Raw genomic sequence first — 57,671 nt, 5'->3', positions numbered from 1 at the left:
GGGAGGCAGCGGCCGGGTATAAGAAATAGGTGCCCGGGCATATTACCAGAACTATATGAGGATGGAACATAACCATGAGTGGAAGTAAACAAACGTGGAACCGGTACTGGACCCTGGGTTCCCTGGCAGTGATTTTTGCAGCTGCAGCTGCAGCTATGGCAATCGGACGTTTTACCATTGCTCCAAAGGAGCTGGCAGCCGTGCTGATACCGGGCTCCTTTCCCGGCGTCCAGGTGTCGGACCAGGTAAGGACGGTCATATCCAATATCCGTTTTCCAAGGGTGGTGCTGGCCCTATTGTCCGGAGCAGGACTGGCTGCTGCCGGGGCAGCATTCCAGGGGCTGTTTGCCAACCCCCTGGCCACCCCGGATACCTTGGGAGCTGCCAACGGGGCCTCCTTTGGCGCTGTCCTGGGTATCCTGTTAGGCCTTCCGGCCTTTGGCATACAGACTCTTGCCATGGCGGCCGGGGTGGCGGCCGTGCTTATGGCCTGGAGCGTGGCCCAGGTCAGGGGGACCATACCTCCGCTGATGGTCATACTGGCAGGCATGGTGGTCAGCTCCCTGTTTTCCGCCCTGGTATCCCTGGTAAAATATGCGGCGGACCCACAGGACGTGCTTCCGTCCATCACCTACTGGCTCATGGGCAGCATGGCATCCACCACCAGGACCACCCTTCTTATGGGGGCGCCCTTTATCATTGCGGGAAGTCTGCTTTTGTTCCTTTTGAGATGGAAACTCAATACCATGTCCCTTCCTGAGGACGAGGCAAAGTCCCTGGGCATTCCGGTGAAGAGAATCCGGAGCCTTGTAATTCTGGGGGCAGCCATGGTGACTGCGGCCGTGGTTTCCATGTGCGGGCAGATTGGGTGGGTAGGGCTTCTCATACCCCATATGGTGCGTATGATATTCGGAAATGACAACCGCTCCGTGGTACCCGCCAGCATGGCGTCGGGGGCTCTGTTCATGCTTATCATAGATACTGCGGCCAGGTCGGTAATGGCCACGGAAATACCTGTATCCATATTGACATCCCTTATAGGAGCGCCCTGTTTCATATTGCTGCTCAGAAAGACAGGAGGTATCCGTTTATGATATTTGAGGTGAAGGACGGGGGATTTGGTTATTCCTCCAATGATTGTATACTGGAACATGTGAATGTTTCCCTGGATGAGCCCCAGGTGCTGTCCATCCTGGGGGCCAACGGCGCAGGCAAGACCACCCTGCTTAAATGTATGCTGGGCCTTCTGGAATGGAAAACAGGAGGAACCTTTGTGGACGGCGTCAACATAAGGGACATACCGTATAACCAGCTGTGGCGGAAGGTGGGATACGTACCCCAGGCAAAGGCGTCTGCCTTTGCCTACAGCACAGAGGAAATGGTGCTTTTGGGGAGAAATGCGCATCTGGGCACCTTCGGGCAGCCTAAAAAGAGGGACTGGGAAATAGCAGGAGACTGTATGGAAGAGATTGGAATCGGATATCTTAAGGGTAAGCTCTGCAGCCATATAAGCGGCGGGGAACTGCAGATGGTTCTTATTGCCAGGGCACTGGCGACGAATCCGTCCATCCTTGTGCTGGATGAACCGGAATCCAACCTGGATTTCAGGAACCAGCTCATTGTACTGGAAACCATTGAACGTCTGTGCAGGGAAAAACATATATCCGCCGTGGTCAACACCCATTATCCGGAACACGCCCTTTCCATATCCCAAAAAGCGCTGCTGCTCACTTCCCATGGCACTACCCTGTTTGGACCCACAGATGAGATACTCAGCGAGGAACACCTTAATGAGGCGTTTGGGGTGGAGGTCAGGCTGTATCCGCTGAAACTCAGGAACAGGACATATACCTGTGTCCTGCCTGTGGGATTAAAAGATAAAATGGAGAGAGGTGCATGATGGAGCAGGTGACCACACTGGTGGATAAGTTGGCAAAAACCCATATGCTGTCCCGGGAGGAATTTATTTTCCTGCTGGATAACATAGGGGAGGAGGAATCCTATCTGTATGAAAAAGCCAGGGAAGCTGCCCTGGCTAATTACGGGAACCGGATTTATGTACGCGGTCTGATGGAATTTACTAATTACTGTAAAAATGACTGCTACTATTGCGGTATCCGGCGGAGCAACCAGAAGGCGTCCCGTTACAGGCTGTCGCCGGAACAGATTATGGAGTGCTGCCGGATTGGCTATGGACTGGGGTTTCGGACCTTTGTGTTCCAGGGAGGCGAGGACCCATGGTTTACGGATGAGAAGATAGCCTATCTGGTGGAGCGCATCAAACAGCAGTACCCGGACTGTGCGGTTACTCTGTCTGTGGGGGAGAAGGGGTACAGTACTTACAAGCGGTGGTTTGATGCGGGGGCGGACCGTTATCTGCTGCGCCATGAGACAGCTAATCCATGCCATTATGCCAGTCTCCATCCCCCTCAGATGTCTTCTGAATACAGGAAGGAGTGCCTGCAGAACCTGAAGGCCATTGGATATCAGACCGGCTGCGGAATCATGGCGGGCTCGCCCTATCAGACAACGGCCCATATTGCGGAGGACCTGGAATTCATGCACGGCCTTCAGCCGGAGATGGTGGGAATCGGACCGTTCATCCCCCATCATGATACTCCTTTTAAGGACAGGCCCGCCGGAAGCCTCCGCCAGACTCTTTTGCTGCTGGCCATTGTACGGCTTATGCTTCCGGATGTGCTGCTGCCAGCCACCACAGCCCTGGGAACCATTGAACCGGACGGCAGGGAACAGGGGGTGATGGCAGGGGCCAATGTGGTGATGCCCAACCTGTCTCCCCTGGAAGTGCGGAAAAAGTATATGCTTTATGATAATAAAATCAGCACGGGAGTGGAAGCCGCAGCCAATATTAAAGAATTAAAGCGCAGGATGGCATCCATCGGGTATGAGGTTGTGACAGACCGGGGCGACCACAAAAAAATATAAAGGCAGTTACAGCCCTTTGAATCTTCATAATTACTTTGAAGGTTACTTTAAGTATAAATTCCTCTGTTTTACAGATACTACATTTACGGGCAACAAAGAAGATAAATGACAGAAAGTAAAATGGAGGAATTTTGTTTATGAAAGCTACAGGAATAGTCAGAAGAATTGATGATCTGGGCCGTGTGGTCATTCCAAAGGAGATTCGGAGGACCTTAAGGCTCAGGGAAGGTACGCCGTTAGAGATATTCACAGACAGGGAAGGAGAAATCATCCTTAAAAAATACTCGCCTATGATGGAACTCACCTCATTTGCCGTGCAGTATGCAGAGGCCATGGCACAGTCCACCGGCCTTTTCGTATGCATTACGGACAGGGACCAGGTCATAGCCGTGGCAGGAGGAGCCAAGAAGGACCTGCTTCAGAGAAATATCAGCCGTCAGCTGGAACAGGCCATCAATGAGAGGAGCACTGTCATTGCCGCCAGGGAAGACAAGGCATTCATCCAGCTGGTGGACGAGGAGCTGGAGGGAATCAGCGCCCAGGTGGTTGCGCCAATCATCTGTGAAGGCGATGCCATCGGCGCGGTGGCTCTCATGAGCCGCGAGCCCAGGGCCAAGTTCGGGGACGCCGAGGTAAAACTGGCATCCACGGCTGCCGGGTTTCTGGGACGGCAGATGGAAGGTTAACAGTTATACAGGGGTTTTACGGAAATATCCCGGTGCGGGGCAGCATGACTGCAGGCCTGTACCGGGATGTTTCTGTTTTCAGGCTTTTTTCCTGGTTACATTTGTGCTATACTGACATTATTGAAAAATGATGTGTAATTTGGGAAGGGTTAAAAGGTATACATAAGAACGGTATGGGAATGAGTGGTAACCGGGGACGCCGGCGGAGGGCGGTACTGATTGCGGCAGCCCTTGTGCTGGCAGTCCAGGCGCCTGTGCCAGGCCGCGCATCGCCTGTCACAAAGGCAGAGAAGGAAAAGCGCCGGGCAGAGGAAGAAAAGTCCCGGGCAGAGTCTGAGGCAGAGCAGCTGGAACAGAAGCTGGGAGAGTCCAGGCAGAAGGAACAGGACCTGGAGGATGAACTGGTAAGGCTGCTGGCCCTAAAGGATATACTGGAATCGGATATGGAAGAACTGAAGGCGCAGATTCACCAGGCCGGCCTGGATTACCGCCAGGCCGAGGAACAGCGCCGGACACAGTACGGGATTCTCAAAAAGAGGATTCAGTTCCTGTATGAGGAAGGGGATATCACTTATCTGGACATCCTTTTAAAGGCAAAGAGTATAGGGGATGTGGTCAGCCAGACCGAATATTTCAGACAGCTCTATGAATATGACCGGCAAATCATAGAGAGGTATGAACGGCTAAAGAAGGAAGCTGCCGGAAAAAAGGAGCTGCTGGAGGAGAAACAGTCCCAGCTGGAGGTCATGGAAGAGGAGAATGAGTCCCAGCAAAAGGAGCTGGAAGGCTTTATCCGGGAGAGGGAAAAAGAGAGCAGCGGATTTGCCCTTGAACTGGAGGCAGCCCGGACACGGGCCGCCCGCGCGGCCGGTGAAGTGAGAAGGAAGACAGAGGAGATACGCATTCTCAGGGCCAGGCAGGAGGAGGAACGTGCCAGGCAGGAGCGTATCAGGCAGGAGCATATCAGGCAGGAGCAGGAGCGCATCAGGCAGGAGCAGGGAAGCATAGGGCAGGGACCGGGAGGCGCCAATCAGGAGCCGCCGGTCCTGGGTCCGGGGCAGGAACCGGGAAGCAGCGGCAAGCCGGCAGAAAGCACGGGCGGCACTGAGTTCGGCAGAAATGTGGCGGACTATGCCCTGCAGTTTGTGGGAAATCCCTATATATACGGAGGTACAAGCCTGACCAACGGAACGGACTGCTCCGGTTTTACCCAGTCCGTATACCGGCATTTCGGCGTCAGTATCCCCAGAACATCGGGGGAACAGGCCGGATTTGGCAGAGAGGTACCGTATGAGGATATGGAGCCAGGGGATTTGGTGTGCTACTCCGGCCATGTGGCCATGTATATCGGCGGAGGCCGTATCGTACATGCCAGTTCCAGAAAAGAAGGTATCAAGGTGAGCAATGACCCGGCCTACCGGACCATTGTATCCATACGCAGGCCATGGCAGTAACGGGGATAAAGGATAAGGGGAGGTTTAAGATGGGGATTAGAAACAGGCTGATACATGTTTCCTGCAGGGCAGCGGCAGGATTGTTCCTTGTGCTGGGGGTATGGTGGTCCGCTGCCATGGTTTCTTATGCGGACGAGGCTATTAAGTCGGTGACCATAGCGGTTACCTCTTCCGTGGAGGTGGGGGGCAGCGCAAGCGTGTCAGCCACGGCGGACAGCACCAAGTATCATGTGGTGTCCTGCGGGTTTATCAATGGAAAGACATCCTGGAAGGCAGGGGAGACACCGCGTATAACCATTGAATTGGCTGCTGAGGACGAGTACTATTTCGGAAGCATCAGTTCCTCCAGCGCGCATATACGGGGCGCGGATTATGTGTCATCCAAGAAAAGCGATGCAAAGCGCAGCCTCACCATTACTGCAAAGCTAAAAGGCGTCAAGGGGACACTGGACCAGGTGGAAGAGGCCCATTGGGAGGAAACACCTTTGGGAAAAGCAAGATGGGCCAAGGTAGAGGGGGCCTCCTCCTACGAGGTAAAGCTGTTCTGTGATGAGAGCATGGTTTACCATGTGCCCAGGACCAATTCCGTCAGCTATGATTTCTTTCCCTATATGACGGAAGAAGGGGATTACTATTTCAAGGTAAGGGCTGTGGCAAAGTCGGAGTCAGAGTCTGACTATCTGAAAGCAGGAGGATGGACCGAGTCTGACAACCAGCAGATTACCAGGAAGGATGCCCAGGCAGCGGATAAGAGGGCCGTGTCCCAGGGAAAGGGAACCGCCGGTGTCAGTGTGAAGGACGGAACCGGACCCAATGCCCAGGCCCCCGGCTGGGCCCAGGACAAAAACGGCTGGTGGTACAGGAACCAGGACGGAAGTTATCCCGTGGGCTGCTGGCAGGAGATTGGCGGTAAGTGGTATCTGTTTGACATAAACGGATATATGCTTACGGGCTGGCAGTGGAAGAACGACAGGGAATACTACCTGACATCCAACGGGGACATGGTTACGGGCTGGCTTCAGTTCAACCGCATCTGGTATTACCTGGACCCGGAGAAAGGAAAGCTGACAGGACAGTGGCTGCAGCAGGGGAACGACTGGTACTATCTGAATCCGGACGGCAGTATGGCAACCGGGTGGCTGCTGTGGCAGGGGAATTGGTACTATCTGGACCCGTCAGGCGGGCGGATGGTGCGGGATATGGCTGTGGACCAGCATTATGTGAATCAGGAAGGGATATGGGTCCCGTAACCGGCAGAAGGAGGATAAAAGGATGTATGGATGGAAGAAGGCGGCTGCAGCCATGGGGATTTGGGCGTTGCTGGCAGCGGCATTCCCTGCTGTATCCATGGCAGCAGTAAAGACAGAGACAAGGACACCCATTACCAGCGTATCATTAAGGGTCCGCTCTGATGTGCAGGCGGATTATGAACTCAACGAGGCTACGGTGCATGCTACCACGGACAGCAGCCTGTATACCGTGGGCGCTTATAAATGGGTTGCCAAGAATAATAAGGATTACTGGGAGCCGGGGGATGAACCCAAGGTACAAATTGAGATACATGCCAGAAGCGGTTATTATTTCAACAGGGTCACAGGACCAAGCAAGTTCCAGATTGACGGAGCTTCCTATAAGTCGGTAAAAAAGACCAACAATGACGAAACCCTGCTTCTCACGGTACTGCTGACACCTGCTTCCGGCACCCTGGAGATACCGGACACAGCGGAATGGATGGGATACCCGCCGGGAAAAGCCACCTGGGCCCAGGTCCCTTACGCGGGCGCCTATGAGCTGAAGCTCTACCGCAATGGGCAGATGGTCCAGGGCATACCAAAGGTCATTGCCACTAATTACGATTTCTATCCTCTGATGACTGCGGCAGGGACATACCAGTTCCGCGTCAGGGCCATTCCCAAGGACACGGAGGAGACAGCCTATATCACCAGCAGCGACTGGGTATATTCAGACGAGCTGGACATAGACGCGGATGAGGTCTGCACCCTGACCGGAGGGAACATGGGCGGTCCTGACAAGGGCGATGCACTGACGCCGTCCCAGCTGGGATGGATTAAGGACGATGAAGGATGGTGGTACAGGAATACGGACGGCACCTATCCCGCCGGAACCTGGAAAAACATTGACGGCAGATGGTATCTCTTTGATTTCAGCGGGTATATGCTGACCGGCTGGCAGCAGAAGGACGGCAATTATTATTTCCTGGATATCAACGGAGTCATGCAGACAGGCTGGTTACAGGACAGCCGTAAATGGTATTACCTGGGAAATGACGGCATCATGTATAAGGGATGGCTTGCGGCCGGGGACGGCATGTACTTCTTTGACCAGGACGGCAGCATGCATACAGGATGGCTCTTAGACAGCGGCAGCTGGTATTATATGAGTCCGGAAAACGGGCGCATGGTTAAGAATGCCTATGTGGAGGGACGGTATCTGGATGGTTCCGGTATCTGGCATGGTTAGGAACGCTAAAGCAGCTATGGGCAGGCTGCCATAGGGCAGTGTAGGATTAGGCAGCGGCAGGAAATGGAAAACATATCCTGCCGCTGCTTTTTATGCGGACTTTATATCAGCTTTATTGCATGGAAACAATTACCAACAACCTGTTTTCCCTGTAAACAGGGTCAAAATGGTTACAAAACAGTTCCAAAAACATTTATTTTTGTTGACTGAGTGACTGAATGGGGATATACTTAAAATATTGGATAATTGTGTAAATAACATGAGGTATACAGGGGGGAAGATTATGTTCATCATACCGGTTACAAGGATGGAGGGTGCGGGCTCTTTATCTGACTTAAAGGGAGACAGCACGGTTAAGGCGGTCCCGGAGAAGAGCTTTAACAATGTGCTTAAAGAAGCAGTCAGGGAGGCGGACCAGTCCATCAGGGACACCCGGATAATGGATATGAAGCTTGCATCAGGGCAGGTGGATAACCTGCATACCGCTTTGATACAGGCTGAAAAGTCAGCGGCAGCAGTGGAGTTCGCCACTCAGCTTACTTCAAAGGCAGTGAATGCCTATAATCAGATTATGGGTATGCAGGTCTAATACGGGATGAAGGATGTTACAATTGAATCATGGGGATAAAGGATAAGATAAAACCAGGAGCCGGAGGAAACGGTGCCATAGGACGAGTCCTGGGAAGCGGCAAAAGAAAAGCCGTGGCAGCGGGGGTGGCTGCGGCTATAGTGATAGCCCTGGCAGCCAGCATTTTATTAAACAGAGGGAATGTCGGAAGCTATGTAACATTGTTTCCAGGGATATCCAGGGAGGAGAATAACGAGATTCTGGCAGTGCTGGGCGGAAGAGGCGTGCCGGCTAAAAGAAATGATGAGGGTGAAGTGACGGTTCCGGAGGAACAGCTGGGTGACATCATGATTGAGATGTCAGAACTGGGATATCCGAAAACGGCGCTTCCTTTTGATATTTTTTCAGATAATATGGGTTTTACTACCACGGAGTTTGAGAAGCGGCAGTATCTCCTTATGAACCTTCAGGACCGGCTGGAACGCACCCTGAAGGACATGACCGGTATTAAGAACGCCATCGTCACATTGAATGTGCCTGATGAGAGCGCTTATGTCTGGGATGATGGGGATTCCGGCAGTACAGGCTCCGTTTCTTTGACTTTAATGCCGTCCTATGACTTGTCACCGGAAAAGGTATCGGCCATCAAGAATCTGGTGGCGGACAGCGTACCGCGCCTGCTGCCGGAACATGTAACCGTGGTCAACGCGGAGTCCATGCAGGAGATGGTGTCCGATGATATCGGAAACACGGCCTACGGTCTGAACCGTCTGGATTTTGAGGCCAAGGTGGAGGAACGGTTACAGAATAAAATCAAAAATGTACTGACCCTGGCCTATCCTCCCGATAAAATCCGGGTATCTGCCACGGTTGTCATAGACTACGACAAGATGATAACCGAGAATCTGGAGTACGAGCCCCAGGAGAACGGACAGGGAGTGGTGGACCACTACCGGGAAAGCAGGGGCACGGCAGGAGGCCTGGCCGGCGCGGGAGGCATTGCCGGGGAGGAGAACAACACGGACATACCTGCCTACGGTACTGCCGGAACAGGCGGCGCGGCCCAGGGAACCGGGGATTATTACAGGGATGTGGATTACCTTGTAAGCTACATAAAGAAACAGATTGAAAAGGACAATGTTAAACTGCAGAAGGCGACCGTGGCCATCACGGTCAATGACGATAACCTGACAGAGGCCAAGAAACAGCAGCTGATTGACGCGGCTTCCAAGGCAGCCAATATTGCGCCGGAGGATATCGTGGTGTCCAGTTTCCGTGAAGTGCCCAAGGAGTCGGCTCCGGCAAAACCGGCGCTGCCGGTGCAGGCGCCTGTGGATACGGGAATTGACTACAGGACCATAGCCATTGCGGCCGGAGCCGGAATCCTTTTGTTCCTCCTGCTTTTGTTCCTGCTTTTCGGACGCAGGCGCAGGAGGCAGATGAAGGAAGACCAGGAGCTGTTTGCTCCCTTTGAGGGAGAGGCTCCGCCCCAGGCAGATGCAGCTGACCGGGCCGAGGAGGAGGCGGTGCACAATGACCTGGGCCGTATGCAGGTGAACCCCGATGACCCGGTGGAGCAGGTACGCTCCTTTGCACAGATGAATCCGGAAATTATTGCATCCATGATAAGTTCATGGCTGAAGGAGGATAAGAAATAAGATGCCTGCAGAAGAGAGAAGGCCAGCAGAGAAAGCAGCGGCTGTCATATCCATACTGGGGAGCGAACGGGCATCTGAGGTGTTCCGGTATCTCACGGAAAACGAGGTGGAACAGCTGTCCATGGAAATCACCCGTCTGCCCCGTCTGGCTGAAAATGAATTGGAAGACATTGCCAAGGACTTTTATAACTGCTGCGTGACAGAGAAGGTCATAACCGAGGGCGGACGGGACTATGCCAAGGAGGTCCTGGAAAAGGCATTCGGGCAGCAGCAGGCCAGGAACCTGATGGACCGGGTCAGCAAGGCCCTGAAGACCAAGGCGTTCAGTTTTATCAGAAAAGTGGATTATAAGACACTGATGGCAGCCATACAGAATGAGCATCCGCAGACACTGGCTCTCATCCTGTCCTACGCAACGCCGGAACAGGCGTCAAAAATCATAGCCAACCTTTCCCAGGACACCAGGGTGGATGTGGTGGAGCGCATTGCCAATATGGACCGGGCCCTTCCCATGGCCATCAAGATAGCCGAAGAGGTCCTGGAAAAGAAAATCGGTTCCTCTTCATCAGAGGAAACCATGGAAGTGGGCGGTCTTAACTACATAGCAGATGTAATGAACCATGTGGACCGCAGCACGGAGCGGGATATTTTCGACGAGCTGAACATGAAGAATCCGCAGCTGGCCGAGGATGTGCGCAAGCTCATGTTTGTATTCGAGGATATCGCATATCTGGACCCCCTGTCCGTGCAGAGGTTCCTGCGTGAGATTGATTCCAAGGATTTGTCTGTGGCGCTGAAGGTTGCCAACCGGGATGTTACTGCAACCATATTTTCCAATATGTCCAACCGTATGCGGGAATCCATACAGAGCGATATGGAGTATCTGCATAATATACGTATGAGCGATGTGGAGGATGCACAGCAGAGGATTGTGGCTGTTATCAGGCGGCTGGAGGAGGAAGGCGAGATTGTGATTTCCAAGGATGGAAAGGATGAGATAATTGTCTAGGGTATTGAAGCAGGGACAGACCGTCACGGGCCATGCCAGGGTCAGGGTATATCAGACTGACGCAGGAGCGCCGGGACAGCCCCGGACCGGGGAAAACGCAGACGGGACAGGAAATCCGGAGGGCCATGGGGCCGGAGCCAGCGGACCGGGTGCAGCCGGAACCGGCGGCCAGGACGCAGCCGGAAAGCGGTATGCCCTTATATCGGAGGAAAAGCGCAAGATTCTGGAGCATGCCAGAGAGCAGGCGGAACAGTCGGCTGCCAGGATACTGGAGGAAGCCTATGCCCAGAGGGACAATATAGTAAACACGGCACGGGACGAAGCCGGAAGGATACATGACCAGGCAAAAAAGGAAGGCTACAGCCAGGGAATGGACCAGGCGCTGGAGGATATTTCGAGGGATGTTGCCGGCATACAGGTAGCGGTTGACCGGATGGGTCAGGGACTGGAGGAATTCAAGAGCCGGATGAATGAGAAGGTGGCCGGCCTGGCCTTTATGATGGCAGAAAAAATACTCAGGAAAAAGGTGGAGTATGATGCGTCCGAATTGGCGGACATGGTGGCGTCTGCCGTGCTTTCGGAACGGGATAAGGAGAATATAACGGTCCACATTCCGGAGGATGCCGTGGGGCTGGTGGAGGTTCTTGAAAAGCGCCTGGAACCCCTGAAGGATAAAATGGGCGGTGTACTCCGCATTAAGCCGGAAAGCAGGCCCCCGGGCTTTGTCCAGATAGAGACAGAGGAGGGCATCGTGGACGCGTCACTGGATGTTCAGCTGGATAATCTGAAAAGGCAGCTGACGGCCCTGACCAGTCAGGAGTAAGGCGGTAAGCATATGGAGCTGGAACAGATAGAACGGGTCATTGAGAATGCCGGCCTGTACACATATCTTGGCAAGATTGACAAAATAGTGGGAACCACGGTTGAGTCCACGGGACCGGCCTGCAGGCTGGGAGACGTGTGCACCATTGATGTGGTGGAGGGCGGTTCTCCGGTCATGGCCGAGGTGGTGGGCTTCCGGGAGAACAAGGTGCTTTTGATGCCCTATGGCGAGACTGAGGGCATTGGTTACGGCAGCGCTGTCCGCAATACCGGGAAGCGCCTGCACATTGCGGTGTCCAACCGTCTTATCGGCAGGACCGTGGATGCCATGGGAAATCCCATAGATGATTTGGGGCCGGTGGAGGATGTGTCATACTATTCCATCACAGGAAAACCCTCCAACCCCATGACGCGTCCCAGAATCGACACAATCATACAGATGGGGGTAAAGGCCATAGACGGTCTTCTGACCGTGGGCAAGGGCCAGAGAATGGGAATCTTCGCAGGAAGCGGCGTTGGAAAGAGTACGCTGATGGGCATGATTGCCAAGAATGTAAAGGCGGATGTCAACGTCATCGCCCTGGTGGGGGAGAGAAGCAGGGAGGTTGTGGAGTTTATCAACAGGGATTTGGGAGAGGAAGGGCTCAGACGTTCGGTTCTGGTGGTGGCAACCTCCAACCAGTCCGCCATGATGCGTTCCAAGTGCACCATGACAGCCACCACCATTGCAGAGTATTTTAAGGACCAGGGCATGGATGTGCTTCTCATGATGGATTCCCTTACCAGGTTTGCAATGGCCCAGAGGGAGGTGGGGCTGAGCATTGGGGAGCCGCCGGTAGCCAGGGGGTATACCCCTTCCATTTATTCAGAGCTGCCTAAGCTGCTGGAGCGTTCCGGCAATTTTGAGGAAGGTTCCATTACCGGCATCTATACGGTCCTGGTAGAGGGGGACGATGCCAACGAGCCCATATCCGATACGGTCCGCGGAATTATAGACGGACACATCATGCTGTCCCGGAAGGTGGCTGCCAAGAACCGTTATCCGGCCATTGATATATTGTCCAGTGTCAGCCGTCTTATGAATGACATTGTGACGCCGGAACATAAAGCGGCTGCCGGAAAGCTCCGCAGGCTTCTGGCTGTATATGAGAGCAACAGTGATTTGGTTTCCATCGGAGCCTATAAGAAGGGGACAAATCCGGAATTAGATGATGCGCTGGAACGAATCGACCGTATTTACGGATATCTCCAGCAGAAGACGGATGAGAGCTTTTCCCTGGATGAGGCAGTAATCCAGATGATACAGGCAACGGATTAAGGGGCGGGCCATGAAAAAGTTTGTATTTACGCTGGAGCGCATGCTGGCGTACCAGGAACAGAACCTGGAAAAGGAAAAAGGCGTTCTGGGCAGGGTTACGGCTGAACGGGATAGGCTGGAGGAAGACAAACGGGATAAGGAGCTGAAAATCCATCATATCCAGGAGGATATCGGACAGCGCCAGATGCAGGGGACAACCGTATTTATCCTGAAGGGCTGCTATTCCATCCTGGAAGGCACCAGAATCCAGCTGGAAGAAATAGAGACAGAGCTGGCCCGGGCGCAGGCCAGGGTGGAGAAGCAGAGACGCATTGTGACAGAAGCTTCCCAGGAGGTAAAGAAGCTGGAGAAGCTGAAGGAAAAACAGTTGGAGGAATACCGCCATGACGAGGCAAAGGAGCAGCAGGACCTGATTATTGAGCATGTTGCCGGAGCATTTGTCAGGAATGGCGTTTCCTAAATAGAACATTATCTGCGAAAGGAGGTGAAACAGATGAACGCAGGAACATTTACACAGGCTCTCACAGCCAGCCGTTTTAAGGAGAATCCATCCGTTGGCTCAGGGGCCAGGGAAAAACAGGAGGATGCCGCCAGTTTCATGGATGTGTTTGCACAGAATTTAAAAGATGCCCGCAGAGACGGCACAAAGGCGGCAGGCAGGAAATGGAATGAGGCGGCTGATTCAAAAGCACGGGATACAGCAGATAAAGGAAAGAACCCCATGTCTGCGGACCGGGCCAAACAATCCGGGACCTCTGAAGAGAGCACATGCCGGGGCGGCAGTAAGACGGCAGATTCAGAGACAGAGCATACGGATAACGCGGAACAGGACAGCCAGCCCGGAAAAAGCCAGAATAACAGCGCCATGACGGAAGCAGCCATCACGGAAGCAGCCATGAGCCTTCAGGCAATGATGCCATTGCTGCAGGAAGTGCCGGTCCTCACTGGGGACGGGAAAGCGCCGGATATCCAGGATGCTGTCATGCAGACGGAATTTTCCCCGGAAACAGGAAAGACAGGACAGCCTCTTTTAATCAACACGAATCCGGAGGGTTACGGGCAGCAGGCAGCTAATCCGTTCCGGGAGGTGGTTCAGCCGGAAACCGCGGAAGCGGCCAGAGGGCAGACGGCTCAGGAAGCAGTGTCCAGGCCCGAGGTCAGACAGGAGACAGCAGACAGGACCTCAGATTTTGTCCGTCTTTCAAGGACAGATGCCATGGAAGCAGAAATGGAGGCCCCGGTCCGGAACCACAAGGAGACACAGCCATCCGGTGAAGATATGTTTTCCGGTATGGCAGGCAGGCAGAATAAGGCTTTTAATCTGCTGCGGGAACAGGCCGGGACAGCGGATGAAGAACCCGGGGATGTGAACCAGGCTCTGGAGGAACTGAAACGGAATGCGGATGCCAGGGGGCTTGACCTGACCGGGAAGACAGTGCAGAATAGGGTGAATGACAGCCTAAGGCCGGTGCCGGACGCCAGGGAACAGCAGATGGAGACTCCTGTGCTGGAACAGCTTAAGACTGGGTTTGAACGGGCTGTGAAGACAGACGGCGGGGAACTTACCATCCATTTAAAACCGGAAGGACTGGGAGATATAGTGGTACGCCTGACAAGCGCCGGGGAGAAGATGACGGTACGAATCGGGGTCACAAATCCGGAGACAGAAAAGCTGGTTACCAGCCAGATGGAGAGCCTTAAGGAAATGCTGAGGCCCTTAAACACAGAAGTACAGGAAGTTTACCACAGCAGCCAGAATGCCATGGATTTTTCGGGATTCAGCCAGCATATGCCGCAGCGCCAGGGCCGGCAGGCCCATTTCGGATACAGCTATCACGGAACAGAGGACAGCGGATTAGAGGATGAACTTCTGACGGAAGCAGAGCGGATGATGGCAGAGAGCCGCATGAGCAGGCTATACGCCTACGTTTAGGCCGCTTACAGAATAGGAGAGAACAATGCCCATACAGTCAGATTACAGTACGCCTTATACATCAGGCGCAGGTGCCGCCGGGCCGGGAGCCGGTTCCAAATCAGGATTACAGGGAACAGATTCAGCCAAAGCCAGGGGGCTGTCCGACGACAATGATACGGGGACAGGGGGAACAGACAGTACAAACAGTACAGACAGTTCCGGCAATGTGATTGACGCTGTCTTCGGAAGCGAGGACGACAAGAAAGTCAGCATGGATGATTTCCTCACCCTGATGGTGGCGCAGCTGAAGAACCAGGATTTTATGAATCCGGTGGATGACACCCAGTATGTGACCCAGCTGGCCCAGATATCCACCATGCAGCAGATGGAGGAAATGGCATACAATGCAAAGAGTTCCTATGTGGCTTCCCTGGTGGGCAAGAATGTGTCCGCAGCTAAGTTCACCGTGTCGGGGGACCTGAAAAAAGCAGACGGAGTGGTGGAGAAGATATCCCTGCTGGATGGGAAATTCGTAATATATGTGGACGGGGAAGCCTTTTCCATGGATGAAATCATGGAAATCAAGGATAAGCCCGCAGCAGAAGAATCCGGTGGAAATGATGAAACCCCGCCTGACGGCCAAACTGCGCCAGATGAAAAAACACCATCCGGCGGCACGGCATGATAACCATTTTTATGAGCAGATGTTTCATGAACCGCAGCAAGGGACTGGAGGATGAACAATGGATTCCATGATTTATAATAAAATGCTTCATACCCCCATCTATACGGGGACTCCGGGTGAGCCGCCGAAGAGCAGGCCCCGGGAAACGGGAAACGACAATGCATTTAAGGAACTGCTGGAGCAGAGACTGAAGGAAGAAAGCCAGGTATCCTTTTCCAGACATGCCATGGAGCGTGTGGTGGAACGGGGCGTGGATGTTTCCTCTGAAAAGCTGGACCGCCTGAATGAGGGAGTGCGCATGGCAGAGGAAAAGGGACTGAAGGAACCTCTGATTCTCCTGGGAACCACTGCATTTGTTGTAAATGTAAAGAATAATAAAGTAGTCACTGTTGTGAATGAAGACAGCCTGAAAGGCACTGTTTTCACGAATATCGACGGAACCGTAATGATATAGCCGGTCCTTTGGGAGGCTATCCTTACCCCGAATGACGGACGGGTAGGGCGGTTAGAAAAGGAGAATTCAACATGTTAAGGTCATTATTTTCAGCTGTGTCCGGTATGCAGGCCCACCAGACAAAGCTAGATGTTATCGGCAACAATATTGCCAACGTTAATACATACGGCTTTAAGTCAAGCCGGGCCCGTTTTCAGGACGTATATTACCAGACACTGCAGAGCGCCACAGGCGGTGACAACAATAAGGGCGGAACCAATGCCAGCCAGGTGGGCTACGGCGCGCAGCTGGCAGGCGTTGACCTGAATATGGGACGGTCGGCCCTGCAGTCCACAGGCAGGCCCATGGATGTTGCCATCACAGGAGAGGGATTTTTCCAGGTGATGGACTCGGACGGAAACATATTCTATACCAGGGCCGGAAACCTGCAGCTGGACAACAACAGCGGCAATCTGGTGGATGCCAACGGATACACGGTGCTAGGCGTTACAGGGGACCCTCTTGGCAAGGCTGCCGGGGCAGACAAAATACATTTAAGCATACCCGGCAAGAACAATGCACAGTCAACTAACTCCCAGACTATCAATGGGATTGAATATACCATAACATCCCAGAACACCACCGGCGCAGCCAATGTCACCATCTCATTCCGGCTGGACGACACGCTTCCGGACGGAGCGGATGTGGTGGTAAAATCAGGGGATTTAAAGGATTCCAGTATAACGGTCAGCGTAAACAAAAATGCGGTTTTTACAAGTTTAGCTGATTTTAACAGCAAGATGAACGCCGCCATCACACGGGCCAACAGCGGAAAGGCCCATCCGGCAGGCGATTTCACCATAACAGCGGTTCCCGCGGACAAGATATTCAAGACCAGCCTTACAGGAGAAGAATTGCTGGGTGAGAATTTCGGAATCAAGTCAGGCGTACAGACCTTTACCAATGCGACAGACATCAAGGACGGCATATTCGGAGGAATCAAACCCTCCGGTACCAGCACAGAGCCCAAATTTACTGCCTCAGGCAAGGTGAGCTATGAGATGACCTTCCAGCCAGCCACTGCAACCGAGCCTGCCGCATGGATTATCAAGGCCACGGTTGAGAATGACGACGGAACGAAACGATATTTCACAGGCCAGGTCAGCGAGAACAGCACCTCGGCTAACAGCGTGTGGCTGAAAGAGGAGGATTCTTCCGTGCCCCTGAACGACCAGCCCGGCCAGTATATTGAGCTGAAGCATCCGGGCTATGCCGCTATCCAGGATGCATGCAAGGACCTTACGGGCAATGCGCTGATAAAGACAGATGTGGGTACTATCACAGCCGCAACCAACTCCAACGATTTAGGTCTGAAGAGCAAGAACTTTACCCTGACAAACGGCAGCGAGGGCGGGGATGTGGCCCTGTCCGGCGTGGGAGTGACGATTCTTTCCAATGGAATCATCGAAGCAACGCACCCTGATTTGGGCAAGATTCAGATAGGACGCATTGATTTGGTTACCTTTGATAACCCCTATGGTCTGGAGGGCGTGGGCAACTCCTACTTCAAGACCACGGCTAACTCCGGCGACCCAAAGCTGTGCCAGGCAGGAGAGAACGGCACAGGAGCATTAAAAACCTCATCCCTGGAAATGTCCAATGTGGATATCTCCACGGAATTTGCAGATATGATTGTCACACAGAGAGGTTTCCAGGCTAACTCCAGAATCATTACGGTTTCGGATTCCATCCTGGAGGAACTGGTGAACCTTAAGAGATAAAGTGATGGGAGGGTGGTATCATGATTATCCTGAAAAAGCTGAACGGCGAAGAGTTTGTGTTAAACAGCGACCTGATTGAAACCATTATGGAGACCCCTGATACCACCATACTTCTGACCAACGGAAAGCATCTGATTGTCAGGGAGTCCAAGGAAGACGTGGTCAAAAAAGTGGTGGAGTTCCGCAGGGATGCCTTCCGGGGCATACTGGAACAGATTAAGGGCTGATGCAGCAAGATAAAAGTTGAGGAAAAGGATGTAAGGGTATGGATGTCTTGTCAATTTTAGGTTTTATATTAGCAGTTGGACTGGTGATGTTTGGTATGACATTTGACCAGGAGTCCATGAGGATTGTGTATCATAACCTCAAGGCGTTCCTGGATGTTCCCAGTATGGCCATTACCATCGGAGGAACCATCGGGGTCATGATGATATCATTCCCGGCAGGGGCCTTCAGGAAGATTGGAAGCCATCTGAAAATCATTGTCAGGCCCTACCAGTACAGTCCCGCGGATTCAGTGGAACAGATTGTGAATCTGGCCACAGAGGCCCGCATGAAGGGGCTTCTGTCCCTGGAGGACAAGCTAAGTGAGATTGACGAGCCGTTTCTGCATAACAGCCTGATGCTGGTGGTGGATTCCGTGGACTCGGAGAAGGTGCGCAAGGCCATGGAGACAGAGCTGGAACAGCTGGATGAGCGCCATGCCCTGGACCGGCGGTTTTATGAAAAGGCAGCCAGCTACGCGCCTGCCTTTGGCATGATTGGCACGCTGGTCGGACTGATTCTCATGCTGGGAAACATGTCGGATGTGGATGCCCTGGCAAAGGGCATGGCAGTGGCGCTTATTACCACCCTGTACGGTTCGCTGCTGGCCAATGTGGTATGCCTTCCCATGGCAAGCAAGCTGAAGGCCCGCCATGACGAGGAATTCCTGTGCAAACAGCTGGTCATGGAGGGAGTCCTGGCCATCCAGGAGGGGGAAAACCCAAAGTTCATAGAGGAAAAGCTCTATAAGCTTCTTCCGGCCAGCTATAAGAAGCCTGGGGAAAAGGAACAGAAACAGGACGGGAACCAGGACGGAAAAAAGGACGGGAAAAGAAAGGGCTTTGGAAGACGCCGCAAAAAGAACAAGAAAGAGATTGAGGAATAGAAGGAGCTTAAACCATGGCAAAGGCAGAGGGAGGCCAGGATGTCAGCGCAATGACAGACAGGCAGATGTTTGAAGAACTGATTAAAATACATGCACAGTCAGCAGGGGAGGCCATCTCTTCCATCCTGAGGGCGGACATAGGCATAGGTGAGCCCAGGCTTCAGGATATGACAATCAAGGATGTGGAGTACGGTATCCTGGAACCTGCCATCTTTGTAAAGAACTGTCTGACCTCCCAGGTGGCAGGCAATATTGTCCTGGTTCTGCGCCAGAGGGATATGCAGGTATTCTTAAATGAACTTATGGGCGTGGACGACCTTCCGGACCCGGACTTTGTCTTTGACGATGTGGCCATGAGCGCTGCAGGCGAGCTGATGAACCAGATGTCCCATGCATCCGCCTCGTCCATGGCTGAATATCTGGGCGACACCATGGATTTGTCGGACTGCCAGCTGGTGCTCTCAGACGGGAGCCAGGACCTGGCTTCGGTCATCGGGGAGCAGCCGGATGCAAGAGTCATGGTGGTGAGCTACATCATGAAGATTAAGGATATGGTGGAATCAGAGTTTATAGAATGTATATCATCCACTGCCATGGACAGCCTGACAGAGGAAATACAGGCCCGGAGAGCGGCCTTTGAAAAAGCCCGCCTGGAAGAAGAGGAGGCCCGCAAGCAGGCCCTCCTGATGGAGCAGGATTCCATCATAGGACAGGAGCGGCCGGCAGGGGCAGGAGGCGGGAGGCTCAGGCCCGGAGAGACAGGGGCCCAGACAGCAGGTTCAGGCACTGTCCGGGGCAATGTTTCCGGCGGCAGGTTCCCGGGAATGCAGGGCAGAGCGCTGCAAAACCCGTCCATGAGCGGAAACCTGAGCCTTATCATGGATGTGCCCTTAAACGTGTCCGTGGAAATAGGCAAGACAAGACGCCGCCTAAAGGATGTCCTGAATTTCAGCAACGGCACCGTGGTGGAGCTGGATAAGCAGTCGGACGCCCCGGTGGACATCATTGTCAACGGCCAGCTCATTGCGCGGGGGGAAGTGGTTGTGATTGATGATAACTTTGGGGTGCGTATCAGTGAAATAGTAAATACGAGAAGCATTATTGGAAATGGTGAATAAAGTTGAAACGGTTTAATATCCTTGTAACAGCGGGAATCATCGGAATTATATTCCTCATACTGATTCCCCTGCCCACGCCTATACTGGACTTTTTATTTATACTGAACATATCCCTGTCTTTGCTGATTCTTGTGATGTCCATGTATATCAGGGAAACACTGGAGTTTTCCGTGTTCCCCTCCCTGCTGCTGATTACAACCCTGTTCAGGCTGGGACTAAACATATCATCCACAAGAAAAATCCTGTTTGACAATGGATACGCGGGACAGGTGGTTAAGACCTTTGGACAGTTTGTCATCCGCGGAAACGCGGTCATTGGTTTTATTATTTTCCTGATTATTGTGCTGGTTCAGTTTATCGTCATCACAAAGGGCTCTGAGCGTGTGGCTGAGGTTGCTGCAAGGTTTACCCTGGATGCAATGCCGGGCAAGCAGATGGCCATTGACGCTGATTTAAACAGCGGACTTATCGACGAACAGCAGGCAAGGGAACGCCGGTCTAAAATCCAGAGGGAAGCCGACTTCTTCGGCTCCATGGACGGCGCCACCAAGTTCGTAAAGGGCGATGCCATTATCTCCATCATCATCACCTTCATCAATTTTGTGGGCGGCCTTCTGGTGGGAATCATGAACAGCCAGGGAAGCATACAGGATATCATGCAGATATATACCACATCCACCATTGGCGACGGTCTGGTGTCCCAGATACCGGCCCTGCTCATATCGGTTGCCACCGGTATGGTGGTGACCCGGTCCGCCTCGGAGAACAGCCTCAGCGAGGACCTGACAAAGCAGTTCCTGGCCCAGCCCAGGGTGCTGATGACCGCGGGCGGCGCAGCGGCCTGCCTGTGCCTCATACCAGGATTCCCTGTTCTCCAGATACTGATTATATCAGCGGGCATGATTGGGGGCGGGTATTATCTGTACCGGCATCAGAAGAGCCTGGTGGCGGAGACAGCAGAGGAGCTGGTGGAGACAGAGGTTACCAGCGAGGCGTCCTACTATAAGAATATTGAAAATGTATACGGCCTGCTGAATGTGGAGCAGATTGAAATGGAGTTCGGATACAGCCTGATTCCCCTGGCGGATGAAAGCAACGGCGGGAATTTCATTGACCGGGTGGTCATGTTCCGCAAACAGATGGCCCTTGATATGGGATTTGTGATTCCCTCTGTCCGAATCAAGGACAGCGGGCAGCTCAATCCCAACCAGTACAGCATCCTCCTGAAGGGGGAGGAAGTGGCGCGAGGGGATATACTCATGGACCATTACCTGGCCCTGCCTCCGGGCACGGATGCTGACGATGTGCCTGGAATCGATACCATTGACCCGGCCTTCCATATACCGGCAAAATGGATAAGCGAGGACAGGAAGATACAGGCCGAGCTGGCCGGTTATACCCTGATTGACCCCACTTCGGTGGTAATCACCCATTTGTCCGAGGTGGTGAAGGAGCACCTGCATGAGCTGTTAAACCGGCAGGAGGTCAACAACCTGCTGGAGGCCCTTAAGAAGACCAACAGCAGTATTGTGGAGGACACCATCCCTTCCGTCATATCGGTGGGAGGGCTCCAGAAGGTCCTGGCCAATCTTCTGCGGGAGGAAATCCCCATCCGGGATATGGAGACCATTGTAGAAACCCTGGGCGATTACGGCAGTCAGGTTAAGGATACGGATATGCTCACCGAGTATGTGCGCCAGGCCTTAAAGCGTACCATATCGCGGCGGTTCTCAGAGGCAGGGCAGATGAAGGTCATCAGCCTGGACGACCGGATAGAGAATATGATTATGTCTTCCGTGAAAAAGATGGATACAGGCTCCTACCTGGCCCTGGAACCAACAGCCATTCAGAGCATAGTGTCGTCCGCCACCTCTGAAATCAATAAGATTAAGGATTTGGTTAATGTACCTATTGTACTCACCTCTCCGGTGGTGCGGATTTACTTTAAAAAGCTCATTGACCAGTTTTACCCCAACGTTGCGGTGGTATCGTTCAGTGAGATTGACAACAATATACAGATACAGGCATTGGGAAACATTTCCCTAAGCCAGAGGTAACAGGATATGCTGATGGAACAGACAGAGAGTGAGGATATGGTCCGTGCTCTGGACGACTACAGAAAAAGCGGCGGCCAGGAATTGAGGAACAGGCTGATTGTGCACTATCTTCCCATTGTGCGTTCTGCGGCAGTGCAGCTGCGGTCCATGGCCGGCTCTCTCCTGGAACAGGAGGAGCTTATAGACCAGGGCGTGCTGGCGCTGATTGAATGTCTGGAACGGTATGATTCGGACCGGGGCGCCAGGTTTGAAACATTTGCATTTATGCGGATAAGAGGAGCCATGATTGACTATATTCGCAGCCAGGACTGGGTGCCTCACAGAGCCAGGAATTTCCAGAAAAAGGTAGACGAAGCATTTTCCATTCTGTCCCATGAGCAGATGAGGGAGCCGGATGTGGGCGATGTGGCGGATTATCTTGACATACCCGTGGAAAAGGTAGAGAATCACATTAAATATATGAATCACGCCAACCTTCTTTCCTTTGAGTCCGTGCTGCAGGATATGACGGCCATAGTGGCAAAAGGGGAGCTGGAGGCCGGCGGCATAGAGGGAAAACCAGAGGAAAGCCTGTTTTACAAGGAGCTGATGGAAACACTTACATCAGCCATAGACGGGCTGGGGGAAAAGGAACGGCTTGTCATTACCCTATATTACTATGAGGAACTGAAGTATTCGGAGATTGCCCAGGTCATGGGTATCGGACAGTCCCGTGTATGCCAGATACATACCAAGGCAATCCATAAGCTGAAAACCAGCCTGGAAGATTATATGAGAGGATAAAACTATGTTTTCAGGATTTTACACAGCCGCATCCGGCATGCTGATGAACCAGAGGTCATTAAACATGGCAGCCAATAACATAGCCAATGTAAAGACCAGCGGTTATAAACCGAAACGCCTGGTTAAGACCACCTTTGACCAGCAGCTGGTGCGGGAAATGAACGGAAGGACGGAGGGGCTGGGCCAGGGGTCCACCATATCCGTCGGAACCAGGGAGATGACCACCCACGGACAGGGACCTATTGAAGATACCGGAAAAACCTATGATTTGGCTATTAACGGCGACGGGTTCTTTGTCATACAGGGGGAGAACGGCCGGTATCTGACCCGAAACGGACATTTTTCCAGAGATGATGAGGGAAACCTTATACTGCCCGGAGTGGGGCAGCTCATGGGGGACGGCGGTCCGGTATATGTGGATGAGGAGGGATTCCGCGTTGGCGCGGACGGCATCATTTACGATAATGAGGACGGCGCCCTGGACCAGATTCAGATTGTGGCGCCGGACAATTACGACAATCTGGAGTTTTATGACAACGGTACCTACGGGGCAGGAGACGGCGTGGAGCTGACTCAGGTCTATCCCACGGTGTATCAGGGAAAGCTGGAACAGTCAGCAGTGAATCTTAACAATGAAATGACCAGGGCCATGGAGGTGCAGAGGGCATTCCAGTCCTGCGGCAAGGCCCTGACCATCATAGACCAGATGAATCAGAAGACAGCCAACGAGATTGGAAAGCTGTAGGGGGGAACCACAGATGAATATATCGTACTATACAGCAGTATCAGCCATGAATGCGTTCCAGAAGGATTTGGATGTGACTTCTAACAACATGGCCAATATAAGCACCAACGGCTATAAGTCCATGCGCAGCAGTTTTAATGATTTACTGTACACGCAGATGGATATGCGTCCCCAGGCGCAGGTGGGACACGGGGTCCGCAATGACGGGCCGGGGACCACGTTCCAGCAGGGGATTTTCCGCAGGACGGACCGGGAGCTGGATTTTGCCATAACAGGCAATGCATTTTTTGCAATCCAGACCAGTGAGGACGAGGAAGAACCGGCTTACACCAGGGACGGGGCGTTCCAGATATCCTCCACGGATGACGGCAATTTCCTGACCACCAGCGATGGAAGCTATGTGCTGGACCAGGACGGGGAACCCATAGAGCTGGAGTACAAGGTATCGGAGGACAGCAAAGACAGCGATACTGGGGAGCTGGACCTGGACGGACTGGCGGACCGCATCGGACTGTTTGTGTGTGAGAATCCGGAAGGGCTGCAGCATGTGGGAATGAACCTGTTCCGCACAGGAGAAACCTCCGGTGAATGGCTGTCCATAGATGATTTGGATGATGAACAGGAGAAGAGCAAGGTCGTGAGCCATGCCCTGGAGATGTCCAATTCCAACATGTCAACCGAGATGGTGAATCTGATGCAGACACAGCGCGCATTCCAGCTCAACAGCCGGATTGTCACGACTGCGGACCAGATGGAAGAGATGATTAATAACTTAAGGTAATGACATACAAGGTAATGACGTACGCTGAACTTACTGAAAGGGGAGATGCCCATGAACGAAAAAAGCCTTATATACAGCTTGTTTTCTAAGTTCCTGGATGAGGGGCAGGAGGAGACGCCCCGGCAAGAGGACGGCAGCGAAAGCCCGGAACGGGAACAGGATAGAGTATCGGGGCCTCAGGGGCAGCCCTATGACAGCACGGACCAGACAGAACGCCGGGACAGAGACCAGGACCACAGGGTGGAAACCGTGGAGGACTGGAACGAAACCGAGCAGAGGCGCCGGCAGCAGATGGAACGGGAGCTGCTGGAAGAGGAGAGTCCGGAAACCGGCGGGGAAGACGCCGGGCAATATGATGAGGACCAGTCCGGGTTCAGCGATGCTCAGGATGGAAGTATGGAGGAAGAGGAAGCGGACCGGGATGCAAGGGTGGAGCTTCTGGTTTCAGATGACAGGATGTCGGTATCCATGATGGTTTACGGGCCGTCCGGAGGCGGGCTTGATATAACGGAGGAAATGATATACGACGCGCTGGAGCAGAAAGGAATATGCTTTGGCATAGACCGGAAGAAGATAAGCGGTGTTGCCGGTGAAAAACAGTATCTGCAGATGGTTATAATCGCCGGGGGCCAGCCTGCCAGAAATGGGGAGGACGGCCGCATTAAGGATTATTTCCCCAGAAAAGCCCAGATAAAGTACGCCTCCAAGGGCAATGGGGGAATTGACTTTAAAAGCACGAACCTGATACATAATGTGAAGAAGGGGGATGTGGTCTGCGATATTACCCTTCCCACCGAACCGGAGGACGGCATGGATGTGTACGGACAGCCTGTACACGGCAAAAAGGGAACCATGCCCCCTGTTCCCCAGGGAAAAAACATTGTGTACTCCGAAGAAAGGGATAGGCTGCTGGCTGGCTGCGAGGGCAACCTGACCTTCCGGTCCGGCCGTTTCCATGTGGAGAATGTATTTACTGTGTCCGGCAATGTGGACAATTCCGTGGGAAACATTAACTTTACAGGCAGCGTTGTTATTCATGGTGATGTTCTGGAGGGCTACAGCGTCAGGGCAAAGGGCGATATTACGGTGATGGGCATCGTGGAAGGCGCCCGTCTCAGCGCAGGAGGCGATATTCTGCTGCACAAAGGAATGCGGGGCATGAGGACCGGCGTGCTGGAGGCTGAGGGTGATATCACGGCTAAGTTTCTGGAGGACTGTAATATTTATTCCAAAAATAATATCCAGGCGGAATATATCATTAATTCCGAGGTGTCCTGCGGCCATGATTTGACATTGATTGGAAAAAGAGGGGCATTTATCGGCGGAAGCTGTTCTGTTTACAATTGCATGAATGTTAAGGCAGTGGGAGCGCCCAGCCATATCGCCACGTCCGTGACCCTGGGACTGACGCCCCAGCTCATGGATGAGATGGAGGCAGTGGGAAAGGAGATGATTCTGCTTTCCAGGAAACTGACGGAGCTTAATAAAGATATCTCTTATCTCAACAGCAAGCTGAAGGAGGGGACCATAACCCCCTCCCAGAGAGAACGCTTATCCAAACTGAAGCTGGAGGCCCCTATTAATACCCTGAAGGAAAAGAAACTGAAGCAGCAGGGTGCCGAGCTTTCCAGGAAGCTGAGGGAGGTTGGCAAGTCCAGGCTTACGGCCAGGGAGGTATTTCCCGGAACCGTAATCAATATCGGGGATTGTAAGATGAGTATTTCCAAGAAGGAGGACAGCTGTGTCTTCTATTATCTTGACGGGGAAATCAAGAAAGGAATTCGGTAATGGCAGACATCCTGCGGGTGACCTCTCCGGTTATCAACAAGAACATTATACAGCCTGACAAGGCATTAAAGGACCCTTCGGTTCCCTTTGATATGCAGGAAATCAGGCATATTACCAAGAACCCGTCGGGCAGCGGCCTTTTGGGCCATCACAATGTGCTGGAGGGGGAAGCCGGGGCAGCCACCCTTATGAACCTGCTGAAGGACCCGGCTGTGACAGTCAATTATCTGAAAAATATCTATATGCTGGAGGAAATCATCAATCTGCTTCCGGTCAACAACAATACCGTGACCCAGGAAATCCGCCAGCTATTTGATGCCCTTCTCATTGACCCGGAACACATTGTGGATGAACTGGTAGACCAGGAATACGCTTCTACCCTGTTTAAGGGCGAGCTGTTTGACTTGCTGCGGGGAATACTGGAAGAAATGCCGGATTTGCGGATGGAAACAGCCGAGCTTTTAAAGGCTGTGAACGCAGGCATATCCAGACAGGACGTTCTGGACTCAGTGGCCAACAGCCTGGAATACCTGTCCGAACAGCTGACCGGCAGCAGGAATCTGTCCGGAATGTTTTCACAGCTTGCCGCCCGTGTCAGGGAGAGTCCCGGCGGCCGGGAATTTGAGGAGCTGAAGCCCCAGGTGCAGCAGGCCCTGAAGGAACTGGAACAGAGCGTGCTCTACACGCCCCAGGCGGCCAGGGTCATTCCCAACATACTGTATAATATGTCCCGCTATCAGGACAATGACGCCTACCTCCAGGAGGCCCTTATGAACCTTCTCATCCATGTGAACGACAGGGAGGAAAAGGCACATATCAGGGAGCTGGTAAGGGAATACATTGCCGGTTTCAGGGAGCCGGAGCATCAGATGAACCGTTCCCGCATCATGGATACCCTGGCTAAAATCATTGCCAAGCAGGACAGGGAGACACCCATGAACAGCCTGAACGGGGATAAGATAGAAAAAATCATCACAAGTCTTTTATCCTCTCCCTGCAACTATACGCCTCTTCTGCATTTTGTGATACCGGTGGATTACCAGGGGATGAAGGCATTTTCCGAACTGTGGATAGACCCAAAGGACGAAGGCAGGAACGGGGAGCCCGGCAGCCGGGAAGGAAGCCACGTACATGTGCTTATAACCTTTGATGTGCCGGGAGTGGGTCAGATGGAGGCGGAATTCATGATGGCGGGTAGGGAGCTGGGGTTCCATCTGTATTGTCCGGAATCCTATATAAGCATATTTGAAGGGCTGGTTCCCGCGTTCAGAAACATCATGGAGGAACACGGATACAGGGCGGCGGGCATAGAGGTGGAGCGCATGGACCATGTGCGGTCCCTGATGGAGGTATTTAAAAACCTGCCGTTTAAAAGGACGGGTGTAGATGTCAAAATATAAGAAAAATAAAGCAGTTGCTTTGAAATACAACGTAGATGAGGACACGTCCCCGGTGGTGATTGCATCGGGGTATGGAACGGTTGCAGAACACATTATTGATATTGCGGAAAAAAAAGGCATTCCGGTGTTCAAGGATGACAGCGCGGCATCCCTGCTGTGTATGCTGGATGTGGGAAGCAATATACCGGTGGAGCTGTACGAAGTGGTTGCGGCTATTTACTGCAAGCTCATAGAAACATCCGCCCAGATACGCGGAGTGGAAAAGGGCGTTTCAGTCTCCGCATCTGCCGGGCAAACAGAGGAAACCAGCCAGCCCGGCCGTCTGCGCCGGAACCTGGTATCCAGACACGGCAAAGATGACAGTAAGCAGACTTCATGATAACAGGGGGTATGGAAGATGGTTGAATTGCTGGACGGGTATGTGGGTTCGTCCTGTGTCATAAAGGCCAAGAACAACGACTTGATTAGCATGGGCGTCCTCCATCGTATAGGCAAGAACTTCATAGATGTGGGCAGCTCCCGCAATGAACTGCCGGGAATTCCATATAATTTAATTATTAAGCTGGAGATATACAATACACAGCTTGGATTTAAGGTACTCATAGGACGGGTATACCTGTCCTCTCCCAAGCTGGTCCGAATCGTGGAACTCAATGAGGCCACCAATGACGAGCGCCGGGAGTATTTCCGCATCAGTACAAGGGACGATGGAATTATCTATAACTGTATACGTGGAAATGAAACCCTGGACATGGGAGAGGGGTCCGAGGATTACAATGGCCTGAAGGTGCGCCTGGTGGATATCAGCCTGGGAGGCCTGATGTTCTGTACCAGGGAGGAATTCAAGGTCAATGACCGATTCAATATCGTCATACCGGCTATGGGGGATTCCATGCTGTTTGTATGCGAAGTGCGCAGGCGGGCGGAGCGCCCGGAAGGGGGATATGGCTATGGCTGTGAATTCATGGACATGGCCACAAAGCAGGAGGACCTGCTGTACCGGTATATCCTCAGGCGTCAGGGGGACCAGCTGCGCAGGATACGGTAGATTTGAGAGAACGGCATGTTAGGAGGAAACGCGGAATATGGTTCAGAGGAAACCCAGGGACCAGCGTGTGGTCAGGAACCGGCGGGTGGCGGTTTACACCTTCCTGTTAATCCTGACCCTGTTTTATATCTCGGCTCACAGGACGGTGCAGAAGGAGAGGGAGCTGGCGGTGCGGGAGGAGCTGGCGGCGGGGGAAGAACAGACGGCGGCGCAGGACTGGGAGGAACGCGGGGGGAGTGTTAAAGGGAGTGGGGATGAGGCAGGAAGCGGGAAAGCTGTGCGGAGTGAAAATGATGCAGAAAAAGGTGGGGGGGACCAGGCCGGAGTCCTTAGAATCTCGCAGGAGGATATGTGGTGTCTGATACTTACCAATGCGGAATATCCTGTGCCGGAAGATTATGAGGTGGAGCTGGAGGCCATTCCCGGTACGGAGCAGTCAGTGGATAGGAGAATCTATGAGCCGCTGATGGCCATGGTAGGAGATATGAAGACCCAGGGCCTGTCTCCGGTGGTGTGTTCCGGCTACAGGACGCTGGACAAGCAGGAAAAACTGTTTAACCGAAAGGTCCAGTCCTATGTGAAGGGCGGACATACCAAGGAGGAATCCTATAATCTGGCCAGACAGACCATATCCATTCCGGGCTCAGGGGAACACTGTCTGGGACTGGCAGTGGACTTCTATACCAGAAGATACCACAAGCTGGAACGGGCTTTTGAGGATACACCGGAGAGTAAATGGCTGGTGGAACATGCGCAGGATTACGGTTTTGTCATGCGGTATGGGGAGAATAAGACGGATATCACGGGAATTCAGTATGAGCCCTGGCATTACCGCTATGTGGGGGTGGAGGCGGCAAAATACATGAAGGACCACGACCTGTCCCTGGAAGAGTTTTATATTGAACAGAGTCTATATGGATAAGGCGCACAAAAATCAACGATGATTTTTGTGCACTTTTTTGGTAAATAAAATGGGAGGGGCGTACGATAAATATTACAGAGCGGAAGAGATGGTATGTCTCGGAAGCTCGGTCCAGTGTCCGACAGGGCCCGTCGTTCATTGGAATAACCAGAAAAAACGAGGGACAGGGAAGTCCCGGTAAAAAACAATTACATGGAGGTAATTAGTATGAGGATTCAGCACAATATTATGGCACTTAATTCCAACAGGCAGTTAGGGGTTAACAACAGCGCAGTATCAAAGTCACTGGAGAAGTTATCATCTGGCTATAGAATCAACCGTGCAGGCGACGATGCCGCTGGTCTGGCTATTTCTGAGAAGATGAGAGCACAGATTAAAGGCCTGGAAGCAGCTACCGATAACTCTCAGGACGCAATTTCCCTGGTGCAGACAGCTGAGGGCGGATTACAGGAAGTTCATTCCATGTTAAACCGTATGACCGAGCTGGCTACCAAGTCTGCTAATGGCACTTATACGGATGATGTGGACCGTAAGGCGCTGCAGGATGAAGTTTCTGCATTGAAGGATGAGATTAACCGTATTGCTGACGGTACTGATTTTAATGGGATTAAGTTGTTGGATGGTACTATGGGTGTTGGAACCAGCGGTGTGAGTGGAAAAGTGGATTTATCAGCAGGTAACGTGGACGAATTTAAGGCTACTATTTCTGGTGCTGGAGAAAATACCACTGTAGATTTTAAAACGGCAGCTGGTGCAGCTGGCGTTAAGGCTAATTGGGCAGGAGGAAAGTTAACAGTTACCATTTCTGGTGACACAGGTGATAAAATTACTCAGGAACAGCTTAATCAAGCATTAGCTGCGGCTACCGGTACTCCAGAAACTGCAAAGAATATTAAAATTGAGTTGGATGAAGACATAAGCATTACCGGTACTACTGACGCTTCGGGGTCTGCTACATTGATAACAGCTAAAGCTGCGCAGGCGACTTCCGCAGACACAGGTGCCAGTGGTATTTCAATTTCATCTACTAAAGCAGGTGAGAATACCCATACCTTAACAACGAAAACTACGGGTACAATTGGTGCAACTGTTGATGTGGATGGAAATGTGGCATTAAATTTGACTAGTACAAAGTCTTATACAGCTACCGAAATTAACAAAATGTTATCAGATGCTGGTTCGGATATAAGAATGGATTTTGAAGGTGCCAAAACTGGTACAGAAATTTCAGGCGCTAAGTCTGGAGGTACAGCTAATGTTCTTAAGTTGGGCGAAAATGGTAAGGCCGGTACTGGCCTTGCAGCTGGCGGCGGCATGAAGCTCCAGATTGGCGATACCAGCGATTCTTACAACCAGTTGGAATTAAGCATTGCCGACATGCACGTAAATGCCCTTGATTTAAACAGCGTTGACATCAGCACCAGAGACGGCGCGGCCGCGGCCATGAGCAAAATCAAAACCGCCATCAACACCGTATCCACCAGCCGCGGCAAACTGGGTGCTATCCAGAACCGTCTGGAGCACACCATCAACAACCTGGGTGTTACCACTGAGAACATCACTTCCGCAGAGTCCCGTATCCGCGACGTAGATATGGCCAAGGAAATGATGAACTACACCAAGAACAGCGTACTGGTTCAGTCTGCACAGGCTATGCTTGCACAGGCCAATCAGCAGCCGCAGTCCGTATTACAGTTATTACAGTAATTTATAGTAAGTATGGTAATCGGGCAGGTTAACGGTAAAATAGTTCCAAACAGATAAGATAAAAAGGTGTTGCCAAATGGCTGTGGTCACGCAGCCATGAAGCAGCGCCTTTTTGAATCCTGTTTTATGGTTTCATACAGTAAAATACAATTGTCTGTTTCGACATTTCTTGCTATAATATGTAACATAATGTGAGAGAACCTTCAGGTTCCCGGGGGAGTAGCTATGTCGGTAACAATTGTGTTGTCCAATCAGAAGGGCGGTGTGGGGAAAACCACATCAGCCTACGTGCTGTCAACAGCGCTGAAAGAAAAGGGATATAAAGTCCTTGCGGTGGATATGGACCCGCAGGGCAATCTGAGTTTCGCCATGGGGGCGGACACGGAGAGCGCTACCATTTACGATGTGTTAAAAGGAGAGCTGAAACCCAGGTATGCGGTCCAGAAATCCCCTCTGGTGGATATAATTCCGTCCAATATCCTGCTCAGCGGGATTGAGCTGGAGTTTACCGGGGCGCGCAGGGAGTTCCTTTTAAAAGAGGCGCTGGAATCCCTGAAGAGCTCCTATGACTACATTCTCATAGATTCCCCGCCGGCCCTGGGCGTGCTGACAGTGAACGCGTTCACTGCGTCTGATTACGTCCTGGTGCCCATGCTTTCGGATATATTCAGCCTGCAGGGCATTACCCAGCTGGATGAAACCATATGCCGCGTCAGAAATTACTGTAATCCCCGGATTCAGATACTGGGGGTATTTCTTACAAAGCACAATCCCAGGACAAAATTCAGCAAAGAGGTGGAGGGCGCCCTTCGTATGGTGGCGGAGGATTTGGGTTTTCCGGTTCTGGATACATTTATCCGGGACAGCGTAGCGCTTCGGGAAGCCCAGTCCCTTCAGCGTTCCGTGCTGGAATACGCACCTGACTGCAATGCGGTCCGGGATTATAAAAAGTTGATACAGGAATTGATTCAAAGGGGGCTTAAGGCAGATGTCTAAGAGCAGGACAGAGATTGACAAGGAAATAATGTACCGCAAGATTATGCCCTCTGCCTCTAAAAGAGATGCAAAGGCAGCGCAGGGAGATACAGGAAACCCGGGCGCAGGGCAAATAGACGCCGTGCCGTCAGATGGTGCAGATGGAGACGGAACTGCTGCAGGCATGCCGGCTTTATCAGCGCCCTCAGCGGCCGCCATGGCAAAAACCCTTAAGCGTAACCCGGTAACATTTCCGTTTAAAGAAGAAAATAATATGGTACTGGTAAACCTTATGGAGGAACTGGTGATAAACAAGCTGGACTCCACCCTGGACCGGTTTAACTGCTGTAAATGTGATAAGTGTAAAAAGGATATAGCAGCACTGGCCCTTAACCGTCTGAAACCGCGGTACGTGGTGATGAAGGAAGGGGAACAGGAAAAGCGCAGGAAGGCGGAGCTGGAAAATGGGTCCGAAGTAACCGGGGCGCTTGTACAGGCTATCCTGGTGGTAAAGAAGGCCCCGTGGCACTGAGACAGCCTGTAGACAGTCAGATATACAGAGGACCGGACCAATATAAAACAACCCCATCAACCGTTAAGAGGCAAAATCCCAGGATTTCCCCCTATAACGGTTTTTTGTTATCTGTTTTTTGTTTCTGAAAAAGATAAAAAGGTCCCAATCATGCAAAATAAATATAAAAATAACCTGAAGAACTATAAAGTTTTATCTTCCCTGTACGATAAGTACTATAGAAATATCACAACCACTTATCAGGCCCACCATACAAAGAGCATGCAGGGAAAGGAAGCCGGACATATGGATATAAAAGTATCGAGAAATTACGCAGCCTATCAGAAGGCAGTGAGCAATGCAAAACATACGGAAAAAAGCCTTTCTGCTCCCGTACAGGCAGCCGGAAAGGCAAGGGGTGATGCTATCTGCATCAGCAGCGAGGGCGCAAAAAAAAGCGGTGCATCCTCATTTTCAGCCGCACTGTCAAGGTCCATGGAAGAAGGGGCTCCGGCTGACCGGATTGCCGCGTTAAGGGAACAGGTGCAGGAGGGGACATACCAGGTATCGGCGGAGCAGATTGCCAGACGCCTTATGAGCGGCCTGTAGGAGGGAACATATTGGAAGAAATCATTGATTTTTTGGGGGAATACACAGAAACACTGGAGGCCATGGAACAGAAGCAGATTGAGAAATTAGGGCTTTTGATGACCAGGGAGCTGGATAAGGTTGAGCAGACCATCATGATGCAGCAGGCCATGGATAAGAAGCTGGAGAACATGGAGCAGAAACGTCAGAAGCTGTTTGTCTCCTGCGGGTTTGAGGGCAGGACCTTAAAAGAAATTGCAGAGGTTGCAGGGCCGGAGCAGAAAAAGGAGCTTATGGACCTGTACCGGAGAATTGACGGAGCCATAGGAAATATACAGTATTACAACCAGAAGGCAGAGGCGTTAGCCAAGTCTGAGCTGGAGCAGATGGGAGTTGATTCCAGATATGTGGGAAATCCCACCGGCATCTATGGACGTCCTGCATTCAATAAGGGCAGTAAACTGGAAAAAAAGGCCTGATGAGGGCCTATATAGGAGAGTGGTAAATTGAGACCGACATTTATGGGGCTGGAGACAGCCAAACGAGGGATTCAGGTTAATCAGAAGGCCATAGATATTGTAGGCAATAATATAAGCAATGCTAAAACAAAGGGATATACAAGACAGCGTCTGGATTCGGTGAGTGTCCATACCTACGGAAGCGACCAGTATAATTACAGCTCCATTCCCCTGGCCGGACAGGGCGTGGATGTCAAGGGAGTGGCGCAGATTCGCAATCCGTATCTGGATGCCAAGTTCAGGCAGCAGTACGGCGACGTGGGGTATTATGACCAGAAGGCAGCCATTATGGACCAGATTGAGGGAATTATCAGTGACCCTGAGGTAGAGGGAACCGGCATCAAGGCGGCTCTGAACACCCTGTCCCAGGCACTGGCGGATTTCAGCGCCTCCCCGTACCAGGAGACCAATGCCAATATTGTCATGAATGCGTTTAAAGGCGTGACCCAGGTGCTCAATGAATATGACGCCAATCTAAACACCCTGATGGAACAGACAAAGAATGATTTGTCGGCTGCGGTGACGGATATCAACACAAAATTAGACCAGCTGTCTGAGCTGAACCGTTCCATTGCCCATGAGATATTCAGCAACAACGACTATGACGGAGTCAACTACGGGCCCAATGACCTGCTGGACCAGAGGAATGTCATACTGGATGACCTGTCACGGTACGGCGATGTCCAGGTAACCGACCTGGATGATGGAAAGATTCAGGTGAAAATCAATGGAAAGGTGGTGGTGGACGCTTCCGGGGCTTCCTACACCAATGATAAGATTAACATTGGCAGCGACGGCGTCACTCTCACATGGAACAGCAGCAACCAGAAGGCCAGTCTGGGAGAGGGAGCCATCAGAGGGTTTACGGATATGCTGACCGGCGCGGACCAAATCAATGCAGGGATACCTTACTACCAGAACCAGATGAACCATTTCGCGCAGACACTGGCGGATGTGTTTAACAATAAGATTCATGCCGATGACCCTGATTTCCCGGATAAATACAAGTTTCTTCTCCAGGGAGATTCCAACGGAACAGTGACAGCGGGAAATATCTGCATCAGCGACCTGTGGGCCGACGATGTTTCCTATATTATCCGGAAACAGAATCCCGACGGAGAGCTGGACAATCAGGATATCCTTGATATGAAGGCTGCATTGGAGCAGGATTTTAACTTTGGCGGTGAATACACGGGAACCTTCAGTGAATTTATATCCAGCGTCACCAATACGCTGGGAAGCGGAATCAAGACAAACAGCGCCAGGATGAGCGCTTCCCTGGCCATTGCGGAAAGCGTGGATTCGGAGCGCATGGGCGTGTCCGGGGTTTCCCTGAATGAAGAGGGAATCAGCATGATGACATACAACAAAGCATACCAGGCTCTGGGAAGACTCATGACTACAATGGATGAGCAGCTGGACATGATTATCAATAAGATGGGCATAGTAGGGCGTTAAGGAGGGGCATATGAGAATCACGGAAAATATGATGACAGCTACCTATAACAGGAATCTCCAGAGGAATATATCTGATTTGGCGTCCTCCAACCTGAAGCTGTCATCTAGGCGTCAATATAATCATGTGTCGGAGGACCCGGCGACCGCGTCAAAGGCATTTGCCATCAGGGACCAGATTGCCAGGTCCGAGGAACATATCAGTGTGGTGAAGAATGCAAGGGGAGAGCTGGAGACAGCGGATTCCAATATTATTACGCTCAACTCCATTCTTGAGACGGTCTATGAAAAGGCCACCAAGGCAGGGGGAGCCAGCAGCCAGGATTCCATGGATGCCATTGCAGAGGAATTAGGCGGCCTTAAGGAAGAGATTCTCCAGACCATGAATGCCCGGTACGGGGATAAGTTCCTGTTTTCCGGTTCATCCAACAGCGAAGCTCCGTTCACTGTGGATTCAGATGGAAATCTGATGTTCAACGGGAAACTGGTGGACGCCTATGATAAGGATAATCCGGATACATATTTTGATGAAAATAAACCTGTTTATCTGGATATCGGATTCGGTACATATGCATCGGGAATGAACACGGCAAAGACAGGAATCAAGATTTCCACATCCGGCGTGGATGTGCTGGGATATGGCAGGGATGAAAATGGCCTTCCCAATAATCTGTACAGCCTCATTGGCAAGGTGGAGGAGCAGCTAAGGGGCGGTGACAAGGACGGAGCCATGGATACCCTGTCACAGCTTAAGAAAAAGCAGAGCAATATTTCCATTGCCACATCTGAACTGGGAACAAGAGAAAAGCTTCTGGACCGCACGGAGGACCGCCTGGAAACAGGTCTTATCAATCTGCAGAAGAGCCAGACGGACCTGGAGGCAGTTAAGATTGAGACAGAGGCCGTTAACAACAAATCCTATGAGACAGCCTGGATGATTACCCTTCAGCTGGGGTCCAGCATCATACCGCCGTCCATATTTGACTTTATGAAATAAGTTGAAAAGAGGTGTCTGAAGATGAATGTCCTAAAAATTACGTCTACCCCCATTAAGTTGTCCATGACGTCCCAGCGGGCCAGGCTTGAGAGCAGGCTGCCGGACCCGGAGGTGGGAATCATCCAGAATCCTGGTAAGCTGAATATGAAGTCCGAGCATATCAAGGTAGATATTGATACGTCCCGTTCCAGGGACAGCCTGGGATTCAAGACAGCCAGAGGACTAATGAGGGATGCTGCCAGCGCCGGCCTTAAAGCTGCATCGGATGCCACTGCCCAGTATTCCAGGGTGGGCAACCAGATGATGCAGATTCAGGATGGGGCGACGGTTTCCGGCATCATAAAGAACCAGATGATGGCTCAGGCCAACATCACCACTGGAATTGCGTTTATTCCATCGGTGGGTCCGGATATTTCATGGGAGCCTGCTGATTTATCCGTTGACTTTACCCCTGCCCAGGTTGAGTTTGAACCTCAGGTACAGGAGCCGTCTGCCAGGTATGTGCCGGGTGAGCTCAGCGTAAATGTGGAGCAGTATCCCAAGGTGGAGATAGAGTATATGGGTGAACCCATGTATGTACCGCCCAGCGCCAATCCGGCCGTCAATGAAGGGGCGCAGTAGCCAGGCAGGATGATTGGCATCAGGGATGAGATAGGGGGATTTACTTGAAGATAGAGACGCGGGATTTCGGAATCCTTGAAATAGAAGAAAGAAATATTATAACATTTAAACAGCCTATATTCGGGTTTGAAGAATATACGCAGTTTGTACTTGTAAATGATTCCAACATGGGAAATGGAATCTGCTGGCTGCAGTCCATTGAGCAGAAGAATATATGCTTTATTATGCTGAATCCTCTGGAGGTAAAACGCGATTATGCCCCGGTGGTGATGCAGGATATCCTAATCCTTCTGCAGGCAGTGCCTGAGGATGATTTGGACTGCTGGGTTCTCATGGTCATTGGAGAGACATTCCGCAATTCCACGGTAAACCTGAAAAGTCCCATCATCATTAACCATAAGACGAATCTGGCTGTCCAGGTAATACTGGACCAGGATTATCCTATACGGCAGTCCATATTCAGCCAGGGAGAGAGGGACGGCCTATGCTGATTTTATCCAGGAAAAAGGGCGAATCAATTAAAATTGGCGATGATATTGAGATATTTGTGGCGGAGATTAAAGGCGACAAGGTGCGTCTGGGCATTTCAGCTCCCGGCGATATGAAGATATGCCGCACTGAGCTGTATCTTACCATGGAGAATAACAAGGAGGCATCTGATAAGGTGGACCTGCTTAAGGTATTCCAGCTCTCCAGAAATCTGAAAGCTCTTGCCCAGGAGACTGGGGCGGACATAAAGGAGGAGAAACATGGAAGTGCTTGAGCAGATGCGGATGCTGCTCAGGGAAAAGGCCATTCTGTTCGGACAGTATGAGCAGGAAACCCTGAGGCTGGATACGGATGCCCTGGATGCTGTGGATGATATTGTTGATGCGGTGAAGGCGCGGCAGTCCCTCATAGGTAAAATAGACGGACTGGACCAGAGAATGGCTGCCATCAGGGATGCATCGGATTACGGCGCATACTGCTACAGCATTGGACGGAACCAGTGCGATTACGCCGGACTTACCGGGACGGAGCAGGGAGTGTTCAGGGACGGGCAGGAGGTATTTGCCATCATGACCAGAATCCGGGAACTGGAGGCCAGAATCCCAATGAAAATGACAGTGATTCAGGAACAGCTCCAGGAAAAGATAAGGAAGAATAATGTAAGCGGTAAATTTACCGGTTACCTGAAACAGATGGGTCAGGGGAGCAAAGGGGTGCTCTATGATAAACGGAGATAGGGGGACAAACAATGTCATCAATCAATACGGTCAGCGGTAACGGCAACAAGAATTATGTATCAGGTCTTGCCTCCGGCATGGATACGGAAAGTATTGTCCAGAGTCTTCTGATGGGTACCCAGACTAAAATTGATAAACAGTCAGGATTAAAGCAGCAGCTTGAATGGAAACAGGATATCTACAGGGACCTGATAACGAAAATCAATACCTTCAGCGATAAATATTTTTCTTATTACGGTTCGGGCCAGACCAATCTTATGAGCCAGAGCCTGTTTAAGACCATGACCGGTATCAGCAGCTCCGGCGCCGTTAAGATAAGCTCCGTCTCGTCCAATGCGGTCAGCTCCATGAATATCAGTGAGATTTCACAGCTGGCAAAGGCCTGCACGGTCAAATCGTCAGGGACCGTGACAGGGGAGCCCAAAGGACAGGAAGCAAATCTGTCGGCATTGGCAGAGGGCGAGAACTCCTTTTCCATTACTTTGGACGGCGTAAACAGGATTATAACATTTACAAAAGGGGCAACAGAGCAGGATACTCTTGATAATATAAACCAGGCATTATACCGGAATTTCGGAACATCGGTGGGAATGGACCTGGTGGCCGGAACGGACGCAGACGGCACCAGCATAAATGTTATGAAGCTGGTGAAGCTGGACGGAAACGGGAATGCCACAAGTAATGCAATTGATTCCTCCAGAAGGGTTATCATAGAGACGGCGGGCAGCAGCAATGACACGATTGCAAACCTGGGATTTTCCGGCGGGTTTTCCAACAAGCTGGATTACGGTACATCCTTAAAAAATATGAATTTTGCCACCCCTCTTGAGGGAAACCGGTATGAATTCCAGATTAACGGCGTGACCATAAAAGGACTGACCGGGGATTCCACGCTCAGCGATGTAATCAGCGCCATCAACAGCAGCGATGCAGGGGTACGGGTATCCTATTCTTCAGCGGCTGACAAGTTTATTATGGAATCATCTTCAACCGGAGAGATATCCAATATAACCATGTCCCAGACCTATGGGAATCTGCTGACCACCATGTTTGGCGTGGAGGCAACAGGTGTCCAGTCGTCTCTGTTTTCGCAGGAGATTACCAGCGGAACTTCCGTGGATTTTGATGCTATAGTAAATAATCTCAACAGCGGAAGGGACCAGTCCCTTACGTTCCAGGTGGACGGAGCAGATTTCACTGTAAAACTGGAAGGAAAAAACGGCGTTGGAAATTATAAGAATGCACAGGCTGTCATTGACGCGGTTAATTCCAAGCTTTCCAGAGAATTTGGCGGCGGTAAGGTGAACTTTTCTCTGAAGGAAGACCCTGACAATGCAGGAATGAATTACGTGACAGTGCAGTCTTCCGAACACGCGGTTTCGTTTACATCCGATAATGTAACGAACGGCGGAGCAGATGTGTTTGGGTTTGCCGGAGGAGAGACGAATGTCCTTGGCAAGGATACCACTTGGGATGCCGCGGGTATGGCTGGAAAAATAAAGGTCAATGGGACTGAGGTTTCTATAACTGGCAGTACTACATTGGAAACGGTGGCGAACCGGCTGCAGGCGGCCATTGGGGGAAATGCTAAGGTAGAGTATAAGGATGGCCGGTTTAATATAACGGGGCTGACCGGGAATGTGAAAATTGAGGGAGTGGAAGGTGATATAACCGACCCGGATGGCAATATAATAAAAAAGAATCCGGTAGAAATAATGTTCGGAAAGAAATCAATTCAGAGTGTTCCCAACATTAAAACAGTAACATCCAATGTAGTAAATGATACTGGTATTTTAAAAGGCAAATTAAAGTTAACTCTGGAAGATGGAACTTCACAGGAGATTAATGTAAACAATTTAAGTATTCCTAAAAACTTTGCGGATTTAGCAGCAGAGATTCAGAACAAAGCCGGGGCTGGTGTAACAGTAAGCTATACATCGGATGGTAAAATACAGATACAAGGCACATCAAAGGGATTTACCATGGAAGGAACGGATACAAACGGAAAAGCCCTCATGAACAGTCTGTTTGGGCAGGATGGAATTACATTTTCGTCGCAAATGACCGCCGACGTAACCGCCGGCCAGAACGCCGTACTGACCGTAGACGGCACTGTCATTGAACGGAATACAAATACCTTTGAGCTGGATGGAATTACCATGGAATTAACCTCGGAGTATCATGATACTGGTGCTCCAATAAGCTTGACTACGTCCCGTGATACTGATAAAATAGTAGACAGTTTGAAGAGTTTTGTAGAAGATTACAACACACTTGTGGAAGAACTGAATGCACATCTGAAAGAGACTGCAAACTACAAAAAATATGCGCCTCTCACAGACGACCAGAAGAAGGAAATGAGCGACAAGGAGATTGAACTCTGGGAAGAAAAATCCAAGGAGGGACTTCTTCACAATGACGCCAACATCACCAGCTTTCTGGGCGATATGAGAATGGTTCTTTACAGCAGTGTGGAGGGCGCGGGGCTGTCACTTTATGATATCGGTATCGAGACATCCGATAACTGGAGGGACAACGGTAAGCTGGTCATTGATGAGGATGTTCTTAAATCCATGGTTGCCACCAATGCGGATGCCATATGCACGCTGTTTACGGACAGGGACCAGGGGCTGGGAGTCGGCATGCAGAATGCCCTTAAGGAGGCTGCCAATGTCAGCAGCGGAAGCCCCGGAACCATGGTGCGCTACGCAGGCACAAAGGACGTACTTACCACCAGCAATACCCTCTATGAGGAGATGAAGCACATTTCAGAGACACTTTCCAACCTGAATACCAAGTATCAGCTGGAAAAGACCCGGTACTGGAATCAGTTTAATGCCATGGAGCAGGCTATATCGAATATGAACAGCCAGAGTTCCTGGCTTACCCAGCAGTTCTCATCATGATGAAGGAGTAATCACTATGCAGAATCCATATGCAAAATATAAGCAGCAGTCCATAATGACCATGACCCAGGGAGATATGATTAACCTTTTGTTCGATGAGACAATCAACTGTCTGAACAAGGGCCTTCTGGGACTGGAGACAGGGGACTATGAAGCGACCAATACCCATTTTAAGAAGGCTCAGGCCATTATCAGTCATCTGGCATCCACGCTGGACCAGCAGTATCCGGTTTCCAAGGGACTGTCTTCTCTCTATGAGTATTTTAATTACCAGATTATTCAGGCCAATGTGAGGAAGAGTCCGGACACGGTACAGGAGATTCTCCCCATGATAACGGAACTGAAGGAAGCATTTGCCCAGGCAGACAAGCAGGTACGCATAGGCCATACGGGCTGATGAGAGATAAGGAGGCAAAACATGCCGTTATTTGATGACAGGGCCTTGGGAGCCCTGGAGAGAGGGATGGATGGCATGTGGCTGAAGCAGCAGATTGCCAGCCACAACATTGCCAATGTGGAAACACCTGGATATAAGGCCAAGAAAGTGGAGTTCAGGGATGTATTCCGCGAGACTGCCCAGGGGACAGAGCGGATTGCAAAGCCCGTGGTGGAGGAAGACGGAACCACCCAGGCCAGGCCGGACGGCAATAATGTCCAGGTGGAAAAGGAAGAACTGGAGCTGTGGAAGGCCTATACACAGTATGCAGCCCTCACGGGGCGCGTGTCAGGCAGGCTGTCCACCCTGCGGTATGTCATTAACAACACAGGCAAATAAAGGAGACAGATATGGGGTATTTGGATTCTCTTAATATAACAGGTTCCGCGCTGACAGCAGAGCGGTTCCGTACGGATATCATCATGCAGAACCTGGCAAACCAGAACACCACCAGGACAGCTGAGGGCGGTCCCTACAGGAGAAAGCAGGTAGTGTTCAGGGAGAATGCCCTGAGCTTTAAGAATGAGCTGGGCAAAGCCATGACTAAGGCGGAGAATGGCGGCGTATTTGTGGAGGAAGTGGTGGAGAGCCAGAATCCTCCGGTACCGGTCTATGACCCGGACCATCCGGATGCCGATGAGGATGGATATGTGATGATGCCCAATGTAAACAGTGCAGAGGAGATGGTGGACCTGATGGCCGCCACCCGCGCCTATGAGGCAAACGTCACGGCCCTTAATGTTGCAAAAAGCATGGCTTTAAAAGCACTGGAGATTGGTAAATAAATGAAAAGGCAGAAGGATGAAGAAGGAGGCCAGGAGTGGTTAAATACCTACGCGGATATGATAACCCTTGTCCTGACCTTTTTCGTATTATTATACAGCATATCAAATGTAAACCTGACCAAGCTGGAGGAGGTTGCATCTGCCATGCAGAGGCAGCTGGGAATCGAGGCAAAGACTAAAATTGAGGATGTGCCCTCGGATTTGAAATATCCGGTTGTAGGGGAAGGCGCAGAAGCGCCGGAAGATGCGGCGGTGCCGTCGCAGCAGTACCAGACATCGCAGCAATACCAGGCATCAGCCAGGGAAATGGCTGACATGGCCAGGGATATACAGACTTATTTTGACTCCGAGAATCTGGACGCGGTTGTCAGCAACAGTGAGAACGCAGTGTACATCCGTTTTAAGAATGATTTGTTATTTGCACCTGACAATGCGTATCTGACAGACGCCAGCAAATCCATGCTGGATGCAGTCGGAATTATGCTTAAGGAAAAGCAGGACAATATCCTTGCTATCTACATAAACGGACACACGGCCCAGGCCGCAAACTCCCTGATTAACGACAGGCTTCTGTCTTCAGAGAGGGCGGATAATGTGGCCATTTATCTGGAGGAACAGGTGGGAATCAATCCCAGGAAGCTGATTTGCCGAGGCTATGGAAAATATTATCCCATTGCGGATAATACAACCAGGGAAGGCCGTGAGCAGAACCGGCGGGTGGATATGATTATTCTTGGAAATGGATATAAGCCGCCGGATACGGCCGAAGGAATGGAGACAATGGACCCCCTGTTCCCGGTGACCATGCCCGGGGATGAGACTATGATGCAGGAAGGAACAGCCAGTGATTAAGAGCTACGATTTTAAATCACCAAAGAAATTTACAAAGGAACGCATGAGCACGGTGGAAAATCTGTACGACAGCTTTGCCCGTGCCCTTGCGCCGTATCTCACAGGTCTTCTCCAGTCTTTCTGTGAGATTAATATCAACAGTATTGTGGAGAAGCGTTACCAGGAATTCAGCAGCTCTGTGCAGGACCATTCCCTTTTCGGAATGATTACCATGAGTCCGGCAAATAAGGATTACAATGAGGCGCCTCTGACCATGGAAGTGGATACCAGGCTGGCGTTTTTTATGATTGAGAGGCTTTTAGGCGGAGTTGGGTCGGAGTATGATTTGTCAAGGGATTTTACGGACATTGAAAAGGCCATTTTACAGTACGTCCTGCAGAAAATCACCGAATTTATAGGGGAAGCCTGGGGACAGTACCTGGACATTGAGGCGTCCCTGACCGGGCTTCAGACCAATCCCCACCTGCTTCAGATGAGCGCCCAGGAGGATGTGGTCATCCAGGTGGAGCTGGAGGTGGTGATTGAGAAGCTGAGGGCCAGACTCAATATGGTGATGCCTGCTCCTAATGTGGAGGAGCTCACTTCCAAGTTCGGCTATTCCTTTGCGGTCAGTCATAAGAAACTGGATGAGGACAAACAGAAATCCAAACGGAGCTATATTGAACAGCACCTGCTGGAATCCGAGGTGGAGCTGAGGGCCATCCTTCATGAATTTACCCTGGATGCCCAGGACATACTGCAGCTCGCTCCGGGGGATGTGATTCCCCTTAATAAAAAGGTTGACAGTGCCGTGTCCCTGTATGTGGAGGATGTGGCCTGTTTTGAGGCCAGGGCGGGCCAGACAAAGATGCGCAAGGCCGTGGAAATCAGCAGTGAATTGTAGCCGGGAGGAAAAGGCATGTTATCAATGGACAAAGAAGCCATCAAGGAACTGACGGAGATGGAGGCGGTTCCTATATGCAATATACTGGGCTCCCTTCTGGGCAGAAGTGTGAAGATGTCGGTGTCCAATGTGGAGGAAACGGACACAGGCGCCCTGGCGGAGAGCCTGCCTCATTTTAATGTGGTCATAGAGAGCCGGAAGGCGGTCAGGGGAATGTCTGCGGACCAGCTGTACATATTTGCAAAGGAAGATATGATAAGGCTTACCAACTATATCATGGGGGTACCGGTGGATACCCTGAGCCCGTTGGATGAGATTGCCCTGAGCACCTTAAGGGAGGTTGCCTCCCAATGTGTGGGCGCGGCCATGGATGAGCTCAACGATTTCCTGGGCAGGGATATGCGGGATTCCATAACCAGGATATCGGCCTTTGACAATACGGAGAGGATTCAGGATATTATCCGCAGCTGGAGGGCCGAGGATTCCGTACTTTTAATGGGCCTCCACTATGTCATTGACGGTGTTGTGGAATCAGATGCATATATCATTGCCGACCAGGCGCTGAAACAGGTCATGGGGATACCGGATATGGCCGATATGCCTGAACAGGAGACGGGAATACAGATGGCGGAGCATAAGGAGGCCATTGCTGTCCAGGAGGTGTCGTTTCCGGAGTTTAAGTACACGCCCATTGAATATTCCAAAGAACAGATAGGGGAAGACAAAAAGAAGCTGCTGGATATCACGCTGGATGTATCAGTACGGCTTGGCAGCACGGTGTGCAGTGTAAAGGACGTGCTTTCCCTTAAGGAGGGACAGGTGCTGGTGCTGGATAAGCAGGCTGGCTCCCCGGCTGATGTGGTTGTCAATGGCGAGCTGATTGGCAGAGGCGATGTGCTGGTGACCGGGGAGCATTTCGGGGCGCGTATCACCGAGGTCATGGGCAAGAGGGAATAATATGGCATTTTTAAAAATACTGTTTTACCTTGTTGTCCTTATTGCGGTGCTGGTACTGGCCTATTACACCACCAGGATGCTGGGCCGGGGAATGGGACGGGCCCAGAGGACCGGGGGAATGGAGATTCTGGACCAGATGGCCCTGGGCCGTGATGCCTATCTGCTGGTGGTAAAGGTGCAGGAGCGGATTTTCCTGATGGGGATAACCCCTGGCGGGATATCCAAAATAGAAGAGCTGGAGTCCTATGATAAGAAGGGGGCAGCGGAAACACCGCCTGATTTTATTTCCCTTCTGTCATCCCAGATGAAGGGGCATTTCCAGGAAAAGGGACAGAAGGACAGGCAGGAGAAAAAGGCAGGAGAAAAGAATCATGAGTAAGATACTGCGAAAGACAGGGAGAATCATAGGAGCAGGGGCGCTGGTCTGTATGTGGGCGCCGGGCGCTGTCACATCTTATGCAACGGATGTATCCCTGACCCTGCAGGGAGCTTCCGGCACAGGCAAACCCATGGATATGCTGGACATCATGTTCCTATTCCTGTTCCTGGCTGTGGTCCCGTCCCTGATTATCATGATGACAAGCTTTACCAGGATTGTGATTGTGCTGTCTTTTCTGCGCAATGCTCTGGGCACACAGCAGTCGCCGCCCAACCAAATCCTGGTAGGGCTTGCCTTGTTTCTGACCCTGTTTATCATGAGCCCTGTTATTGCCTCTGTGAATACCCAGGCCTACCAGCCATACCGGGAAGGCCGGATTACAAGGGAGGAGGCCTTTGAGCGGGCCCAGGAGCCCATGAAGGAATTCATGCTGAAACAGACTGAGAAAAAGAGTCTGGACCTTTTCCTGTCCATATCCAAAACCCAGCCGCCGGATGTATCCCAGGGACAGGAGGGATATATGAAGCTGGGTCTTACCACCATTGTGCCTTCCTTTATCCTCAGTGAGCTGAACAAGGCATTTACCATGGGATTCCTTATATTTATTCCCTTTCTGATTATCGACCTGGTTGTGTCCAGCACACTGATGTCCATGGGAATGGTTATGCTGCCGCCTACCATGATTGCACTTCCCTTTAAAATTATGATGTTTGTGCTGGTGGATGGGTGGAGCCTGGTGATTAAGACCCTGGTCCAGAGCTTCCGGTGACAGTCTGGGATGACACTCTGATTACATTCTGAGGAGGAAAAGATATGAGCGCTGAACAGGTAATGGAAATCATGAAGGAGGCCATGCTGGTTGCATTTGAAATCGCAGGCCCCCTTCTCATTATAAGCATAGCGGTGGGGCTTCTGGTGGCCATATTCCAGGCAGCCACCCAGATTCATGAGCAGACTCTTACGTTCGTACCCAAGCTGATTGTCATTGCCCTGGTGCTGTTAGCCCTAGGGTCCTGGATGAGCAAGGTCATGAATGAGTTTGTGGTGGAGCTGTTTGCCATTATGGCAGCTCTTTGATGAGAGTGGTGTGGTATGGACAGCGGTATATTTGAGTATTTTGACATTTTTCTTTTGGTCTTTGCGAGAATGGGGGGACTGGTTTTTATCAATCCCGTGTTTTCACGCAAAGGCGTTCCGCCCATGGTGCGGACCGGCCTGGTGCTGGCCCTCAGCCTTCTTATTGCGCCCGGAGTCAGAAACGGGGCAGGTCATGTCATGGCCTTTAACACCTTTGATATGGTGGAGGCCCTGATAAGGGAAGTGATACTGGGGCTGGTGATTGGCTGTGTGTTTCACATGTTTTTTTATATGCTCTATGTGGCAGGAGACTTTCTGGACACGGTGTTCGGACTGGCCATGGGAAAGGTCATGGACCCGGCAGGCGGAGTCCAGACTGCTATTCTGGGCCAGTTTGTCAACGTGTTTTTTTATCTTTATTTTTTTGCGTCTGGCTGCCATCTGACCATGGTGCGGCTCTTTGCCTACAGCTACCAGGTGGTGCCGGTGGGAGCAGGGGCTATAATGGGAGGACGTATTCTGTGGTATATCATAACCCTGTTTGGTTCCGTATTCCTCATGGTGATAAAGCTGGTTCTTCCCTTTGTGGCGGCGGAGTTCATCCTGGAGATGACCATGGGGGTGCTTATGAAGCTGATTCCCCAGATTCATGTGTTTGTCATCAACATACAGTGCAAGATTCTGCTGGGAATTCTGCTGATGATGCTGTTTGCCTATCCCATGGGCGCATTTATGGACCGCTATATAGAGGCCATGATGACAGAGGCGCAGAAGCTGCTGCTGATGTTCGGGTGACGGGATGCCGCAGATGCCGGGCGCTGCAGATAACCGGATGTTTAATATACAGGGAGAGGAAGTGGTGACAGGTGGCTGCTGAGGAAAAGACCGAGAAAGCCACGCCAAAGCGGCGGCAGGACGAACGCAAAAAGGGAAATGTGTTCCAGAGCAGCGATGTGGCCGCTGTGTGCTCGCTGCTGGTCCTGTTCCATTCCCTAAAGGCCCTGGCGCCTATGATGTATGAGAGCTTTGGGGAGTGTATACACTTGTTTTTTTCATATGCCTCATCGCCGGATGTGTTCTGGCAGGAAGGGGGGAAGGGACTGTTCATGAAGGCCGTGCTGGTGTTCTTTAAGGCGTCCCTGCCCCTGCTTTTTATCGGCGTTCTGGTGGCGGTCATAGTCACCTTTTTCCAGACCAGGATGGCATTTTCGTGGGATGTGCTAAAATTCAAGTTTGACAGAATCAGCCCCCTGAAGGGATTTAAGCGTATGTTTTCCCTGAGGTCTGTCATTGAACTGTTAAAGTCCCTTATTAAGATTACGGTGCTGGGATGGGTGGTATGGTTCTTTTTAAAGGGCAGGCTGGCGGAGCTGACGGGACTGATGGAGGGAACAGTTGCATCCGCCCTCATTTATGTGGGGAATACAGTGGTTTCCCTGGTGGACACAGTGGGAATTGCCTTTGTATTTCTGGGAGCCGTGGACTATCTCTATCAATGGTGGGAGTATGAGAAGAACCTGCGCATGAGCAAACAGGAGATAAAGGAAGAGTACAAACAGACGGAAGGCGACCCGCAGATTAAAGGGAAAATACGTGAGAAGCAGCGCCAGATGGCGTCCAGGCGTATGATGCAGAATGTTCCCAATGCAGATGTGGTAATCCGTAACCCAACCCACTACGCTGTGGCCCTGGGGTATGATTCCGGGAAAAACAGGGCGCCGGTTGTGCTGGCCAAGGGCGCGGACCATCTGGCCCTTAAGATAGTGGAGGTGGCGGAGGCCAGCGGTGTGTATATCATGGAGGACAGGCCTCTGGCCAGAGGATTGTATGATACGGTGGACGTAGATATGGAGATTCCAGAGGAATATTATCAGACCGTGGCCAAGATACTTGCCTTTGTTTATAAGCTTCAGAATAAGGATATGTGATTGTGGATAAATTTCCCGGAAAAGAGGTTTGCAGTGGACAACAGTATGATTTTCTTTGACAGGGTTACTAAAATATACGGAAACGGGCAAAAGGCCCTGGATAATGTGAGCCTGAAGGTTGACAGGGGGGAGCTGGTGTTTCTGGAGGGAGACAGCGGCGCGGGAAAGACCACGCTGCTGGAGCTTATTTTAAAGGAAACAGAGCCTGCCCAGGGGAATATCCGGGTCAATGGGATTGAGCTGGCAGGCCTCAGGGAGCGCCAGATTTACCAGTACCGGCGCTATATCGGTATGGTATTCCAGGATTTCCGGCTTTTCTCTGATTTTACGGTATATGAAAACGTGGCATTTGCCCAGCGGGTCGTGGAGGCGGAATACAAAACCATGAAGCGCAGGGTTATGGAGGTATTGAACCAGGTGGGGCTTGCGTCAAAGGCAGGGTATTATCCGGACCAGCTCTCAGGAGGGGAAAAACAGCGCACAGCCATTGCCAGGGCAATTGTGAACCGTCCGGTGCTGCTTCTGGCGGATGAGCCTACGGGCAATCTGGACCAGAAGAATGCAGAGGACGTCATGCGTCTGCTGGAGCGGATTAACAGTCAGGGGACCACGGTACTGGTGGTTTCACACAATCAGGAGCTGGTGAGGAGCATGCACAGAAGGCAGGTGGTGCTGCGCCGGGGACAGGTGGTGAGGGACCTTGCAAGGGAGGGAATGGCATATGGGCATTAGGACATTGCTTTACCTGTTCCGCCTGGGGTTTAAAAACCTGTGGCATCACAGAGTGTATACGGCTGCGTCTGTCATTACCATGTCGGCCTGTATTTTTCTGTTCGGCCTTTTTTATCTGGCGGCGGCCAATGTGGACAGTATGGTAAAGAGGACGGAGCAGGAAGTCTATGTGGCTGTATTCTTTGATGAGGGTATCCTGCCGGAACGGGTGGAGGAGATTGGAAATCTGATTCAGAGCCGTCCGGAGGTGCTGCGGACCGTGTATGTGTCGGCGGACGAGGCCTGGAGCGGATTTAAAGAGAAGTATTACGAAAATGCAGAGGCATTGGACGGAATTTTTGAGGAGGATAATCCTCTGGCCGCCAGTGGAAATTATCAGGTGTATATAGACCGGATTGGCAGCCAGGAGGGGTTTGTGGAGTATGCCGAGGGCCTTGAAGGCGTGAGGAAAACCACCCATTCGGCGGATACGGTTATGGCGCTTTTAAGGCTGCGCCAGGGCGCGGCCCGTCTGATTACCGGAAGCGCAGTGCTTTTAGTCCTGATATCAGTGCTGCTGATTCATAATACCCTGTCCGTGGGCATTGAGGCCCAGAAGGAGAAAACAAGGGTTATGCGGCTTATGGGAGCGCGGGAAGGCTTTGTGAAGATTCCTTTTATGGCGGAGGCCGTTGTCATGGGGGCGGCAGGGGTGGTCATTCCGCTGATTCTTCTGTTCTGGCTGTACCGATGGGGCCTTGCCTTTGCGGTGGCCGACCTGGACGGCATGGGAAGTCTGGGCGGGCTGGAAGGCGGGCTTCTCACTGAAGCCCAGGTATTTCCGGGGCTTGTACGGGCATCTGTGCTGCTGGGGATTTTTACAGGAGTGGCGGGAGGTCTGTCTGTTATGGGGAAATTGAAACGGAAAAGGAAAGAGCGTTAATGGTTCCGGATAAAGGGGCTGGGAAGGCGGACGGGGATAACCGGTTATGGATGTCTGCGGCTTAACTGAATGGGGATTTTAATATAATAAAGCAGGATTTCTCCCGTTGGGGAAGCAAATCCTGCTTTATGATACGTATATGGTTCAGGCCATGCATGGATGGCGTAAGACTGTTTTATTTTATCCGTCTGTCCGCTGGTTACTGCCTGGATTCTGGCTTTCAACCGCCTTCTGTCCGGCCTCATTCTGCCGGGTCAGCCACTCTGCAAAATAGGGTTTGATGACGCTGAAGGGAGCGGGTCCGATATCCAGGAGGAAACGGTTGAATTCCATGTTGGTATAGCGGCTTCCAAGGGTTTTTTTGGCTTCCCGCTGCATTCCCAGGATTTCCAGGTAGCCCACATAATATTCCAGGTAGTTGGCAGGATTCTCCGCAATGTCATAATAAATAGTGGTGATGACGGAAGAATCGCTGATGCGGAAGTAGTGGTTCAAATAATCCTCCACCTGCTTGATGTCCCAGCCTTCATAGTGTATGTTCACATCCAGGATGGCATACAGGGCAAGGGTAAAGGCTGCATTGTGCTGGAGCAGTTCTCCAAGGTCCGGGTCCAGGCCGTTGTTCAGGCTGTAGGAATAGTATTCCACATAGGTGGCCCAGCCTTCGGAATAGCTGCTGAAGCTCAGGAGCTTTCGCAGGTTGCAGCTGTTATGTTTGTTGAAATAGAGGGTCTGGTACATATGGCCGGGATAGCCCTCATGGGCCAGGGTGGAATACAGGTTCCTGGCTGTGTTGGTGCTCCCGTTGTTGATGTAGATGGAATTGTCCTGAGGACGGTCAATGGGTACGGTCAGGTAGAAGGCCGGGCTCAGGGTGGCTTCCAGGGCAGCCGGAACATTTTTTATGCTGCAGGTATAATCCTCAATGGCCGGGAAATCCTTTGCACACTGTTTTCTCAAATCCTCCAGAATCTGGTTTGGGTCGGTGAGGGAAAAGGAATAGGAGTACAGTTTTTTTCCCAGGGTGGGATTTTCGGTCAGCAGCTCATCCATAGCGGTCAGGTCATCCATCATCTGGCTGCTCATGGCCTTTTTCAGGGCAGGAATATCCTGATAGGATGTTCCTGTATATGCATTGACCAGGTACTGGTAATATTTCTGGCCCTGAGGGAAGTAATACAGTCCCTTGTCATTGGTTCCGGTTCCTTTTAAGGGAGTCAGTCCCTCAATCAGCTTCTGGTATGCAGGTACGAAATGTTCGTCAATGGCAGTATGGTTCCTGGCAATGAAATCATCCTTTTCCTGCTTTGTCAGACCTTCCACCTGCTCCAGGCGTTCCGCAAAGGTTTCTGCCATGAAGCTGTGGTCTGCATCCAGCAGATATGCATTGCAGGATTTGAGGATGCGGTCAATGACCGTGTCGCACAGTCCCAGGCCGGCAGCGGTCTTTTCCTTTTCAAAGGCAATGATGCTGTCATAGTAGGTGTCTATGGAGGATAAAAGGGACAGGTAATCCTCTACGTCCTGCTTGCTGTAGAATACATACTCGGACAGCAGTATGGGAAGCTGTGCCTGTATGCCCAGGGATGAGGAAAGAGGCTGGTCATAGAGCTCCAGACCTTCACTGGTCAGCATGGTGTTTAAATAGGACGACAGGATATTGTATGTGAGCAGCTGGTCTTCACGGAGCAGCCGGCTGTCAATGTCATTTAGTTGTACTTTCAGGGATTTGGCATCATTCAGAGCCTGTTTACTGTCCTCCAGGGATACGGTCCCCAGGGTTTTATCGTAGTCAGTGATGCCGTAGGCGGCCGGATTGGCCAGGGTGTAGTGAAGCGTGATAAGCGAATTGTCAACTTCATCCAGGAACAGGTCCGTGGTCAGCTGGTCAAAGGACGTCTGGGCATCAAGGGTTTTCTTTTCATACTGTTCATAGGACTGTGTGCTTTCCCGGGCAGCGGATTCCTTTGCCGGCGGAGCGGAAGCCTGAGGGCGTGCGGGCGCCGTGCATCCGGCTGTCAGGCTTATGACCAGGAGCAGGGATAAAAGGTATTGTAAAAATATGGTTTTTCGTTGTCTCATTCTAAACAAATCCTCCATTGGGGTGTCTGTTCTGTTTTGTATTACGACATTATATAGTATATGAGCGGAAATTACAACTTATGAGCAGTGAAAAAACTGCCGGGCCTTTCCAAAGAGGGAAAAAACAGGGGGCACGTCTTGACGAACATGGGGGAAACGCTTATACTTAAAACTATTAAAATAAGCGGATTGGGCGCTGTGACAGCCAGAGCATGATACAGGCAGGCTCTGTCCCGGCCCTTTGTTTCCGCTCAGAAAAAGAGGGATTTAATCATATGTGTCAGGATTGTAAAAAACCATATTATATTACCACGGCCATTGCCTATGCTTCCGGCAAGCCGCATATCGGCAATACCTATGAAATCATTCTGGCTGACAGCATAGCCAGATATAAGAGGGAGCAGGGACTTGACGTGTTCTTCCAGACAGGCACGGACGAGCATGGCCAGAAGATTGAGGAAAAGGCCCAGGCAGCGGGCGTGACTCCGAAGGAGTTTGTGGACAAGGCTGCTGCTGAGATAAAGCGGATTTGGGATTTGATGAACACTTCCTATGACAAGTTCATCCGTACCACGGACCAGGACCATGAGGCCCAGGTGCAGAAGATTTTCAAGAAGCTTTACGACCAGGGCGATATCTATAAGGGATACTACGAGGGGCTGTACTGCACTCCCTGTGAATCCTTTTTCACTGAGTCCCAGCTGGTGGACGGCAAGTGTCCTGACTGCGGGCGCGAGGTAAAGCCTGCCAAGGAGGAGGCATATTTCTTCCGCATGAGCAAGTACGCTCCCAAGCTGATTGAGTATATCAATGAGCATCCCGAGTTCATCCAGCCTGTGTCCAGGAAGAATGAGATGATGAATAACTTCCTGCTTCCGGGCCTTCAGGATTTGTGTGTGTCCAGGACCACCTTCAGCTGGGGCATACCGGTTGATTTTGATTCAAAGCATGTTACCTATGTATGGCTGGATGCGCTGACTAACTATATCACGGGTATTGGATATGATTGTGACGGCAATAGCACAGACCAGTTTAAGCGGTTCTGGCCCGCAGACCTGCACCTGATTGGAAAGGATATCATCCGTTTCCATACCATTTACTGGCCCATCTTCCTGATGGCTCTGGGCGTGCCCCTTCCCAAGCAGGTATTTGGCCATCCATGGCTTCTGCAGGGCGACGGCAAAATGAGCAAGTCCAAGGGCAATGTGCTCTATGCAGATACGCTGGTGGACTTTTTCGGCGTGGATGCCGTGCGTTATTTTGTGCTTCATGAGATGCCCTTTGACAATGACGGCGTTATTTCCTGGGAGCTGATGGTGGAGCGCATGAACTCTGACCTGGCTAATATACTGGGCAACCTGGTGAACCGGACCATTTCCATGAGCAACAAGTATTTTGACGGCGTGGTCAGCGACAAGGGTGTTTCCCAGGAGGTGGACGAGGACCTTAAGAAGGTAGTGCTGGAGGAAGTGAAGAAAGCGGATGCCAAGATGGAGCAGCTGCGCGTGGCGGATGCCATGACGGAAATCTTCAACATTTTCAGAAGATGCAACAAGTATATCGATGAGACCACACCCTGGACACTGGCTAAGGATGAGGAACAGAAGGACAGGCTTTCCACCGTACTTTACAATCTGACTGAGGCCATTGCCATTGGGGCTTCCCTGCTGTATTCCTTCATGCCTGAGACATCTGAGAAGATTCTGGCGCAGATTCGTACAGGCAAGCGCGGTTTGTCCCAGATGGATACCTTTGGACTGTACCCAAGCGGACAGAAGGTGACGGATAAGCCGGAGATTCTCTTCGCACGTATGGATATCAAGGAAGTGCTGGAGAAGGTAGAGGCCATGCATGCGGCAGAGGCTGCGGCAGACACAAACCAGGCTGGCGGCGGGGACGGAGCATCCGGGCAGGCAGAGGACAGCGGCATTGACCTGGAGGCCAAGCCGGAGATTACCTATGATGATTTTGCAAAGCTTCAGTTCCAGGTGGGAGAAATCATCAAGTGCGAGGCAGTTCCCAAGTCCAAGAAGCTTCTCTGTTCCCAGGTAAAGATTGGAAGCCAGGTGCGCCAGATTTTGAGCGGCATAAAGGCTTACTACTCTCCTGAGGAGATGGTGGGCAAGAAGGTTATGGTGGTGACCAACTTAAAGCCGGCCAAGCTGGCAGGCATGGTGTCTGAGGGCATGATTCTCTGCGCAGAGGATGCAGAGGGCAATCTGGCGCTTATGACACCGGAGAAGAGTATGCCGGCAGGAGCAGAAATCTGCTGACAAAATGTTAATAAGAATAGGATATATACCGGGCAGGAGTGATTGAATGCATATGCGTTTCATGGCTGCCCGGACGGCAGGAGCGGGCGGTGATGACCTGCTCCTGTTTTAGATAATGTGTTTTATTACATGTTTTCAGGAGAAACGGAGGGGATTATGAGGATACTGAGCATAACGGCCCAGAAACCCCATAGCACGGGGAGCGGTGTTTATCTCACCGGTCTGGTAAAAGGGTTTGCTGCACTGGGGCATGAGCAGGCAGTGGTGGCAGGCGTCTATAAGGAGGATGAGATGCATTTTCCTGAGGGGACCCAGGTCTATCCTGTGTATTACAGGACAGAAAGCCTGCCCTTTCCCATAGCGGGAATGTCGGATGAGATGCCCTATGAGAGCACCGTATACAGCCGGATGACAGGCGATATGGTGGATGCGTTTAAACAGGCGTTTTTGGAAAAGACCAGGGAGGCGGTGGAGGGCTTCCGGCCGGACCTGATTCTGTGCCACCATCTGTATCTGCTTACAGCCGTGGTGCGGGAGGCATTCCCCCAGTATAAAACAGCAGCCATATGCCATGGCACGGGCCTGCGCCAGGTAAAGAAAAACGGCCTGGAACGGGACTATATCCTGGCCCGCATAAAGGAGCTGGACAAGGTGTTCTGCCTCCACAGGGAGCAGAAGGAGGAAATCAGCCGGGTATACGGTGTGCCGGAGGAACGGCTGGAGGTGATTGGAAGCGGCTTTGATGATTCTGTTTTCCGGTATATGCCGGTTAAAAAGGCGGATGGGGTCAGGCGGCTGATATACGCAGGCAAGCTGTCCGAAAAAAAGGGGGTTATGAGCCTGCTGCGCAGCCTGACGTATCTGGCGGAGTGCCAGGGAGAGGGCATAGAGCGGCAGGAGCAGGATAGGCAGGGGCAGGATAGGCAGGGGCAGGTGCCGCCTGCGCAACAGGCTCCGGCGTCCATGAAGCTTGAGGTATGGCTGGCCGGCGGATACGGAAATCTGCCGGAATACGAAGCCATTGAGAAGCTGGCAGAGCAGTCGCCTTATCCGGTAAAATTTCTTGGAAGGCTGGAACAGTCCCGGCTGGCGGAACAGATGAACCAGGCAGATGTTTTTGTACTCCCGTCCTTTTATGAGGGTCTTCCCCTTGTGGTGATAGAGGCCCTGGCCTGCGGCTTAAAGGTGGTCTGCACGGATTTGCCGGGGGTCAGGCCCTGGCTGGAGGAAAATATCGGAACATGTCCCGTGGAATTTGTGTCCCTTCCCGCCATTGTAAATGCGGATGAACCGGTTGAACAGGAGCTTCCCGGATTTGAACAGCGTCTGGCAGAGGCCATAGGCCGGAGTTTGGATATGACCGGCATGGCTCAGGAAACAGCCAGCGCAAAATGTGGGGCAGCTGCCATTCCGGCAGATACGGCCTCTCTTCCGGATTTAAGCCGCATATCCTGGGCAGGCATAAGCAAAAAAATATTGGAATCCTGTAATTGTATGTAAAAGCACTGAAATCTGGGTGAAAATGGGAGGGGTATACCCTGTATCATGGGAAAATCGACCTAAAGTGGGAGAAACTTGCAATTTTCGCCATTTTGGAGTATGATGAAAGGAAATTAAAACATGAGGGGGCTTATATGGCCCTAAAGAGGGTACGATATGGGGAGAAAACGCAGCCGCGGTCCATACGCCGGCCGCCGGCAGGGGCTTACGGGAAACCAGCTGAAGATTCTGGGAATTGTGGCAATTCTTATTGATAATATCGGTGCTGTGGTGATTCAGGGAGGGATTCTCCATGGAACGGACAGCGCTCTTTATCATGCGGTGGTGCTGACGCCTTCCGGTCATTACTGGCTGATTGCGGGACAGGTCTGCCGCTATGTGGGCAGACTGGGCTTTCCCATTCTGGCCTATCTCACAGCGGAGGAATTCGTGCGCACCAGGGACCGCCGGCAGTACGCTCTCAGAATGCTGCTGTTTGCCCTGTTATCCGAGGTGCCCTTTGATTTGGCTGTATACCATACCCCATTCTATCCCCATTATCAGAATATGATGTTTACCCTGTTTGCAGGCATTCTGGTTATGGCTGTTATGGAGTACACCCACAGCCTGGGGCTGCGGGCAGCTGCCCTGGCAGCAGGATGCGCTCTGTCATGGGTGCTGCAGTTTGATTATAATGTGGTGGGAGTGCTGTTCATAGCCGCCATGTACTGCTTCCGCCGCAATGATACGGCCCAGCTGGTTGCCGGAGTGGGAATCTGTGCAGTGGAGAGCATCAGCTGCTATTGTGTGTCGGCCTTGTCCTTTGTGCCCATTGTCCTGTACAATGGAAGGCGGGGGGCGTTTCAGCTTAAATATATGTTCTGCGTGTTTTATCCGGTACATTTTCTGGTGCTGTATGGGGTGAGCATGTGGATAGCAAAAGGAGTATAAAATCATGATATTTGATACCCATGCCCATTATGACGATGAGGCATTTGATGAGGACCGGACAGAGCTTCTGGGACGTCTGCAGGAAGCCGGAATCGGTGCGGTCATGAATGTGGCAGCCAGCCTGGAGAGCTGCCGGAGTACCATAAAACTGGCCGAAGCCCATGACTGGATATACGGATCCGTGGGAGTCCATCCCAGTGAGACAGGGGAGATGGACCAGGAGGGACTTCAGTGGATTAAGGAACAGTGTGACCGCCCGGTGATAAAGGCCGTGGGTGAGATTGGCCTGGATTATTACTGGGAGGAGCCGGCCCATGACATACAGAAAAAGTGGTTTGAGGCACAGATGGATTTGGCCAGGCAGGTAAAGCTTCCCATAATCATCCACAGCAGGGATGCTGCAAAGGATACCCTGGATATGATGAAGGCGTCCGGGGCCGGGGATATAGGAGGCGTTGTCCATTGTTTTTCCTACACCAGGGAAATGGCCAGGGAATACCTGAACATGGGATTCTTCCTTGGAATCGGAGGTGTCCTTACCTTCAGCAATGCCAGGAAACTGAAAGAGGTGGTGGAGTATATACCTCTGGAATCCATTGTTCTGGAGACAGACTGTCCCTATCTTGCTCCGGTCCCCTACCGGGGAAAAAGGAATTCTTCCCTGAATCTTCCCTATGTGGTGGAAGCTGTCAGCCAGCTAAAGGGAGTGGACCCGGAAACCGTCATGAAGGTCACCTGGGAAAATGGAAAAAAGCTTTACCGGCTGTAGAATGCCGGGTTATGGGAAACAGAGTTGAGTAATAGACAAAAGGCGCTGTGATGTACGATGGTTCTTTCTGGACTTTGGGTATTACAAGAAAAAGTAGATACGAGAGTATCTACT

At 51.6% G+C, this 57,671-nt stretch carries 60 protein-coding genes (1 of these 60 running past the window's edge); 59 read left to right on the top strand and 1 reads right to left on the bottom strand.

The features are described from left to right. The 55 genes from FGS84_RS23320 to FGS84_RS23050 form a co-directional block, all read left to right on the top strand. A protein-coding gene (locus FGS84_RS23320; protein ID WP_138310718.1) for an ABC transporter substrate-binding protein crosses the window boundary here: on the top strand, positions 1–29 show its end. 1,234 nt of this gene lie to the left of the window's left edge; 29 of the gene's 1,263 nt are visible here — the last part of the coding sequence; its start codon lies off the left edge, out of view; its stop codon occupies positions 27–29. A 45-nt stretch (positions 30–74) separates the two neighbouring features. Then, positions 75–1,094, top strand: coding sequence for an iron ABC transporter permease (locus FGS84_RS23315; RefSeq protein ID WP_138310717.1), 1,020 nt, complete (start codon positions 75–77; stop codon positions 1,092–1,094). Then, the gene (locus FGS84_RS23310) at positions 1,091–1,900 is read left to right on the top strand and encodes an ABC transporter ATP-binding protein (RefSeq protein ID WP_138310716.1); all 810 of its coding nucleotides are present in this window, start codon (positions 1,091–1,093) and stop codon (positions 1,898–1,900) included. Before FGS84_RS23315 ends, FGS84_RS23310 begins: the two co-directional genes overlap by 4 nt. Next, complete coding sequence (gene hydE / locus FGS84_RS23305; RefSeq protein ID WP_138310768.1) at positions 1,900–2,946, top strand: [FeFe] hydrogenase H-cluster radical SAM maturase HydE; 1,047 nt, start codon at positions 1,900–1,902, stop codon at positions 2,944–2,946. Before FGS84_RS23310 ends, hydE begins: the two co-directional genes overlap by 1 nt. 137 nt (positions 2,947–3,083) lie before the next feature. Continuing rightward, complete coding sequence (spoVT, locus tag FGS84_RS23300) at positions 3,084–3,632, top strand: stage V sporulation protein T (protein ID WP_138310715.1); 549 nt, start codon at positions 3,084–3,086, stop codon at positions 3,630–3,632. Positions 3,633–3,805: 173 nt separating this feature from the next. Continuing rightward, positions 3,806–5,086 (top strand): C40 family peptidase, encoded by a 1,281-nt coding sequence (locus FGS84_RS23295; protein WP_138310714.1) that lies wholly within the window; start codon positions 3,806–3,808, stop codon positions 5,084–5,086. Between the two features lie 29 nt (positions 5,087–5,115). Beyond that, positions 5,116–6,336: an N-acetylmuramoyl-L-alanine amidase family protein gene (locus tag FGS84_RS23290; protein WP_138310713.1), complete on the top strand. Its 1,221-nt coding sequence runs from the start codon at positions 5,116–5,118 to the stop codon at positions 6,334–6,336. 22 nt (positions 6,337–6,358) lie between these two features. Beyond that, positions 6,359–7,567, top strand: coding sequence for an N-acetylmuramoyl-L-alanine amidase family protein (locus FGS84_RS23285; RefSeq protein ID WP_138310712.1), 1,209 nt, complete (start codon positions 6,359–6,361; stop codon positions 7,565–7,567). Positions 7,568–7,850: 283 nt separating this feature from the next. After that, positions 7,851–8,156: a flagellar hook-basal body complex protein FliE gene (locus FGS84_RS23280; protein ID WP_138310711.1), complete on the top strand. Its 306-nt coding sequence runs from the start codon at positions 7,851–7,853 to the stop codon at positions 8,154–8,156. Positions 8,157–8,185: 29 nt separating this feature from the next. Beyond that, a complete protein-coding gene (gene fliF / locus FGS84_RS23275) occupies positions 8,186–9,793 on the top strand; it encodes a flagellar basal-body MS-ring/collar protein FliF (protein WP_138310710.1) in 1,608 nt (535 codons plus the stop codon). 1 nt (position 9,794) lies between these two features. After that, entirely contained in the window at positions 9,795–10,802 is a 1,008-nt protein-coding gene (gene fliG / locus FGS84_RS23270; RefSeq protein ID WP_138310709.1) for a flagellar motor switch protein FliG, read from the top strand. Further along, the gene (locus FGS84_RS23265; RefSeq protein ID WP_138310708.1) at positions 10,795–11,625 is read left to right on the top strand and encodes a FliH/SctL family protein; all 831 of its coding nucleotides are present in this window, start codon (positions 10,795–10,797) and stop codon (positions 11,623–11,625) included. The genes fliG and FGS84_RS23265 overlap by 8 nt, the downstream gene beginning before the upstream one ends. 12 nt (positions 11,626–11,637) lie before the next feature. After that, entirely contained in the window at positions 11,638–12,942 is a 1,305-nt protein-coding gene (locus tag FGS84_RS23260; protein WP_138310707.1) for a FliI/YscN family ATPase, read from the top strand. A gap of 10 nt (positions 12,943–12,952) precedes the next feature. Beyond that, complete coding sequence (gene fliJ, locus FGS84_RS23255; RefSeq protein ID WP_138310706.1) at positions 12,953–13,402, top strand: flagellar export protein FliJ; 450 nt, start codon at positions 12,953–12,955, stop codon at positions 13,400–13,402. A 33-nt stretch (positions 13,403–13,435) separates the two neighbouring features. Next, a complete protein-coding gene (locus FGS84_RS23250; RefSeq protein WP_138310705.1) occupies positions 13,436–14,875 on the top strand; it encodes a flagellar hook-length control protein FliK in 1,440 nt (479 codons plus the stop codon). A 25-nt stretch (positions 14,876–14,900) separates the two neighbouring features. Then, on the top strand, positions 14,901–15,542 hold the full coding sequence (locus FGS84_RS23245; protein WP_138310704.1) for a flagellar hook capping FlgD N-terminal domain-containing protein: 642 nt from the start codon (positions 14,901–14,903) through the stop codon (positions 15,540–15,542). Between the two features lie 58 nt (positions 15,543–15,600). Beyond that, entirely contained in the window at positions 15,601–15,996 is a 396-nt protein-coding gene (locus FGS84_RS23240) for a TIGR02530 family flagellar biosynthesis protein (protein ID WP_138310703.1), read from the top strand. A 71-nt stretch (positions 15,997–16,067) separates the two neighbouring features. Continuing rightward, positions 16,068–17,756, top strand: coding sequence for a flagellar hook-basal body complex protein (locus tag FGS84_RS23235; protein WP_138310702.1), 1,689 nt, complete (start codon positions 16,068–16,070; stop codon positions 17,754–17,756). 20 nt (positions 17,757–17,776) lie between these two features. Continuing rightward, positions 17,777–17,983 (top strand): flagellar FlbD family protein, encoded by a 207-nt coding sequence (locus FGS84_RS23230; protein WP_138310701.1) that lies wholly within the window; start codon positions 17,777–17,779, stop codon positions 17,981–17,983. Positions 17,984–18,021: 38 nt separating this feature from the next. Then, a complete protein-coding gene (locus FGS84_RS23225) occupies positions 18,022–18,906 on the top strand; it encodes a motility protein A (protein WP_138310700.1) in 885 nt (294 codons plus the stop codon). 14 nt (positions 18,907–18,920) lie between these two features. After that, a complete protein-coding gene (gene fliN, locus FGS84_RS23220) occupies positions 18,921–20,024 on the top strand; it encodes a flagellar motor switch protein FliN (RefSeq protein WP_138310699.1) in 1,104 nt (367 codons plus the stop codon). Positions 20,025–20,026: 2 nt separating this feature from the next. After that, the gene (gene flhA, locus FGS84_RS23215) at positions 20,027–22,081 is read left to right on the top strand and encodes a flagellar biosynthesis protein FlhA (RefSeq protein WP_138310698.1); all 2,055 of its coding nucleotides are present in this window, start codon (positions 20,027–20,029) and stop codon (positions 22,079–22,081) included. A 12-nt stretch (positions 22,082–22,093) separates the two neighbouring features. Further along, on the top strand, positions 22,094–22,864 hold the full coding sequence (locus FGS84_RS23210; protein WP_347563875.1) for a FliA/WhiG family RNA polymerase sigma factor: 771 nt from the start codon (positions 22,094–22,096) through the stop codon (positions 22,862–22,864). A 4-nt stretch (positions 22,865–22,868) separates the two neighbouring features. Continuing rightward, a complete protein-coding gene (locus FGS84_RS23205) occupies positions 22,869–23,609 on the top strand; it encodes a flagellar hook-basal body protein (protein ID WP_138310696.1) in 741 nt (246 codons plus the stop codon). 13 nt (positions 23,610–23,622) lie between these two features. Then, the gene (locus FGS84_RS23200; RefSeq protein WP_138310695.1) at positions 23,623–24,390 is read left to right on the top strand and encodes a flagellar hook-basal body protein; all 768 of its coding nucleotides are present in this window, start codon (positions 23,623–23,625) and stop codon (positions 24,388–24,390) included. A 51-nt stretch (positions 24,391–24,441) separates the two neighbouring features. After that, entirely contained in the window at positions 24,442–26,178 is a 1,737-nt protein-coding gene (locus tag FGS84_RS23195; RefSeq protein WP_138310694.1) for a FapA family protein, read from the top strand. Continuing rightward, positions 26,178–27,578 carry an antitoxin gene (locus FGS84_RS23190; protein WP_138310693.1) on the top strand — a complete coding sequence of 467 codons (1,401 nt, stop codon included), beginning with the start codon at positions 26,178–26,180 and terminating at the stop codon, positions 27,576–27,578. Before FGS84_RS23195 ends, FGS84_RS23190 begins: the two co-directional genes overlap by 1 nt. Next, positions 27,565–27,957, top strand: a complete 393-nt coding sequence (locus tag FGS84_RS23185) for an EscU/YscU/HrcU family type III secretion system export apparatus switch protein (RefSeq protein WP_138310692.1) — start codon at positions 27,565–27,567, stop codon at positions 27,955–27,957. Before FGS84_RS23190 ends, FGS84_RS23185 begins: the two co-directional genes overlap by 14 nt. Positions 27,958–27,975: 18 nt before the next feature. Continuing rightward, positions 27,976–28,626, top strand: a complete 651-nt coding sequence (locus FGS84_RS23180) for a PilZ domain-containing protein (RefSeq protein WP_138310691.1) — start codon at positions 27,976–27,978, stop codon at positions 28,624–28,626. 37 nt (positions 28,627–28,663) lie between these two features. Then, complete coding sequence (locus FGS84_RS23175) at positions 28,664–29,548, top strand: M15 family metallopeptidase (protein ID WP_138310690.1); 885 nt, start codon at positions 28,664–28,666, stop codon at positions 29,546–29,548. A 192-nt stretch (positions 29,549–29,740) separates the two neighbouring features. Then, positions 29,741–31,255, top strand: coding sequence for a flagellin (locus tag FGS84_RS23170; protein WP_347563874.1), 1,515 nt, complete (start codon positions 29,741–29,743; stop codon positions 31,253–31,255). 225 nt (positions 31,256–31,480) lie between these two features. After that, the gene (locus FGS84_RS23165) at positions 31,481–32,251 is read left to right on the top strand and encodes a ParA family protein (protein WP_138310688.1); all 771 of its coding nucleotides are present in this window, start codon (positions 31,481–31,483) and stop codon (positions 32,249–32,251) included. Then, entirely contained in the window at positions 32,244–32,762 is a 519-nt protein-coding gene (locus tag FGS84_RS23160) for a late competence development ComFB family protein (protein WP_138310687.1), read from the top strand. Before FGS84_RS23165 ends, FGS84_RS23160 begins: the two co-directional genes overlap by 8 nt. A 285-nt stretch (positions 32,763–33,047) precedes the next feature. Next, on the top strand, positions 33,048–33,350 hold the full coding sequence (locus FGS84_RS23155; RefSeq protein WP_138310686.1) for a flagellar biosynthesis anti-sigma factor FlgM: 303 nt from the start codon (positions 33,048–33,050) through the stop codon (positions 33,348–33,350). Between the two features lie 11 nt (positions 33,351–33,361). Further along, positions 33,362–33,808 carry a flagellar export chaperone FlgN gene (gene flgN / locus FGS84_RS23150; RefSeq protein ID WP_138310685.1) on the top strand — a complete coding sequence of 149 codons (447 nt, stop codon included), beginning with the start codon at positions 33,362–33,364 and terminating at the stop codon, positions 33,806–33,808. Between the two features lie 27 nt (positions 33,809–33,835). Then, positions 33,836–35,305: a flagellar hook-associated protein FlgK gene (gene flgK, locus FGS84_RS23145; RefSeq protein WP_138310684.1), complete on the top strand. Its 1,470-nt coding sequence runs from the start codon at positions 33,836–33,838 to the stop codon at positions 35,303–35,305. Between the two features lie 10 nt (positions 35,306–35,315). Then, positions 35,316–36,299: an FgL, flagellar protein gene (locus FGS84_RS23140; RefSeq protein WP_138310683.1), complete on the top strand. Its 984-nt coding sequence runs from the start codon at positions 35,316–35,318 to the stop codon at positions 36,297–36,299. Between the two features lie 21 nt (positions 36,300–36,320). Then, positions 36,321–36,920, top strand: a complete 600-nt coding sequence (locus FGS84_RS23135) for a DUF6470 family protein (RefSeq protein WP_138310682.1) — start codon at positions 36,321–36,323, stop codon at positions 36,918–36,920. Positions 36,921–36,964: 44 nt separating this feature from the next. After that, positions 36,965–37,411 carry a flagellar assembly protein FliW gene (locus tag FGS84_RS23130; RefSeq protein ID WP_138310681.1) on the top strand — a complete coding sequence of 149 codons (447 nt, stop codon included), beginning with the start codon at positions 36,965–36,967 and terminating at the stop codon, positions 37,409–37,411. Beyond that, a complete protein-coding gene (csrA, locus tag FGS84_RS23125) occupies positions 37,405–37,683 on the top strand; it encodes a carbon storage regulator CsrA (RefSeq protein WP_138310680.1) in 279 nt (92 codons plus the stop codon). The genes FGS84_RS23130 and csrA overlap by 7 nt, the downstream gene beginning before the upstream one ends. After that, positions 37,670–38,146 carry a hypothetical protein gene (locus FGS84_RS23120; RefSeq protein ID WP_138310679.1) on the top strand — a complete coding sequence of 159 codons (477 nt, stop codon included), beginning with the start codon at positions 37,670–37,672 and terminating at the stop codon, positions 38,144–38,146. The genes csrA and FGS84_RS23120 overlap by 14 nt, the downstream gene beginning before the upstream one ends. An 11-nt stretch (positions 38,147–38,157) precedes the next feature. Next, positions 38,158–41,052, top strand: coding sequence for a flagellar filament capping protein FliD (gene fliD / locus FGS84_RS23115; protein WP_138310678.1), 2,895 nt, complete (start codon positions 38,158–38,160; stop codon positions 41,050–41,052). A gap of 16 nt (positions 41,053–41,068) precedes the next feature. Further along, positions 41,069–41,449 (top strand): flagellar export chaperone FliS, encoded by a 381-nt coding sequence (fliS, locus tag FGS84_RS23110; protein ID WP_138310677.1) that lies wholly within the window; start codon positions 41,069–41,071, stop codon positions 41,447–41,449. 21 nt (positions 41,450–41,470) lie between these two features. Next, complete coding sequence (gene flgB / locus FGS84_RS23105; protein WP_138310676.1) at positions 41,471–41,827, top strand: flagellar basal body rod protein FlgB; 357 nt, start codon at positions 41,471–41,473, stop codon at positions 41,825–41,827. Positions 41,828–41,838: 11 nt separating this feature from the next. Beyond that, positions 41,839–42,273, top strand: coding sequence for a flagellar basal body rod protein FlgC (gene flgC, locus FGS84_RS23100; RefSeq protein ID WP_138310675.1), 435 nt, complete (start codon positions 41,839–41,841; stop codon positions 42,271–42,273). Next, the gene (locus FGS84_RS23095) at positions 42,274–43,125 is read left to right on the top strand and encodes a flagellar motor protein MotB (RefSeq protein ID WP_138310674.1); all 852 of its coding nucleotides are present in this window, start codon (positions 42,274–42,276) and stop codon (positions 43,123–43,125) included. After that, a complete protein-coding gene (locus FGS84_RS23090) occupies positions 43,118–44,008 on the top strand; it encodes a FliM/FliN family flagellar motor switch protein (RefSeq protein WP_138310673.1) in 891 nt (296 codons plus the stop codon). The genes FGS84_RS23095 and FGS84_RS23090 overlap by 8 nt, the downstream gene beginning before the upstream one ends. 15 nt (positions 44,009–44,023) lie before the next feature. Beyond that, positions 44,024–44,965, top strand: coding sequence for a FliM/FliN family flagellar motor switch protein (locus FGS84_RS23085; RefSeq protein ID WP_138310672.1), 942 nt, complete (start codon positions 44,024–44,026; stop codon positions 44,963–44,965). Position 44,966: 1 nt separating this feature from the next. Further along, on the top strand, positions 44,967–45,344 hold the full coding sequence (gene fliO / locus FGS84_RS23080; RefSeq protein ID WP_138310671.1) for a flagellar biosynthetic protein FliO: 378 nt from the start codon (positions 44,967–44,969) through the stop codon (positions 45,342–45,344). Further along, the gene (gene fliP, locus FGS84_RS23075) at positions 45,337–46,113 is read left to right on the top strand and encodes a flagellar type III secretion system pore protein FliP (protein ID WP_138310670.1); all 777 of its coding nucleotides are present in this window, start codon (positions 45,337–45,339) and stop codon (positions 46,111–46,113) included. Before fliO ends, fliP begins: the two co-directional genes overlap by 8 nt. A gap of 44 nt (positions 46,114–46,157) precedes the next feature. Continuing rightward, complete coding sequence (gene fliQ / locus FGS84_RS23070; protein ID WP_002566250.1) at positions 46,158–46,421, top strand: flagellar biosynthesis protein FliQ; 264 nt, start codon at positions 46,158–46,160, stop codon at positions 46,419–46,421. Between the two features lie 15 nt (positions 46,422–46,436). Next, a complete protein-coding gene (locus FGS84_RS23065) occupies positions 46,437–47,216 on the top strand; it encodes a flagellar biosynthetic protein FliR (protein ID WP_138310669.1) in 780 nt (259 codons plus the stop codon). A gap of 71 nt (positions 47,217–47,287) precedes the next feature. Next, positions 47,288–48,349 (top strand): flagellar biosynthesis protein FlhB, encoded by a 1,062-nt coding sequence (gene flhB / locus FGS84_RS23060; RefSeq protein ID WP_138310668.1) that lies wholly within the window; start codon positions 47,288–47,290, stop codon positions 48,347–48,349. A gap of 45 nt (positions 48,350–48,394) precedes the next feature. After that, complete coding sequence (gene ftsE / locus FGS84_RS23055) at positions 48,395–49,081, top strand: cell division ATP-binding protein FtsE (RefSeq protein ID WP_347563880.1); 687 nt, start codon at positions 48,395–48,397, stop codon at positions 49,079–49,081. Further along, entirely contained in the window at positions 49,071–50,003 is a 933-nt protein-coding gene (locus FGS84_RS23050; RefSeq protein ID WP_138310666.1) for a permease-like cell division protein FtsX, read from the top strand. Before ftsE ends, FGS84_RS23050 begins: the two co-directional genes overlap by 11 nt. 180 nt (positions 50,004–50,183) lie before the next feature. Here FGS84_RS23050 and FGS84_RS23045 read toward each other — a convergent pair whose 3' ends face one another. Continuing rightward, positions 50,184–52,085, bottom strand: coding sequence for a DUF885 domain-containing protein (locus FGS84_RS23045; RefSeq protein WP_138310665.1), 1,902 nt, complete (start codon positions 52,083–52,085; stop codon positions 50,184–50,186). 212 nt (positions 52,086–52,297) lie between these two features. On the opposite strand from FGS84_RS23045, the gene metG reads away from it, so the two are divergent. From metG to FGS84_RS23025, 4 genes are all read left to right on the top strand, one after another. After that, positions 52,298–54,358 (top strand): methionine--tRNA ligase, encoded by a 2,061-nt coding sequence (gene metG / locus FGS84_RS23040; protein ID WP_279232849.1) that lies wholly within the window; start codon positions 52,298–52,300, stop codon positions 54,356–54,358. Positions 54,359–54,514: 156 nt separating this feature from the next. Beyond that, positions 54,515–55,858, top strand: a complete 1,344-nt coding sequence (locus FGS84_RS23035; RefSeq protein WP_138310663.1) for a glycosyltransferase family 4 protein — start codon at positions 54,515–54,517, stop codon at positions 55,856–55,858. A 156-nt stretch (positions 55,859–56,014) separates the two neighbouring features. Further along, positions 56,015–56,788, top strand: coding sequence for a TraX family protein (locus FGS84_RS23030; protein WP_138310662.1), 774 nt, complete (start codon positions 56,015–56,017; stop codon positions 56,786–56,788). Positions 56,789–56,792: 4 nt separating this feature from the next. Continuing rightward, positions 56,793–57,557: a TatD family hydrolase gene (locus FGS84_RS23025; protein WP_138310661.1), complete on the top strand. Its 765-nt coding sequence runs from the start codon at positions 56,793–56,795 to the stop codon at positions 57,555–57,557. Positions 57,558–57,671 lie beyond the last annotated feature (114 nt).

This window comes from Clostridium sp. 1001271st1 H5 (genome assembly GCF_005845215.1).
GTDB lineage: Bacteria > Bacillota > Clostridia > Lachnospirales > Lachnospiraceae > Enterocloster.
This window is presented reverse-complemented; position numbering and strand designations above follow the sequence as displayed.

Bases quoted from the DNA above. Each gene is read 5' to 3' on its own strand.
- FGS84_RS23160 (WP_138310687.1), top strand. From the start codon at position 32,244: ATGTCTAAGAGCAGGACAGAGATTGACAAGGAAATAATGTACCGCAAG.
- FGS84_RS23315 (WP_138310717.1), top strand. From the start codon at position 75: ATGAGTGGAAGTAAACAAACGTGGAACCGGTACTGGACCCTGGGTTCC.
- fliQ (WP_002566250.1), top strand. From the start codon at position 46,158: ATGAGCGCTGAACAGGTAATGGAAATCATGAAGGAGGCCATGCTGGTT.
- FGS84_RS23095 (WP_138310674.1), top strand. From the start codon at position 42,274: ATGAAAAGGCAGAAGGATGAAGAAGGAGGCCAGGAGTGGTTAAATACC.
- ftsE (WP_347563880.1), top strand. From the start codon at position 48,395: ATGATTTTCTTTGACAGGGTTACTAAAATATACGGAAACGGGCAAAAG.
- spoVT (WP_138310715.1), top strand. From the start codon at position 3,084: ATGAAAGCTACAGGAATAGTCAGAAGAATTGATGATCTGGGCCGTGTG.
- FGS84_RS23205 (WP_138310696.1), top strand. From the start codon at position 22,869: ATGTTTTCAGGATTTTACACAGCCGCATCCGGCATGCTGATGAACCAG.
- FGS84_RS23065 (WP_138310669.1), top strand. From the start codon at position 46,437: ATGGACAGCGGTATATTTGAGTATTTTGACATTTTTCTTTTGGTCTTT.
- FGS84_RS23175 (WP_138310690.1), top strand. From the start codon at position 28,664: ATGGTTCAGAGGAAACCCAGGGACCAGCGTGTGGTCAGGAACCGGCGG.
- FGS84_RS23230 (WP_138310701.1), top strand. From the start codon at position 17,777: ATGATTATCCTGAAAAAGCTGAACGGCGAAGAGTTTGTGTTAAACAGC.
- FGS84_RS23050 (WP_138310666.1), top strand. From the start codon at position 49,071: ATGGGCATTAGGACATTGCTTTACCTGTTCCGCCTGGGGTTTAAAAAC.
- fliG (WP_138310709.1), top strand. From the start codon at position 9,795: ATGCCTGCAGAAGAGAGAAGGCCAGCAGAGAAAGCAGCGGCTGTCATA.
- FGS84_RS23290 (WP_138310713.1), top strand. From the start codon at position 5,116: ATGGGGATTAGAAACAGGCTGATACATGTTTCCTGCAGGGCAGCGGCA.
- FGS84_RS23190 (WP_138310693.1), top strand. From the start codon at position 26,178: ATGGCAGACATCCTGCGGGTGACCTCTCCGGTTATCAACAAGAACATT.
- fliF (WP_138310710.1), top strand. From the start codon at position 8,186: ATGGGGATAAAGGATAAGATAAAACCAGGAGCCGGAGGAAACGGTGCC.
- FGS84_RS23210 (WP_347563875.1), top strand. From the start codon at position 22,094: ATGGAACAGACAGAGAGTGAGGATATGGTCCGTGCTCTGGACGACTAC.
- FGS84_RS23250 (WP_138310705.1), top strand. From the start codon at position 13,436: ATGAACGCAGGAACATTTACACAGGCTCTCACAGCCAGCCGTTTTAAG.
- FGS84_RS23030 (WP_138310662.1), top strand. From the start codon at position 56,015: ATGGGGAGAAAACGCAGCCGCGGTCCATACGCCGGCCGCCGGCAGGGG.
- FGS84_RS23235 (WP_138310702.1), top strand. From the start codon at position 16,068: ATGTTAAGGTCATTATTTTCAGCTGTGTCCGGTATGCAGGCCCACCAG.
- fliD (WP_138310678.1), top strand. From the start codon at position 38,158: ATGTCATCAATCAATACGGTCAGCGGTAACGGCAACAAGAATTATGTA.
- FGS84_RS23135 (WP_138310682.1), top strand. From the start codon at position 36,321: ATGAATGTCCTAAAAATTACGTCTACCCCCATTAAGTTGTCCATGACG.
- FGS84_RS23310 (WP_138310716.1), top strand. From the start codon at position 1,091: ATGATATTTGAGGTGAAGGACGGGGGATTTGGTTATTCCTCCAATGAT.
- FGS84_RS23185 (WP_138310692.1), top strand. From the start codon at position 27,565: ATGTCAAAATATAAGAAAAATAAAGCAGTTGCTTTGAAATACAACGTA.
- FGS84_RS23200 (WP_138310695.1), top strand. From the start codon at position 23,623: ATGAATATATCGTACTATACAGCAGTATCAGCCATGAATGCGTTCCAG.
- FGS84_RS23260 (WP_138310707.1), top strand. From the start codon at position 11,638: ATGGAGCTGGAACAGATAGAACGGGTCATTGAGAATGCCGGCCTGTAC.
- flgC (WP_138310675.1), top strand. From the start codon at position 41,839: ATGGGGTATTTGGATTCTCTTAATATAACAGGTTCCGCGCTGACAGCA.
- FGS84_RS23285 (WP_138310712.1), top strand. From the start codon at position 6,359: ATGTATGGATGGAAGAAGGCGGCTGCAGCCATGGGGATTTGGGCGTTG.
- FGS84_RS23295 (WP_138310714.1), top strand. From the start codon at position 3,806: ATGGGAATGAGTGGTAACCGGGGACGCCGGCGGAGGGCGGTACTGATT.
- FGS84_RS23155 (WP_138310686.1), top strand. From the start codon at position 33,048: ATGGATATAAAAGTATCGAGAAATTACGCAGCCTATCAGAAGGCAGTG.
- FGS84_RS23045 (WP_138310665.1), bottom strand. From the start codon at position 52,085: ATGAGACAACGAAAAACCATATTTTTACAATACCTTTTATCCCTGCTC.
- FGS84_RS23195 (WP_138310694.1), top strand. From the start codon at position 24,442: ATGAACGAAAAAAGCCTTATATACAGCTTGTTTTCTAAGTTCCTGGAT.
- FGS84_RS23245 (WP_138310704.1), top strand. From the start codon at position 14,901: ATGCCCATACAGTCAGATTACAGTACGCCTTATACATCAGGCGCAGGT.
- FGS84_RS23180 (WP_138310691.1), top strand. From the start codon at position 27,976: ATGGTTGAATTGCTGGACGGGTATGTGGGTTCGTCCTGTGTCATAAAG.
- FGS84_RS23035 (WP_138310663.1), top strand. From the start codon at position 54,515: ATGAGGATACTGAGCATAACGGCCCAGAAACCCCATAGCACGGGGAGC.
- FGS84_RS23025 (WP_138310661.1), top strand. From the start codon at position 56,793: ATGATATTTGATACCCATGCCCATTATGACGATGAGGCATTTGATGAG.
- FGS84_RS23170 (WP_347563874.1), top strand. From the start codon at position 29,741: ATGGAGGTAATTAGTATGAGGATTCAGCACAATATTATGGCACTTAAT.
- metG (WP_279232849.1), top strand. From the start codon at position 52,298: ATGATACAGGCAGGCTCTGTCCCGGCCCTTTGTTTCCGCTCAGAAAAA.
- FGS84_RS23240 (WP_138310703.1), top strand. From the start codon at position 15,601: ATGGATTCCATGATTTATAATAAAATGCTTCATACCCCCATCTATACG.
- csrA (WP_138310680.1), top strand. From the start codon at position 37,405: ATGCTGATTTTATCCAGGAAAAAGGGCGAATCAATTAAAATTGGCGAT.
- fliP (WP_138310670.1), top strand. From the start codon at position 45,337: ATGAGTAAGATACTGCGAAAGACAGGGAGAATCATAGGAGCAGGGGCG.
- flgB (WP_138310676.1), top strand. From the start codon at position 41,471: ATGCCGTTATTTGATGACAGGGCCTTGGGAGCCCTGGAGAGAGGGATG.
- hydE (WP_138310768.1), top strand. From the start codon at position 1,900: ATGGAGCAGGTGACCACACTGGTGGATAAGTTGGCAAAAACCCATATG.
- FGS84_RS23225 (WP_138310700.1), top strand. From the start codon at position 18,022: ATGGATGTCTTGTCAATTTTAGGTTTTATATTAGCAGTTGGACTGGTG.
- FGS84_RS23165 (WP_138310688.1), top strand. From the start codon at position 31,481: ATGTCGGTAACAATTGTGTTGTCCAATCAGAAGGGCGGTGTGGGGAAA.
- FGS84_RS23280 (WP_138310711.1), top strand. From the start codon at position 7,851: ATGTTCATCATACCGGTTACAAGGATGGAGGGTGCGGGCTCTTTATCT.
- fliN (WP_138310699.1), top strand. From the start codon at position 18,921: ATGGCAAAGGCAGAGGGAGGCCAGGATGTCAGCGCAATGACAGACAGG.
- FGS84_RS23085 (WP_138310672.1), top strand. From the start codon at position 44,024: ATGTTATCAATGGACAAAGAAGCCATCAAGGAACTGACGGAGATGGAG.
- FGS84_RS23140 (WP_138310683.1), top strand. From the start codon at position 35,316: ATGAGAATCACGGAAAATATGATGACAGCTACCTATAACAGGAATCTC.
- fliO (WP_138310671.1), top strand. From the start codon at position 44,967: ATGGCATTTTTAAAAATACTGTTTTACCTTGTTGTCCTTATTGCGGTG.
- FGS84_RS23120 (WP_138310679.1), top strand. From the start codon at position 37,670: ATGGAAGTGCTTGAGCAGATGCGGATGCTGCTCAGGGAAAAGGCCATT.
- fliS (WP_138310677.1), top strand. From the start codon at position 41,069: ATGCAGAATCCATATGCAAAATATAAGCAGCAGTCCATAATGACCATG.
- fliJ (WP_138310706.1), top strand. From the start codon at position 12,953: ATGAAAAAGTTTGTATTTACGCTGGAGCGCATGCTGGCGTACCAGGAA.